The following is a 56,355-nucleotide window of genomic DNA, read 5'->3' as shown; positions in this document are numbered from 1 at the left end:
AACGGCGTCGCGGTCACGGAAGTCTCCGCACATACCGGCTTTCCGGAAATCATGGATGGCCGGGTGAAGACACTCCATCCGAAAATCCACGGCGGCATCCTCGGACGACGCGGCGAAGACGACGCGGTCATGGCCGAGCATGACATCGCGCCCATCGACATGGTGGTGGTCAACCTCTACCCGTTCGAGCAGACCGTGGCAAAGCCGGACTGCACCCTCGAGGAGGCGATCGAGAACATCGATATCGGCGGGCCGACGATGGTTCGCTCCTGCGCCAAGAATCACGCCTACACCACGATCGTCGTCGCCGCCGGCGACTACTCGCGAGTGCTCAAGGACATGGCCAGCCATGAAGGCGCCGTGAGCCACTCGACGCGTTTCGACCTGGCGATCAAGGCGTTCGAGCACACCGCCGCCTACGATGCGGCCATTGCCAACTACTTCGGTCAGCGTGTCGGTGAAGGTGAAACGAACTTCCCGCGCACCCTGTCGATGCAGTTCAGCAAGAAACAGGGCATGCGCTACGGCGAGAACCCGCACCAGAAAGCGGCGTTCTATGTCGAGCCGGGGCACACCGAGGCCAGCATCTCCAGTGCCACACAGCTCCAGGGCAAGGCGCTGTCTTACAACAACGTGGCCGATACGGACGCCGCGCTGGAGTGCGTCAAGTCTTTCTCCAAGCCCGCCTGCGTGATCGTCAAGCACGCCAACCCGTGTGGCGTGGCGGTCGTGCCGGATGACGAGGGCGGTATTCGCCAGGCCTACGAACTGGCGTTTGCCACCGACAGCGAGTCGGCTTTCGGCGGCATCATCGCCTTCAACCGAGAACTCGACGGCGAGACCGCTCAGGCGATTGTTTCCCGGCAGTTCGTCGAGGTGATCATCGCGCCAAGCATCTCTCAGGCAGCCCGTGATGCCGTCGCCAGCAAGACCAATGTTCGTCTGCTTGCCTGCGGTGAACTTCCCGCGCGTACCGGCGAAGGCTGGGACTACAAGCGCGTCAACGGCGGCCTGCTGGTGCAGAGCCGAGACACCGGAATGATCGATGCCGACGACCTCAAGGTGGTGACCCAGCGCGCCCCGAGCGAGCGCGAACTGCACGATCTGGTCTTCGCCTGGAAAGTCGCCAAGTTCGTCAAGTCCAATGCCATCGTCTATGCCAGCGGACGCCAGACGGTCGGCGTCGGCGCCGGTCAGATGAGCCGGATCAACGCCTCTCGCATTGCCGGCATCAAGGCCGAGCACGCCGGACTGGAAGTTGCCGGCTCCGTGATGGCATCGGACGCTTTCTTCCCCTTCCGCGACGGGCTCGACAACGCCGCGGCCGCCGGCATCACTGCCGTCATTCAACCGGGGGGCTCGATGCGCGACGACGAGGTGATCGCTGCCGCCAATGAGGCGGGCATCGCCATGGTGTTTACCGGCATGCGCCACTTCCGGCACTAAGCCGCGTCGCCAGTCCGCTCTCGCCACAAAAAACCGCGACACCGTCGCGGTTTTTTTTGGTTTGGCACCGATGCCACTGGGCTCGCAGGCTGGCGCGTTCGAGTAGAGCGCGCCAGCCGGCACGAGGTTCAGCCCGCGTCGGTTCCCAGATCGATGCAGAGATACTTGATCTCCAGATACTCGTCGAGACCATATTTGGACCCTTCGCGCCCGAGGCCGGACGCCTTGACGCCACCGAAGGGGGCACTGGCGTTGGAGATCAGGCCGGTGTTGATGCCTACCATGCCGTACTCCAGCGCTTCGGCGACTCGCCAGACCCTCCCGAGATCGCGGGAGTAGAAGTAGGAGGCCAGGCCAAACTGGGTGTCGTTGGCCATGCGCACGCCCTCCTCTTCCGTTTCGAACGGGAAGACCGCCGCCAGCGGACCGAAGGTCTCCTCGCTGGCCACCTTCATCTCGGGGGTCGCGTGACTGACCAGTGTCGGGGAGAAGAAACGGCCACCCAGCGAATGCTCGTGGCCACCCAGGAGCAGCTGGGCTCCCTTGTCGGTCGCATCCCTGACGTGATCGCTGACCTTGGCCACCGCATCCTCGTCGATCAGCGGGCCCACGTTGACGCCCTCCTCGAAGCCGCTACCCACCTTGAGTTCGCTGTTCATGGCGGCGGCGAGCTTCTCGCTGAAGGCGTTGATGACACTCGACTGCACCAGAAAGCGATTGGTGCAGACACAGGTCTGTCCAGCATTGCGGAACTTGGAGGCGATGGCGCCATCGACCGCTGCGTCGAGGTCGGCGTCTTCGAAGACCAGGAACGGCGCGTTGCCGCCGAGCTCCAGTGAGATCTTCTGGATATGCTGAGCGGCGTTCGCCATCAGCGTGCTGCCGACCTCGGTCGAGCCGGTAAACGTCACCTTGCGAACCACCGGCGACTCGGTCATCGCCTTGGCGATGTCGCTCGCCTTGCCGGGGACGACATTGAACACGCCCCGCGGCACGCCCGCTTTCTCGGCTAGCGCCGCCAGCGCGGTCGCCGAGAACGGCGTCTGGCTCGCCGGTTTGATCACGATGGTGCAGCCCGCAGCCAGAGCGGCGGCGGCCTTGCGTGTGATCATCGACGACGGGAAGTTCCAGGGCGTGATCGCCCCGACCACGCCCACCGGCTGCTTGGTCACGACGATTCGCTGGTTGTTACTGGCGGCGGGGATGGTGTCCCCATAGATCCGCCGGGCTTCTTCCGCGAACCAGCGCATGAAGCTCGCGGCGTAGACGATCTCGCCGGCGGCTTCCTTGACCGGCTTGCCCTGCTCCGCGGTCATGATGGCGGCCAGCTCGTCCTTGTGCTCCAGCATCAGCTCATACCACTTCATCAGGATATCGGCCCGTTCCTGCGCGGTATGCTTGCGCCAGCCGGGAAGTGCTGCCTCGGCGGCATCGATGGCGCGGTCGGTCTCGGCGCGGCCGAGCTTGGGCATGCGCCCGAGGATCTCGCCAGTGGCGGGATTGTCGACGTCGATCTGCTCGCCGCTGTCGGCGGCGACCCAGTATCCGTCGATGTAGGCGTAGGGTCGAAAAAGCGCGCTCTCGTTGACGGGCTGCATGATTCACTCCTTCCTTAAATGTTCAGGCCGGCGCGGCTTGAAGCCGGCCGGCCGAAGCGCTACTGCTCCCCTTCGTGCCGCCAGGCCGACGGCGATAACCGAAGCGTATGGACGCCCCGTAGGGTGTCGCGTCGACGAAAGAAGGCGGAGACAGCGAATTCCCCCACAGGATGGCGCGTTCGCCGAGGCGGCGCCAGTCGCAAACGCCTCCAGGGGTGCCCGTTGGCGCTTGGCAGGTCGATGTGCACGACGCTCGAGGCGGCGTGGGCGCGCCTTGCAGTGAGAATCTTGTGACCGAAGGGTTACGGCCACTGCGACCAGAGAGCCACCCCGACCGCAATGACGATGGCGACGGCGGCGAGCGTGGTGCCCCGAAGCCGCTCCGGGGCGCGATGAACCTGGCGTAAGGCAACCCAGGCCAGCACCAGCGCTCCGACTTCGATTACCGGGGCATAGCGACCGGCGCTAAAGCCGACCAGAGCCACCACGAAGGCCGCCAGCGCCCAATGGGAGAGCTGTTTGCGCCGGGTCTTGCCGGTCGTGTCACGGGTTGACGCGGCGCGCCGCTGCGCCTCGGGCCGGTCAAAAACCTGGGCGGCGCGGCCTTCGCGCACGTCGAAACGCACCGCACTGCCGACCCGAGGCAGACCGCGACCCCGCCACTGAGAGAGATCGAATGCATAGCGGGTGCCATCGCCTGCGCTCACCTCGCCAGCCTGGGCGTCATCGTCGAACGCCTCGAGTCGACCATCCATCGCGGCACCTCTCGTTGACTGTCAGTGGATTGACTCGCCCAAGCTCATCGATTGTTCGACGGCCAGGCAGAGATCACTCAGCGATTGTTGACCAGCATCAGGAACTCCTGACGCGTCGTCTGATTCTTGCGGAAACTGCCAAGCATGACCGAGGTCTTCATGCTGGAGTTCTGCTTCTCGACGCCGCGCATCATCATGCACATGTGCTGCGCCTCGACGATGACACCCACGCCGCGAGCGCCGGTCACCTGCATCACCGCTTCAGCGATCTCTCGCGTGAGGTTCTCCTGGATCTGCAGGCGGCGGGCGTACATGTCGACGATCCGCGCGAACTTGGAGAGGCCGAGCACCTTGCCCTGGGGAAGATAGGCGATGTGGCACTTGCCGATGAACGGCAGCACGTGGTGCTCGCACATCGAGTACATTTCGATGTCCTTGACCACCACCATCTCGTCGGTGTCCGAGGCGAAGACGGCGCCGTTGACCAGCGCCTCCAGCGACTGCGAGTAGCCCTGGGTCAGGAACTGCATTGCCTTGGCGGCGCGCTCGGGGGTGTTGCGCAGGCCTTCCCGGTCGGGGTCTTCACCCAACTTCTCGAGAATACCGCGGTAGTGGCCTGCCAGTTGATCGGTCATGTCGCTGCCCTGTCGAATCGCTGCCGAGGCTGGCGCCAGACGTTGCCGGCATCCAGCCGATCTAGAGTGGCGGGGATTCTAGCGAAACTCGCGCCCGGTCACTATCGATTCACGATCCGATCCGCCATTGAAGCCCCATCGTCTTACGTTATCGCCCACGACTGATGCCCTGTGGCTCTTCAAGGAGCGAGGGCGACCTGGCTGTGTTGGCGCGTTCGCCGTCAGGCAAGCCAGCGCGGCGAGTCCAGCGCCAGACGCTGCTGCTCCAGCGTGCGAAGGTGCTGGTCCCAGTACCCTGACTCGGCCACATAGGGGAAGGCTCGGGGAAAGGCGGGATCGTCCCAGCGCGCGGTCAGCCAGGCGGTGTGGCGAATCAGACGCAACGTCCGCAGCGTCTCGATCCACTCAAGCTCTCGGCGGTCGAATTCGAGCGACTCCTCGTAGCCTTCGATCACTTCTGATAGCTGCATCTGCCACTCCTCGGGCGTCTGCGCGGTCAACAACATCCAGAGATCCTGAATCGCCGGCGCCATGGCGCAGTCGTCGAAATCGACCAGCGCAAAGTCGTCGTCACGACCGAGCATGTTGCCCAGATGGCAGTCGCCTTGCACCCGCTGTAGTGCACTGGCCGGCCATGCGCTTTGCGCCATGAGGGGTAGCAGCGCATCGAGAATTCGCTCGTAGGCGGCGCGCTGGCGTGTGCTCAGCCACGGTGCGGCTAGCACGCGCTCGCGACTCTCAGCGACCATGGCCGGAATGTCGAATACCAGGCGATGCGCAAAAGGCCGCTCGCGGCCGACAGCATGAATACGCCCGATCAGGCTGCCCAGGGCAAAGAGATGCTCCGGCTTGTCAAGCTCAGGCGCCTGCCCCGGAACGTGTGTGAACAGCGAGAAGCGAAAGCCGTCGACTTCATGCAGCGTGCGGCCCTGAGAGTCAGACCACACTTGCCCTGCGGGCACGCCGGCACTCCCCAATTCCGCGAGGAAGGCGTGCTCTTCGAGAATCTGTGCATCGCTCCAGCGTCCCGGGCGGTAGAACTTCGCCACCCACCGGCGCCGATCGTCGTCGGTGACCGAGTAAACGCGGTTTTCATAGCTATTCAGGGCGAACGGCTCTCCTGGCAGCCACAATCCCAGCGACTCGATGGACTCGACAACACGCTGAGGCGTCAGCGTGTCGAAGGGGTGCGGGGTTTTGGCGCTCATGTGAACCTCGGGCTGACACGATCGGAATGGGCGGCCGATGCTATCAGATCCGCCCGGATGGCGTACGCGCGCACGCCACACCCACGACTCGCTTGGCCCCCGCGGAGTGACACGCAACCGCCAGCGAATGGAGTGTCGCACCCGTGGTCATGACATCGTCGAGCACCACGACCACATTCGGCAATTCTTGCTCCATGACGAAAGCCGCCTTGACGTTGCGTTGACGCTCACGCCGATCGAGCCCGCGTTGCGTCGGCGTCTCGCGCTGCCGGATGGCGTGACATACAGGGAGCTGCAACCGGCCCGCCAGCCGCTGGGTGAGCCAGCCGACGTGATCGAAGCCGCGCTCTCGGGTTCTTGCCCGCTGCCCGGGAACGCCGACAATGACCGGGGAGGCGACACGCGGCGCTTCGTTGAAGGACATCCCGAACGATGACGACGCCTCGAAGTGATACGCGCTTGCCAGCAGTCTCACCAGAATCTCCCCGGCACGCGGGTCAGCCGAGAACTTGAATCGATGGATCAATTGAGTCAGGTGGGATTCGTAACGCAGTGGAACCAGAGACGCATCAAACGCCGGCGGCGACTTCAGACAGCGCCCACAGTCGACAGCGGTCACTGTCGACGCCGGCATCGGCTCGCCGCAGCGCCGACAGGCATGACGGTTCCAAGGCAGCGCCGCGTAGCAGGACGCACACCACGGCTGACTGCCACCCACTGGCGTCAGACAGAATGCGCAGTAGCCCGGCAGTGCTTGTCGCACACTGTCGCCGAAGCGCTGACCCAGCTGCAGCACCCGTCTACCGATACGCCTGCCAAGGAAATCCATCACGCCCTCGCCGTCGCTGCCAGCCACGCCGCATAGGGCTTGCGGAGGGGTGGCCATCTCGTCCTGATAAAAGATCGGCAGCTTGAGGTGGCACTTGAAGGAGGAGTCGAGTCTCGCCGAGCGCCAGGTCTCGATGCGGACGCTACCGCGTCGATCATCATTTCAACGTCATGACGGCTCGGAACAGACAGATCAGCGACATCCAGAACCGGTTTGCGACATTATGCGAGGCGATAGAGATCCAGGACTTACGGCCAGCGACCTGCGCACGCCGTCAGCGTCTTGGCTAGTCGACGATGGGGTACCACCGAGGGTGGTAAAAGACAGACTAGAGAACGCCAAGATCGTGATGACACAGCGATACGCGCACCTCTCGCCGCACCGGGTCCGCGAGGCGGTAAACCGAATGGGGAGTGCGTCACAATCTGGTCACACGGGAAATCGAGTGGCACATCTGGAGGGGGTCATCGAAGGCCGAAAAGCCTCGTGAATCAAGCTGGTGCGGATGGGGAGACTCGAACTCCCACGCCTATCGGCACTAGAACCTAAATCTAGCGTGTCTACCAATTCCACCACATCCGCGAGTGAAGTGCGCGGCCATTGTACGTTGGCGAAACGGGAAGTCAATCGGATGGATCGGTGGCGTAGGCCAGCCGAGCCAAAGCCGCCGGGATGGCGACTCGAACAGCACAGCGAGAAGAGGGGCCGCATGACGAACCCTCGACAGCGCTGCTCTCCTTGCTGTCACTTCACGGCGTCCTGCCGAACTTCCCTGTGCTTTCGACTACGGAGCGCATCCTTGCTCAGTAGCCTGTCGCTTCCTGCGGCACTCTCCCTATGCCTGTCGCGGCTTCCTGCAGCACCAAATCTTCGAGCGACGCGTCCTGCGTCCTTTCTCCGATGTGGCTCCCTGCACCGCGCGTCCCTGAACGGTCAGTCGCGTCCTGCGACTCGCTTCCTTGCCGGCGATCTCCCTCCGTCGCCATGCCTCCCTGGCAATGCCCGTCCACAGTGAACCTTTTACCCATGAGATAATTTGATCCAGGTGAACTTCCCGCCATGCATTTGTGTCTTAATGTAAACAGGGAAAAGCACCGATCGACGTCAACGTCGAAAGTGACAGACATAAAAAAGGCGCCGTAGAGGCGCCTCTTCAGACTCGTGGGTCGAGCCGTTACTGGCTTTGGAGCGCTTCACCTGCGGCATCGCTCTGGCCGTCAGCGTTCAGCTCGTCGAGCTCTTCGCTGTTCTCGATGTTGGTCTTCTCGTCAGTTTCGGATTCGACGGCTTCCAGCGACTCTTCGGTCGCGTCACTCTGGCCGGCATTGTCGCCCATGTTACCCGCGTCGGACATGGTCGACTCGCCGGTAACGCCAGAGCCGGTGCTCATCGATTCCGTGTTGGAGTCCAGCGCATCATTCATGGCGTCGCTGTGGCCGGCACTTTCATTCATGTTGCCTGCGCCGTCGCTGGACTGAGCCTGTGCAAAGCCCGCTCCCCCCATCAGCAGCATGAAGGTCGTGGCGGTGACGGCTGCAATACCCTTTCTCATGGCAAGTTCCTTTTGTATCTGATGTACGGGGCACCGCTTTAAACGCGGTACCTTAAAGCGAGCCTATCTAGACGAATACGGACGCTGTCGCCTAGAAGCCCTTCGACACCGGGTCGCCCCGATGCGATCCAGCATCCTGACTCCATCAGGATGCCGAGGATTTCGTCAGGCGGGATTCGATGTGTCTGTCCGCCAGGTAAGTCGCTCCCGGCCATCGAACCTGCCACCCACAGTTTAGACAACAAAAAGGCGGGCCATAGAGATGGCCCGCCTCGAGAGAGCCGCTACTGCCCGGACATCCTGTCCTGTTTCGAGTCTTCCTGACCCTCCTGGCATGCGGCACTGTGCGTTTAAGCCCCGCTATCACTTTCCTGGTGATGCGGCGCTTGGCGATCATCCCTGATCACGGTTCCGAGTCGCCTTTCGTTCCTTGCTCCTTCCATGAAGCCGGCGAGTCAGCCTACGCAGTAAAAGCTATACAATACTTGTCGAAGGGTCAAGCGATGAAATCATTCCGCGTCGATCTGGCGGCTCGAACTTCGACAAGAGTTGAATCCTGGGGATAGCAAGACGGCGGGGGGCCGCCGCCCCACTCAAGCAACCACGTTCTCCTGCGACTCAGAGAGCAGTAGCACCCTTCTATCAGCGATCGTTCGTAGTGCTCCGCTCCTCTCAATGTTCCCGAGTCTGGGACTCTTCCCTGGCCTCTACCGCTAACCAGCACTGGCGCTTCCCTTGGTCACGTCCATGCGGTGGCCCCCATGAGTGCAGCGTCGCAGATGTTATATCAATACAGTACAGGCCACAAAACCCTGTACAGGTGATGCGGCCTCGTAGCGCGGTACGACGACGCCATTCGGCGAGTCGTGTCAGCAGCCCCCAAGAAAAGTGTCACGCTGCAGCGGCGGCAATGGTTGAGCCCGCCACCGGAAGTCGACGTCATTAGTCCAAACAAAAAAGCATATAAAATTTTTCTTTTATTACTCACGGCTTTTTTACGCTATGCTTTTGCCGTTTCAGACGGCGTGCGGGGATGCTCGCTGTTCACTCGTTCAGAGGAGGCTCGTCATGATCAAGCTGTTATCGACCCTACCGACAGCGCTTCGTCTCGGTATCGCCGCGACGGCTATGGGGGTGGCTTCGCTATCAGCGTCGGCCGCCAGCGCTGACACGCTCAGAGTCGGCATGTCCGGCGGGTACTATCCTTTTACCTACGTCGAGCATGACGAGCTGAAAGGTTTTGAAGTCGATCTGATGAACGCGATCGGTGACATTACCGGTGATGACGTAACCTTCGTGACAGCGAGCTTCTCAGGCCTGGCGGGCATGCTCGACTCGCAGCGGATCGATACCATCGCCAACCAGATCACCATCACGCCGGACCGCCAGGAGAAGTACGTCTTCAGCGAGCCTTATGTCTACGATGGCGCGCAGGTGGTCAAGCGCAAGGGCAATGATGAGATTGCCGGTGTCGAGGATCTCAAGGGCAAGACCGTCGCGGTGAACCTGGGGTCCAATTACGAGGCGCTGCTGGAAGAACTGCCTTACGCCGATGAGATCGACATCAAGACTTACGAGTCCAATGTCGAGCAGGATGTCGCGCTCGGGCGTGCCGACGCTTTCGTCATGGATCGCGTCAGCGCCTCACAGGTGATCAAGGACAAACCACTGCCGCTGGAGCTCGCCGGCCAGCCTTTCTCCGGGATCGAGAACGCCTACCCGTTCCGCGACGACGAAGCGGGACGCGCTCTGCGCGATCGAGTCGACGACGCACTGGACGTGCTGCGTGAGCACGGCGAGCTGGCCGAAATCTCCCAGAAGTGGTTCGGTAGCGACATCACGCAACGCTGAGCCGTCTCGACCACGAGCCCATGGCGCCGCGAGGTGTCATGGGCTTCGTCGTCGATGATGGCTGACATTTTTACCGCGTTCGCGCCATGAGACGAGGCCGCACTCGATATGCACTCACTCGACTTTGACTACATGCTGAGCCTGGTCCCAGTGCTCCTCAGCTATCTACCGCTGACGCTCGAAATGGCGGCGGCCGGTATGGTCTGCGCGCTGATACTCGCCTGCCTGCTGGCCGTCGTTCGAGTGACTCGCGTACCGGTCCTCAACGCCCTGGCGCTGCTCTTTATCTCGTTTTTCCGCGGCACCCCACTACTGGTTCAGCTTTTCCTGTTTTATTACGGCTTGCCACAGGTGCTCACGTTTCTGGTGTCGATCAATGGGGTGACCGCGGCCATTCTCGGGCTGACGCTGCACTTCGCGGCCTATATGGCCGAGTCGATTCGTGCCGCCATCGTCGGCATCGATCGCAGTCAGGTAGAAGCCGCCCAGTCGATCGGCATGACGCAGGGGCAGTTGATGCGGCGCATCGTGCTGCCTCAGGCGACGCGAGTGGCGACGCCGACGCTGATGAATTATTTCATCGACATGATCAAGTCGACGTCGCTTGCCTTCACACTCGGCGTCACCGAACTGATGGGCGCGACGCAGAAAGAAGCCGCGGGCAGCTTTCTCTACTTCGAGGCGTTTCTGGTCGTCGCGGTAATCTACTGGATCGTGGTGGAGGGACTTTCGTGGGTTCAGAAATGGCTAGAAAGACGGCTCAATCGGGCTTATCAGCGATGATCGACATTCGCGGACTGCGTAAACGCTTCGGCGAGCACACGGTTTTTTCCGGTATTGACCTGACACTCGCACGCGGCGAAATCATCGTCGTGGTTGGCCCCTCCGGCACCGGCAAGTCGACGCTACTGCGTTGCATCAACTTCCTGGAACAGCCGGACGGTGGCCAGATACGCGTCGGAGACCTCTCGTTCGACATCTCGCGCGTGACTCGTGAGCAGATCCTGGCGCTGCGGCGTCGCACCGCCTTTGTCTTCCAGAACTACGCCCTGTTCTACAACAAGACCGCGCTGGAAAACATCGCCGAGGGATTGATCGTCGTCGATCGCCAGCCCAAGGCCAGGGCGTATGCCCGTGCCCGCGAGATACTGGAGCGCATCGGCCTGGCGGACAAGGCTGATGCCTACCCCGCCTCGCTTTCCGGCGGACAGCAGCAGCGCATAGGGATCGGCCGCGCGATGGCGAGGAATGCCGATGTCATTCTTTTCGACGAGCCGACGTCGTCGCTCGATCCGCAGTGGGTTGAAGAAGTGCTTGGCCTGATGAAGCAGCTTGCCGCCGACAACCAGACCATGATCGTCGTCACGCATGAAATGCAGTTCGCGCGTGACGTTGCCGATCGCGTGATCTACATGGATGGCGGCGAGATCGTCGAGCAGGGCCCACCCAGCGAACTCTTTACCCGCCCCCAGGACGCGCGCACGCAACATTTCCTGCGCCAGGTGCTGGCCGCCAACCCCGTGTGAATGCTCTGTCAGCCGTTGAGTCTCGCTGGCGCTCCAGCCCCTTCTGTCGGCGCTCACGTTTCCGCGCCGACAAGCGTTCCCCTCTCAGGCGGCCCACTCTCAGGCGGCATTCTCACTAGCACGCAACAGACGACCCGGGGCGCTGATGGCGAAGAATCGCTCGACGACGTCGTCACGAACCGGCCGAGTCGCCAGCGACACGGCAATGAACAGCGGTAGATTCACCATCAGCCCCCAGAAGCCGGCGTGCACGCCCAGCGGGTTGGGCCAGACCAGCGTGAAGGCGAGCGTGACGCAAAATCCGCTCAGGATGCCGGCCAGAACGCCCGGCGTGGATGCCCGAGTCCACAGGAACATACCGATGAACGCCGGCAGCACCTGCGTCGCAAATCCGAGCCCCACTAGCAGGATCATCACCAGGTTGCTGGGCTCGGTGATCGCCACCGGCGCCACGATCAACGCCATGACAGGTATCAGCAGTCGTCTTGCCAGTCTCCCCGTGGTCGCGTCACTCAATCGGAAAAGAGGCTGCGCCACATCGCGAGCATAGGCCATGGCGATGGAGTGCAGAAACGGCTCGCAGGAGGACATCGCCGCCGCCAGTGTGCCTGCCCCAAGCAGCCCCACCAGCCAGCTCGGCATGTGGTCGAGCGCATACGTGAGTGCCACCGTGTCAGCGCGTGAAAGTGCGGGTAGCGCCAAGATGCCGATGAACCCGACCACGACCATCGGCAGTACCACGATGTAATACGTCGGTAGCCAGGTCGCGCTGCGCCGGATCGTCGACGCCGAGCGCGCACTCATCCACTGGCTCCACACCGGTGGCATGAACGAGAACATCGACACGATGATCGACGTCGTCCAGAACGCAAAGCCCATATCGCCAACGGCACCCGGCAGGGTCAGGAATTCGGGACGCTCACTCGCCAGGCGCTCGAACACCCCGGCGAAACCGATCTCACCGGTCGCCTCACGGGCGGCCCAGAGCCCAACGGCCCACGCCACCGCCAGCATGAGGACGCCCTGAAAGGCGTTGGTCACGCCAATGGCACGCTGACCGCTGACGAAGAGATAGAGCGCGATGGCACTCAGCACCACCACCACGCCGAGCCAGACCGGAATCCGCCCGGCACTCATGACCGACAGGATGTAAGCGGAGCCAATGGTCTGCAGCACGGCATAGGCGAGTGAGCCGATCGACATGATCAGCGCCGCAAGCCCGCCAAGCAGCGGGCTCTGGTAGCGATCCGCAATCGCCGCCCCCTGCGTCACATGGCCGAAGCGCTGGCCGAAAGCCCAGACCTTGGGTCCGCAGTACCAGGCGACCAGCGCCAGATAGGCGAGGTAGATCACCACGTAGAAGACCGCCACGCCCTTCGAGTAGGCCCAGCCGGGGGCGCCCATGAAGGTATAGGCGCTGATGCTGCCGGCAGCGATGAGCAGATAGAGGGTCACGGGGCCCATGCTGCGCCCCGCCACGCCCCACTCTTCCAGGCTATCCATGACGTGCCCACGTCGGGCACTGATGCCAATGATCAACGCCACGGCGATGTAGCCAAGGGTAATGGCCAGTGGAATCCAGCTAGACATCGCGCTCGCCCCCGACCAGCAAACGATTGGCCACGAGCATCGTGACCCAGCAGCCAACGACGATGGCGTAGGTCAGGATCGCGATGGGGGGCAGGCCAAACCACAGGTCATCCCGGTTGAACAAGGCGACGACTGGCCAGATGCCTGCCATTACGAGCAACGCGAATGCCAGCGTCACCAGCCAGCCGCGGCGGGATGTTGGATGTACCACAAAGTGTTTCATTGCAGAGTCCAGAAAACGGTAGAAGCCATCGCGCACCGTGCGCCGCGCGACAGGATACCGCAACATGGGGCGAGACCCGACCACCCGTGAGCGCGTGATCCCTTCGGCTCGTGATCCGTCCGGGCTGGATCACGAGTCTTACACTACGCTTGCATCACAACGCTCACGCAAAGTGACCCAACGCTGCCCTTTTCAGGCCAAGAAGGATAAGTATGTCATCCCAACCCGACTCTCTCCGCGACTGGTTGAGCCGCACCGCATCGGCGGGCTACGTCGCCAAAGGCATCATCTATTTTGCCATTGGCTGGCTGGCGCTACTGACCACTATCGGCCTGGGCGGCAGCGAGAGTGGCACCAGCGAAGTCATACAGAAAATCGCCACCTGGCCGTTCGGCAGTGTCCTGCTGGTGCTGCTGGGGATCGGGCTCGTCGCCTACGTGCTATGGCGTCTGGCCCAGGCATTTTTCGATACGGAAGAGAAAGGCAACGACGTAAAAGGCTGGGCCGCCCGCGCCGGCTTCGCGATCAGTGGCCTGATCTACACCGGTCTCGCCTGGAAATGTACGACCCTGGTATTCAATTCCTTTTCCAGCTCCCAGGGCAGCAGCAACAGTGAGCGCACGCAGACGCTGCTCGGGATCCCCGGCGGCCGCTGGGTTCTGGCAGCAATCGGGCTGGCCTTTATCGCTGTCGGCGTTCATCAGCTCTACCGCGCCTGGACGCGTGCCTATCGCAAGAACTGGCATCTGGACAAGCGCCCCAATCCCCCGCTGCCGCTGCTCGAGGGAATTGCGCGACTCGGTCTCGCCGCGCGTGGCGTCACGTTCGTCATTATCGGCATCCTCATCGGCATCGCCGCCTGGCAGCTGTCGCCAAGCCGCGTTCAAGGCTTGGGCGGCGTACTCGACATGCTTGCCAAGCAGCCCTTCGGCGACTGGATACTCGGCTTCGTCGCTGTTGGCCTGATCGCCTACGGCGGCTACTGCTTCATCAACGCCGGCTATCGCCGGGTCGGCAATCTCAACTAGCCAAGGTGCTGGCAGGTCAGACTCGCCACGCAGCAAGGCCGCGAAAGCGGCCTTACTGCCCTGGGCGTCGGTGAGGGTCGAGTGGGCGTAATCCATATCTGGCGGCTCTGGGTCACTCGATCAGCAACTCTCGCTTTGGATCAGAATCCCTCCAGATCCAGCGCCATGAGCCCCTCGGGCCCCGCCATGAGCTGACGCTCGAGGGATTCGCTGCGCGGTAGCTGCCGCACGAAGAAATACCGCGCGACGATCAGCTTGTCGCGGTAAAACCGTTCGCTAGCGTCGCCGCCCCGGGCGAGCGCTTCGGCGGCGACTCTTCCCGCACGCCACCAGAGCCAGGCGTAGACCGTGAACCCGACCAGCTCGAGATAGTCGTGGGCGGCCGCGCCCAGCGCGTTGACATCTTCCTGCGCCTGAGCGAGCAGCATCACGGTTGCGCGTTCGAGTCGTTGAAGTTCGCGCTCCACTGCCTCGCTGTAGGCGGCATCAGCATGCTGGCCGAGCTCTGAACGGATGCGAGCGATGAGCTGCTCGACGAAGGCGCCGCCGTTGCGCGCCAGCTTGCGACCGACAAGATCCATCGCCTGGATGCCGTTGGTCCCCTCATAGATCATCGCGATGCGCGCGTCGCGCACGTACTGCTCTGCCCCCCACTCCACGCAGTAGCCGTTGCCGCCATAGAGCTGCTGGGCGATGACCGTGGCGTCGAAGCCGCGATCGCTGATGAACGCCTTGGCCACGGGCGTCAGCAGCGCGACCGTTGCCTCGGCATCGCTTCGGCATCGCTCGTCTGGGTGATAGCGCGCGCGATCGAGCTCGCGACCGACAAAACCGGCGAAAAGCCGCGCGCCCTCGTTCCAGGCGCGAACGTCGAGCGCCATGCGCCGCACATCGGGGTGGACGAGGATCGGGTCCGCCGGGCGATCTGAGGCGACCGCGCCACCCGGGGCACGACTCTGCAGGCGCTCTTGCGCAAAAGCGATCGCGCTCTGATAGGCGATCTCACCGAGCCCCAGCCCCTGCACGCCGATGGAAAGACGCTCGTAGTTCATCATCGTGAACATGGTTGCGAGCCCCTGATGCGGTTCGCCGATCAGCGTCCCCCTCGCGCCCTCGAAGTGCATGACGCAAGTGGCACTGCCCTTGATCCCCATCTTGTGCTCGAGCCCACCGCAGACGACGCCGTTCGCGTCACCCAGCGTGCCATCCGTGCCCACGCGACGCTTGGGGACCAAAAACAGAGAGATGCCGCGCGAGCCCTCGGGCGCATCAGGCAGTTTGGCGAGCACCAAATGCGCGATGTTATCAGTCAGGTCGTGATCGCCACCGGTGATCCAGATCTTGCTGCCGGTGAGGGCGTACCCTCCCTCGCCATCCGGCACCGCACGAGTGCGAATCAGTCCAAGATCCGTGCCACAGTGCGGTTCGGTCAAACACATCGTGCCAAGCCACTCACCGGCGTAGAGTCGCGGCAGGTAGCACGCCTTGGTCGCTTCGTCGGCGTACTGCTCGAGCAGCAGTGCCGCGCCGTTGTTGAGCGTCAGATACAGCGCGAAGCTCGCATTGGTGGCGTAGAGCATTTCGTCGAAGGCGAGGGTCAGAAGCTTGGGCATTCCCTGCCCACCGTAGGCGGGGCTGCCGGCCAGCCCGCACCACCCACCGTCGGCAAGCGCGCGGAAAGCCGCCTTGAACCCGGCCGGCGTGAATACCTCGCCATCGACCAGGCGACACCCTTCGGCATCTCCCGTGGCATTCAGCACCAGCAGCTCGGCTTCGACGATGCGCGCCCCCTCCTCCAGGACCGCCTCGGCCAGTGAGGCGTCGATCTCGGCGGGCAGCGCCAGCGACTGCCACTCACTCTCAGCATCGAGTACCTCATCGCGAACGAAACGTAGATCGGCAAGCGGGGAACGATAAGCGGCCATACACCCTCCGGGCAGAATCAAACGATCGTTTCAATATACGGCGTTCGGTGGAAGACGTTGACCCTTACCTTGGTCGGAGGGCAAACCCCTGCCAAAGGCTGAGACGTAAAGCGTCAGCGACGTACCCGTTCGCGGCAGCGCCGGTTGGAAGCCGGAGCTAGATTCAGGATAATGGGAAAACTTGCGTGTTCCAGACGATCCGCCAGACTATCAGGCGGATTCCCGACAAAGCGGAACTCGCAGGTCGGGCGCAAGGGAACGTCAATACGTGCACGAGCGCGCTTTTCATCGCGTATATTCAAACAATGGAGACGGCTAGTGGCTCAAGACGACGCTAATAATCAGCCGGACGCGCCACAGGAGGGCGTACCGGCCCCCGAAGGTGCATCCAACCTCATCGACACCGATTACGTAATCGGTCAAGACAACATTCAGACCAACAAATTCGGCTTCGATGTCGATCTGCACGGCAAGGTCTTCTCGATCTCGTCGCTGCTGATCCTGTTCTTCGTCATCGTGACGTTGGCGTTACCGGATCAGATGGCGCCGATCTTCAACGGCGCCAAGAGCTTCCTGACCGACAACCTGAGCTGGCTGTTCCTGCTCGCCGCAAACATCTTCGTGGTTCTGGCCATCGGCCTCATCTTTACCCCGCTGGGCAAGGTGCGGCTAGGGGGCGCCGACGCCAAACCGGATTTCGGTTACGCCGGCTGGTTTGCGATGCTGTTCGCAGCGGGCATGGGTATCGGCCTGATGTTCTACGGCGTTTCCGAGCCGATCACCCATTTCGGGACGTCGGTCTCCGGCGATTCCTGGGCACCGCTCGGCGGGGCGCAAGGTAATGAGGCGGCCTCCCAGTCGCTGGCGATGGCCTCCACCATCTTCCACTGGGGTCTGCATCCCTGGGGCATCTACGCGGTCGTCGCGCTGTCACTCGCTCTGTTCTCGTTCAACAAAGGTCTGCCGCTGACCATGCGGTCGATCTTCTACCCGATCCTGGGTGAGCGTATCTGGGGCTGGCCGGGCCACGTCATCGACATCCTGGCGGTGTTCGCGACGCTGTTCGGGCTTGCGACCTCACTCGGTCTCGGCGCTTCCCAGGCCGCTGCGGGTCTGAACTTCCTCTTTGATGTGCCCAACAACAACGTGACCATGGTGCTGCTGATCATTGGTATCACGCTGGTGGCGCTGCTGTCGGTCATGCTGGGTGTCGACAAGGGCGTGCAGCGACTGTCGCAGCTCAACATGGGGCTCGCGTTCCTGCTGCTGATCTTCGTGATCATCGTCGGACCGACACTGCTGATCGCCACGGGCTTTGTCGAGAACATGCTCTCCTATCTCAAGAACCTGCCGGCGCTCTCCAACCCGTTCGGGCGCGAAGACACCAACTTCATGCACGGTTGGACCGCGTTCTACTGGGCTTGGTGGATCTCCTGGTCCCCGTTCGTGGGTATGTTCATCGCGCGCGTTAGCCGCGGTCGTACCGTCCGGGAGTTCCTGATCGCGGTACTGATCGTCCCGACCGTCGTCTCGGTGATCTGGATGACGGCCTTCGGTGACACGGCGATCAACCAGCTGGTCAACCAGGGATTCGAAGGCGTGCAGGATGCTGCGCTGGAGCTGCAGCTCTTCACGATGCTGGGTCAACTGCCGCTGTCGGCGATCACCTCGTTTGTCGGCATCATCCTGGTCATGGTGTTCTTCATCACCTCCTCGGACTCCGGCTCGTTGGTCATCGACGCCATCACGGCCGGCGGCAAGGTCGACTCGCCGAAACCCCAGCGCGTATTCTGGGCGCTGATCGAAGGCGCGATCGCCATTGCTCTGCTGCTCGGCGGCGGCCTCACGGCGCTGCAGGCGGCGGTGATCACCACCGGTCTGCCGTTTACTGTGGTATTGCTGGCAGCCTGCTATGCCATCGTGCAGGGCCTGCGTTCCGAGCCCAAAGCGAAGTAGATCGATCGGGGGCGATCCCCCACTGCAGAACGCGACGAGCGGCCAATTGGCCGCTCGTTGTCGTTTGTGGGGAAGATTCTTGGGAGACCCTGCCCGTCAGCGCATCAGACGGCCGAGCAGATTGCAGAACGCTTGTACAATGCCTAACGACGCTTCATGGGTCATCAGCGCCAGAGTTCGCTGACCGGCGTCTCCAGCGTGTGATGGTGCAGTATCTGCGCCTGCAGCAGCTCGGCAGTGGCGAGAGCATCCACCTGCGCGTGGTGGCCGGTATAGGGTGGCAGGTTGTAGCGTTGACGGCTTTCGTTGAGTCGAATCGACGCCATCGGACGTCCGGCCCAGCGGCGAAGTCGCGCCCACCAGGACTGACGGTGAATCCGTGCCTCGATCGACATCGTGTCGATCATCGGGAACAGTAGATTTTCGTTGAGCCGCTCCCGGATGGCAGCGTCCAGAAAGCTGCGTTCGATCTGCCGGTAATGGGCGACGACCAGATGGCCCTGCAGTCGCTCCAGCAGCTCATCGAGAATCGTCGAGAGATCCGGCGCTTTCTCGACCTCCGAGTGCGTGATGTGGTGAAAGGCCACTGACTCGTCGCTGAGGGGACGACGCGGTGACAGCACCCAATAACGCCCGGCCGCCGGCCGGATCCTCTCCATCGTGAACGGCACCAGACCAATGCTGACGATATCGTGGCGGCTGCCGTCTAGCCCCGTCGTTTCGAAATCCATTGCCAGCAACGGCGCCTCACCGATCGGCATCTGCGGATCCAGCGTACCACCGGCGTAGAAGCGGGCGAGGCGTGGATCTTTCACCCGCTCGGCCTGAGACGCCATGTACGCCGGCCAGTCCGGTGCCGACGCCTTCTTCGACCTCAGGGTGAGCATCAGCGGCCGCCTCGCGACGAACTCTTGCCTTGGGTGCCGTCCTGACGCGACGGCATGATGTAGCGGAACGAGAGAAATTTCTGCGCGTTGCTGATCGCCTCGAAGGCATCCTTGAGATTGTGTCGCTCACGGCTATCGATCTGCTCGGGGTCGACGCTGTTGTTGGGCTCTTCGCTCCGTTCGATCGAGGCGGCCTGGTAGCGCATCCGGACCATCGACATGAACTCGAAGGCGTAACGCAGACGATCGGTGACCCCCTCCGCCAGCAGTTTGGTCTTGTCGATATCGTTGAGTCGGGAAAAGCTGTTTTGCGAGTTGGAACCACACGCCAGGGCATGCACGCGGACGAGGTCCGTGAGCGGGGCCGTGCCTCGGCGCTTGAGGTTGATCGACTTGCGATGCTCGCCGTCCTGCTCCATGACGAACTGGCGAAAGAACCCGAGCGGTGGCGTGCGGTTCTTGGCATTGCGTGCGAGCGCCGCCAGAAAGACCGGGCGCTGGGGGGCAAGTTCCGCGATCAGATCCTGAAGCGCTTCGACCATCGGCGCCTCGCCATGCACCGGCGCCAGATCGAAGAAGATGGAACTGTGCAGCAACCGCTCGCCGTTGGGCTCGTCCATCCACTGGGTAAAGTACTGCTTCCACACCGTCAGGGGCTGGCGCCAGCGAGGATTGATCGCCATGACATCGCCCTTGCAATAGGGATAGCCGCAGCCAGCCAGTCCGTCGCAGACGAACTTGGCCAGCGACTCGAAATACTCGCCGTGCTGCGCATGATCGTAACTATCGTGGAGCACCAGGGCATTATCCTGATCGGCCGTGATGGTCGGCTCTTCCCGCGCCATCGACCCAAGCACCATGAAGCAGTAAGGCACCGGCGGTGGGCCCAGCTCGGCTTCCGCCAACTCCAGCAGACGCTGGATGAACGCTCGCCCGATCGTCGCCAGCGCCCGCGAAATCATCTCCGAGTTGGCGCCATCGGACACCATCCGCACGAAGCCGGTTCGCACCTCATCGGCCAGACGTGCCAGCTGAGCGGGCGTCGTCTGAACGAAGATGTTATTGACCAGAAACAGACTGCTGTGGGTCTCGTGTCGCACGATGTCGGAGAGATGCAGGATGCCCATGGGCTGACGGCGATGCAGCACGGGCAGGTGGTGGACCTGATTGCGCAGCATGCTCAGCATCGCCTCGTAGACCGACTCGTCCGACTGGGTGACGATGACCTTGCGCGACATCACCTCGCCGACCGTCGTCTGCGGCGACTTCCCCTCGGCGAGCACACGGGTACAGAAATCGCGATCGGTGAGGATACCGTTCAACTGCCAGTAGCGGCCGTCGCGACCCGTAAAGGTATAGGCTGACTGGGTGTCGGTGACGTCGACGATCAGCACGCAGGTCGCGTTGGCGTCGCTCATCTCGCGCGCCGCCTCCTGGAGGGTGGTCGTGGCATCGACCATCAGCGGCGCCTTGGTGATCAACTTGCGCACCCGCGTCGTCATCAGGCCGCTGTCGTCGCGCTGCTGCTGCACGGTCACCTTGAGTCGCTGCCCGCCGGTCTCGACGAATTCGGAAAAGTCGTCGTCCTCCTCGCAGACTGCCTCGAAGGTCTCACCGGGAATGAAATAGATGAGCGTGTCTTCGATCGCACTGACGGGGTAGCGCACCTTGCGGTTACTGCGTAAAAGGTCCGAGTAGCCGAAGATATCCCCTTCGCTGAGGCGGTTGAACAGCCGCCCGCTGCGCTGGTACACCTCCACCGCTCCGCTTCGCACGTACCACAGCGCATCGATCGCCTGATCCTTGCTGAGCAGCTCACTGCCCGCCTGGTAATAGCGGATTTCGACATCGCTTGCGATGCGATCCAGATGTTCATCCGCCAGGCTGTCGAACGGCGGGAACTGGGCCATGTGGCTACGAATGTCGAGCTGTTCGATGTTCAATGCGCACTCCCTACGCAGGGCAATAGACGTTGGCGGCGATCAGGCCGCCGCGATGGCACGTTGCATGCCGGCATGCCGGCGGCCGGCGAGACCGACACCCCGCTGGCACACGTCAGCCGTCGCGCGGTGCAGGTTCAGACCGAGGTTCGACTGTCGGCCGAGCTCGACGCTAATCTGCGGCGCCGCGCTCTGTCGCCAGCGCAGCGAGCTCATCGCGGACCACTTCGAAGATACCTTGGGTGGAGACGTCCGTCATACCACCGACGTGAGGCGTGGCGATGACGTTTTCGGCGAATATGGGATCGGTGGCATCCGGCGGCTCTTCCCAGAAGACGTCGAGTCCGGCACCGCCGAGGCGCCCGCTGCGCAAGGCATCGAGCAGCGCTTCGCGCGCGACCAGGCCACCCCGACCGAGATTGATCAGAAATGCCCCCTCCTGGCACTGCGCCAGCGCCTTCGCATCGATCATATGATGCGTCTGCGGCGTGTCGGGGAGCGTGAGTATGATGAAGTCGCAGCGCTCGAGCAGCGTCGGCAGCTCCTCGAGCGTGCCGAGCCAGGCGAGACCGTGACGCTCGGCAAACGCCGGGTCGGCGTGACGCTTGATCCCCATGAGGGTCATGTCGAAGGCGTGTAGGCGTTTGACGAGCGCCTGCCCCAGCCCGCCAAGACCGACGATTCCCACGGTACGCCCCTTGAGCCCCATTCCCATGGGGGCCCCGAGCTGACCGGCGGCCAGCGCCTCCCGCATCCGCGGCGCCTGCCGTGCGAGCCCCAGCATCATCCAGATACCGAGTTCGGCAACCGAATCCGCGTTGCCGGAGATATCGGTCGGGACGTTGGCGACGCGAATCCCTCGCGCTTCCGCGCTGGCGCGATCCACGCCCTCCAGTCCCGCGCCGATCTGCTGGATCAGCATCAGGCGATCGGCGGTCTCGAGCAGCGGCGCATCGATCGGCGTCATGGTGGGAATCAGGGCATCGAAGCCGGCCAGCGACGTTAGGGCATAGCCATCGGACGCGACGAATTCGACCTGCGGCAGCGCCGAGCGGAATTTCTCGAGGATGCCGCCCCAGGCGTCTTCCCGAGCGGCGAAAAGCACTCGCACGTCACCTTCTCCTTATCATGATAGCGGCTGGTACAGCCGAGAAACCCCGAGATTTTCAAGCCTCTCGTCGCACAGCGACGGCGCGGCGAGCGCCCATCGAGGAACGATCCGGGAGAAAACGGTAAAGGAGGTGGCGGCGCACGTCGAGCCGCACGGGTGTGGGCTGTCTAGCGGGTGTACCGAGCATGCCGTGCGTCTAGCACCAACGAAGAGGTTTCCGCCAAGGCATCAGTCGCAGGCTGCGACGGGCGCTTCAGGCGCTCTCGACCCGGGTCAGCGGCGTGGGGTGCTTGCCGTCGATCCAGCCAAGACTTGCGCTGTCCGCCGGCACGAACCAGCCAAGCGTTGCGGCCAGACTGACCACGCTCCCGACCACGATCAGTGTCGGCGGCTTGGGCGTGTGGATCGCCAGACTTGGCGGCAGCGCCGCCAGGGAACCAACGTGGAGCCGCTGGTTGGCGGTGGTGCCCTGTTCGATCAGCGCCATTGGCGTGGCCGCATCGAGACCGTGGGCGACCAGCTGCTCACGAAGCGTGTCCAGTGCGCCCAGGCCCATGTAGAAAACCAGCGTCTGCCCGGGGGCCGCCAGCGACGCCCAGTCCAGATCGCAGCCCCCATTCTTGAGATGACCCGTGACGAAGCGTACCGACTGGGCATGATCACGGTGGGTCAGCGGAATGCCGGCGTAGGCCGTGCAGCCGGAGGCAGCCGTGATCCCTGGCACCACCTCAAAGTCGATCCCCGCTGCGGCCAGCGTCTCCAGCTCCTCGCCACCCCGCCCGAAGATGAAAGGATCGCCGCCCTTGAGGCGAACGACGTCGTGCCCCGCCCGCGCCCACGCTACCAGCGCCTGATTGATGCCGTCCTGCGGGACACTGTGCTGCGACCGCGCCTTGCCGACATAGAAACGCGGCGCCTCGGGATTGGCCATGGCCAGAATTTCCGGGCTGACGAGCCGATCATGTAACACGATGCTCGCACGCTGCAGTTGTCGCAGCGCCTTTAGCGTCAGCAGCTCCGGGTCCCCAGGGCCTGCGCCGACCAATGCGACCCGACCCCGTCGCCAGCGGGTATCGCTGGCCGGCTCCGGTGAGGCCACCGTGGAGGCATCCACCCGCGGTGGCAGGCGCACGCTGCAGAGCGACGGACTGCTCGGGACGAATACCGCAACGCCCGCGGCGCGGGCACGACGAGCGATTTCGGCATCCTGCACTTCGTCGCCGCTCGCCACCAGCCAGAGCTGGCCGGGTGATGGCGTGGGAGAGGCCACTTCCACCGGCCACTGCTGGGCGCTGCAGAGCGCCTTCAGGGCCGGCATCAGCGTCGGGGCGTGAACGCAGAGTGACGCATCGAGACCAACGAACTGGCGCGCCAGCGACAGCGCCTCGCCCCCTCCTCCGAAGAGGTGAAGTGCAAGCGCACTCGGGTCGTATTGAAGCGTCAGCGTCTGCGTCACGGGCGTCCTGAGTCTCTGGAGATCGGGGCGGCGGCATCGCGTGGAGCTCGAACTCTGACGATACCGCTCGCGTTAGAACGAAACCCTAGGTAGAGAAAGTTTCGTTATTCCAAATTGTAAGGATGCAGCCACGGTCGACGAAGGAACGCTTTTTTGTAGCGTTATAACCAAATCCCGCACCGAGGTGCGGGCATGATCCCTTCACTCGGCGTTGATTCGCTCGATGCCACCGAGATACGGCTTGAGTACAGCGGGCACGTCGATGCTGCCATCCGCATTCTGGTAGTTTTCCATCACCGCCAACAGGCAACGGCCCACGGCAAGGCCGGAACCGTTCAGCGTGTGCAGCAGCTGCGGTTTTTTCTGCGCCGGGCTGCGAAACCGCCCCTGCATCCGCCGCGCCTGGAAATCCTCGCAATTGGAAACGGAGGAGATCTCGCGGTAGGTCTGCTGGCTGGGTAGCCACACCTCGAGATCGTAGGTCTTGGTCGCACCAAAGCCCATGTCGCCGGCGCAGAGCGTCACCACGCGGTACGGCAGTTCGAGCGCCTGCAGGATCGCCTCGGCGTGCCCCCGCATGCTCTCCAGCGTCTCGTAGCTCGTCTCGGGGTCGACGGCCTGCACCATCTCGACCTTGTCGAACTGGTGCTGGCGAATCATGCCGCGGGTATCACGACCGTAGGCCCCCGCTTCACTGCGAAAGCACGGCGTATGGGCAGTCAGCTTGAGCGGCAGCGTCGCGTGATCGAGGATCTCGTCACGCACGAAGTTGGTCAGCGGCACCTCGGCCGTGGGGATCAGGTAGTAGCCCTCCTCCTCGCCGAGACGAAAGAGATCCTCGCCGAACTTGGGGAGCTGGCCGGTGCCGGTCAGCGAGTCGGCGTTGACCATGTAAGGCACGTAGCACTCTTCATAGCCATGCTCGAGGGTCTGCTTGTCGAGCATGAACTGCGCCAGCGCCCGGTGCAGACGGGCGATAGGTCCACGCATGACGGCAAAGCGCGAACCGGTGAGCTTGGTCGCGAGCTCGAAATCGAGATAGCCGAATCGCGCACCGAGATCGACGTGGTCGTTGACCTCGAAGTCGAACTCCCGCGGCGTGCCCCAGCGGTGCAGCTCGACGTTGTCGCTTTCGTCGGCGCCCTCGGGCACGCTCTCGTGCGGCAGGTTGGGCAGCCCCTCGACCAGCGCGTCCCACGCCTGCTGAACCGTGGCCAGCTCCTGCTTGGCGCGATCCAGATCGTCGCCGAGCTTGCCCACTTCGGCGCGCAGCGGCTCGATGTCCTCGCCGGCGGCCTTGGCCTGCCCGATCGCCTTCGAGCGCACGTTACGCTCGTTCTGGAGCTGCTCGGTGCGGGTCTGTAACTCGCGCCGGCGAGACTCGAGAGACTCGAGCTGCGCGACGTCGAGGGTAAAGCCTCGCAGGGCCAGGCGTTGGGCGACGAACTGGGGATCGCTTCGCAGCAGCTTGGGATCGAGCATGATGAATTCCGTAGGTTGAAGACGATTGCAGTGGTGACGACACAGCCATTGCGCGAGACACGGCGCGCGATCGCGGCGCCGATACGCTCCGCGCGGACGGAACATTGTAGGGAAATCGCTGCGCCCGCACCACGCCGGTGCCTGCCCAGTCCGTCACCGGCGCGTTACACTGTCACCACTCCCGAGAGAATCGCCGGCAGCGCTGCCGAGACGGCAAGCCCTCTGCGGCCTCTCTCACGCTAACCAGAACCGAACGGCCACCCGGCGCCACCGCGCACCGAGTGACCGCCCCGACGGCCCCAATGACAACGATGATCGCACGCCTCGACCCCGCCAGCGCCCCGTTCTCCCTCGCCGAGCGCTACCGCCGTTTTCTCGATGATCTGACAGCCAGCGGCTTTACCGGAGAGATCGCGCCCGACGCGGCCAACCGCACCGTCCTCGCCACTGACAACTCCATCTATCAACGGCTGCCGCAAGCGGTGCTCTACCCGCGCGACAGCGGCGACCTCGAGCGCATCGCGCGGCTGGCGGGACAAGAGACCTACCGCGATATCGCTCTGGCGCCTCGCGGGGGCGGCACGGGGACCAACGGTCAGTCGCTCACCGATGGGCTCATGGTCGACGTCTCACGCCACATGAACCGTATTCTCGAGATCGACGTCGAGAATCGCCGGGTGAGAGTGCAGGCAGGCGTGGTCAAGGATCAGCTCAATGCCGCACTCAAGCCCTATGGGCTCTTCTTCGCCCCGGAGCTTTCCACCTCCAACCGCGCCACACTCGGCGGCATGATCGCCACCGACGCCAGTGGCCAGGGCAGCTGCGTCTACGGCAAGACGCGCGATCACGTCCTCGCGCTCGACGTCATCCTGCGCGGTGGCGAGCGCTTCGTCAGCCAGCCCGTGGCGGCCGACGAGCTCGAAACGCTCTGCGCCCGCGACGATGGCGTCGGCGCCGTCTACCGTGCCGCCAGGGAGATCGCTGAAACCGAACGTGAGCGCATCAAGGCGGTCTTTCCGCCCCTCAATCGCTGCCTCACCGGCTACGATCTGGCACACCTGGAAGCCGACGACGGTCGTTTCGACCTCAACAGCGTGCTCTGCGGATCCGAGGGCTCACTGGCGTTTCTCGGTGAAGCGACGCTCAACGTGCTACCGCTCCCCGCGCACTCGACACTGGTCAACGTGCGCTATACCGGCTTCATGGATGCCCTGCGCGACGCCAAGGCGCTGATGGCCGTGAGCGGCCCCACCTCCATCGAGACCGTCGATGACAGCGTGCTGACACTGGCGATGGATGACTTCGTCTGGGAGAGCGTCGCCGAGTACTTCCCGAGCGACGCTGCGGCAGAGCGCGCGATCGGCGGGATCAACCTGGTCGAATTCAACGATGACGACCCGGACCGATTGGCCGAGCGCGTCGCGAGCTTCGTTGCACACCTCGACACGGACGCTAGCGTCGAGCGGCTGGGCCACACCCTCGCCGAGGGGCGCGGCGCCATCGGTCGGGTCTACGCAATGCGAAAGCGTGCCGTGGGGCTGCTCGGCAACGTTCGGGGCGAGAAACGCCCGATCCCGTTCGTCGAGGACACCGCCGTCCCACCGGAGTCTCTGGCCGAGTACATCGCTGAATTCCGCGCACTGCTCGACAGCCACGGCCTGAGCTACGGCATGTTCGGTCACGTCGACGCCGGCGTGCTTCACGTCCGCCCGGCAATCGACATGAAGGACCCCGAGCAGGCGACACTGATTCGCACGCTCTCCGACGAGGTGGCCGCGCTGACCCAGCGCTACGGCGGCCTGCTGTGGGGCGAGCACGGCAAGGGCGTGCGCTCGGCCTACTCGCCACGCTTTTTCGGCGAGCTCTATCCGGCATTGCAGCAACTGAAAGCGGCCTTCGATCCCTACAACCAGTTCAATCCCGGCAAGATCGCCACGCCGAAGACCCACGAAACCCCGGGCATCGTGGACGGTCACGATCCCGATCTGCTGGCGGTGGACGGCGTGCCGACGCGGGGCGAGAGCGACCGCACCATCGATACCCGCGTCTGGGAAGAGAACGCCAGCGCGGTCTACTGCAACGGCAATGGTGCCTGCTACAACTATGACCCGGCCGACGCGATGTGCCCGTCCTGGAAAGCGACGCGAGAGCGAGTGCAGTCGCCCAAGGGGCGCGCCAGCCTGATGCGCGAATGGCTGCGCCTTCAGGGAGAAGCGGGCGTGGACGTGCTCGAGGTGTCGCGCACCGCAAGGCGCGGCGATACCGTCAGCTGGCTGCGAGAGCAGCCGGCCAAGTGGCGCCGCAGCCTCGCCCGACGGCGCGGTGAAGCGGACTTCGCCCATGAGGTGTATGACGCCATGGCCGGCTGCCTGGCGTGCAAGTCCTGCGCCGGCCAGTGTCCGGTCAAGGTCGACGTCCCCGACTTCCGCGCGCGCTTTCTCGAGAGCTACCACACGCGCTACGCGCGGGCGCCACGGGACTATCTGATCGGCTCGCTGGAGTTCGTCGCCCCCGCGCTGCGACCGCTGGCGCCGCTCTACAACGCCCTGCTCGGCACGCAGCCGGTGGAGCGCTTTCTGGCCAAGCGCGTCGGCCTCGTTGACAGCCCGCGGCTCTCCCGCGCCAATCTCGCCAAGATCCTGCGCACCCGCGGCATCCCCGAGGCGACACCACTGACCCTCGGGGCGCTCAGCGAGCCGCAGAAACGCCGCAGCGTGGTGCTGGTGCAGGACGCCTTTACCACCCATTTCGAGGCCAATCTGGTCGCGGACGTGGTCGAGCTGCTCGGCCGACTCGACCTGCAGGTCTTCGTCATGCCGTTCTCACCCAATGGCAAGCCGCTGCAGGTTCAGGGTTTCCTCGGCCGCTTTGCGCGCACGGCGGAGCAGCAGGCGGCGAGACTCAGGGCGCTGGCGCGATTCGACGTTCCGCTGGTGGGTATCGACCCGGCAATGACGCTCACCTACCGCCAGGAATATGTCAAAACCCTGGGCCCCGAGGCCGTGCCGCCGGTCGCGCTGCTGCAGGAGTGGCTGCTCGGGTTCGGTTCGCGCCTCCTGCCCGCCGACTGGTCCAGCGCGGCAGCCAAAGCGTTCGACCCCGGCTATCGCCTGCTTTCCCACTGCACCGAGAAGACCAATGCCCCGGGCAGCGCCAAAGCCTGGCAGCAGCTCTTCGCGCATTTCGACCTTTCGCTCGAGCTGATCGACACCGGCTGCTGTGGCATGTCAGGCACCTATGGCCATGAAACCCGCAACCGGGAGACCTCGGAAGCGATCTACGACCTCTCATGGCGCGAGCCGGTGGAAGCCGAGGGCGGCGAGGACCGGCTTCTGGCCACTGGCTACTCGTGTCGCAGCCAGGCCAAGCGCCTCTCGGAGCGCTCGCTGGCGCATCCATTGCAGGCGCTGCTGCGCGCGGTCAAGATCGCCGAAACGACGCCGATCGAGTCACGACACCGCTGACTCAAGGCGTTAGACCAAAGTCCCACGCGGGGGCGTGATCGCGGATCGTCAAGACGCAGACAAATGCGCATTGCATCCCGATAATCCCCCCGCTAGGCTGCGCGCTTTCTGCCCCGCCCGCCCGGAGACGACGGACATGGAAAACGCTGCCCTTGCCCTCACCGGCATTGGCCTGTTGGCGCTCGCGTGCCAGTGGCTTGCCTGGCAACTGCGGCTGCCGCCGATTCTGCCGCTGCTCATCGCAGGGATCGCCGTCGGACCGGTCACCGGCATTCTCGAACCCGACGCACTGCTCGGCGATCTGCTGTTCCCGCTGATCTCGCTGGCGGTCGCGGTGATTCTGTTCGAAGGCAGTCTGACCCTCGATTTCCGCGAACTACGTGGCCATGGCCGCACGGTCAGCCGACTCGTGACCTGGGGGGCGCTGATCACTGCGCTCATCGGTATTGCAGCGGCGCACTGGGTGCTGGGGCTATCGATCGAGATGGCGAGCGTACTCGGCGCGCTGCTGGTTGTCACCGGCCCCACGGTGGTACTGCCGCTGCTGCAGACGCTGCGCGCCCGTCAGCACGTCAGCCAGATCCTGCGCTGGGAGGGGATACTGATCGACCCGATCGGGGCGATCGGCGCGGTTCTCGTCTACGAGTTCGTTGCGCTCGGTCTCTCCAACGGCGCGGCGACCCATACCCTGATCAGCTTCGCGCAGACCGCGGTGATCGGCTTCGGCCTGGGCACGGCCGGTGGCTACCTGTGGGGTAGCGTGCTGCGCCACCACTGGCTGCCGCAACGGCTGCACAGCTTCGGCACACTGATGATCATGCTGACGCTGTTCACGCTCTCCAATCGGCTGTTCCACGAGTCCGGGCTGCTCACCGTCACCGTCATGGGGGTCTGGATGGCCAACATGCGCGGGGTGCCGACCCAGCCGATTCTCGAGTTCAAGGAGACGCTGTCGATCCTGCTGATCTCGGGACTGTTCATTCTGCTTGCCGCTCGGCTGAGCCTGGAGCAGCTCGGCCTGCTGACCTGGGAAGCCTGGGCCTTCCTGGGCATTCTGGTCTGGGTCGCCCGCCCGCTGACGGTCTGGCTGTGCACCTTGGGGACCTCGCTCAACTGGCGGGAGAAAGCGTTGCTGGCGTGGCTTTCGCCCCGCGGCATCGTCGCCGCGGCGGTGGCATCGCTGTTCGCGATTCGCCTCGAGGAGCTGGAGGTTCCCGGCGCCGAGCTGCTGGTACCCGTGACCTTTCTGGTGATCATCAGCACCGTGGTGGTTCAGAGCCTGCTGTCCGGGCCGCTGGCCCGCCTCCTCAAGGTGCAGGAGCCGACGCCAACGGGCTTTCTGATCATCGGTGCCAATCCGGTGGCGCGCGCCTTCGGCAGCGTGCTCAAGGATGCCGGATTCACGGTGCGCCTTTGCGATCACAACTGGGATGCCGTGCAGGAGGCGCGCATGGCGAGCCTGCCGACCTATTACGGCAACCCTCTGTCGGAGCACGCCGCTCAGCATCTCGAACTCACCGGCATCGGCCATCTGCTGCCACTGTCGCCCTATCGAGAGCTCAACAATCTGGCGGCGCTGCACTTCGAGCACATCCTCGGTCACGGCAAGGTCTTTCGGCTGGCCGTGGAGTCGAGCCGCAACGCCCGCCGGCACCACCAGCAGGCACTGGCGCATCTGCCACTGCTGTTCGACGGCAATACCACGTTCACTCGCCTGTCGAGCCTCATCGGTCAGGGCGCGGTACTGCGCCAGGCCAGGATCAGCGACAACTTCACTATCGATGCCTATCGGCGCATCCATCAGGACCGACTGCTGACGCTGTTCACGCTCTCCGCGAGCGGGCGCATCCGCACCGCGACGGCTGAGCGACCGCTCACCCCCAAGGCGGGCGACACGCTGATCAGCCTGATCTTTCCGGACTCGCCGGAGTTCTGAGCCTTAAGCGGGTCGTTCTGTCGACGCAGCGCTCGGGCGTCAACCAACACGCCTTTCAAACGACGACACCGCCCGGAGAGGCGGTGTCGTCGTGATGACGCCAGCGAGTGCAGCGCTAGCGGTCGCGGGGGTGCGGCGTCAGAAGAACAGCCGGCGCAGGGCGCTACCGGCTTCTGCCTCGCGCATGAACGCCTCACCGACCAGAAACGCGTTGACGTCGTGCTCACGCATTCGCTCGACATCGTCCCGGGTGTTGATGCCGGACTCGGTGACGACGGTGACGCCCGCCGGCACCCGCTTCAGCAGCTCGAAGGTAGTATCCAGGGTCGTCTCGAACGTCCGCAGGTCGCGGTTGTTGATACCCACGAGCGTCAGGTCAAGTGCCAGCGCTCGCTCGAGCTCGAAGGCGTCGTGAACCTCGACCAGAACGTCCATCCCCAGCGCCGTGGCCTGCTGATGTAGTGCCTTGAGCTGGTCATCGTCGAGGGCGGCGACGATCAGCAGAATGCAGTCCGCGCCGATGCCCCGCGCCTCGGCCACCTGATAGCGGTCGATGATGAAATCCTTGCGGATCACCGGCAGCTCGCAAGCCTCGCGCACGGCGATCAGATAATCCTCGTGCCCCTGAAAGAAGTCGGCATCGGTGAGCACGGAAAGACAGCTTGCGCCGGCATCGGTGTACTCCCTGGCGATGTCGGCGGGCTCAAAGCGTTCGCGGATGACGCCGCGCGAGGGTGAAGCTTTCTTGATCTCCGCGATCACCGCCGGGTCGCCGGCCTCGATGCAGCGGTCCAGTGCGCTGACGAAACCGCGCGGCGCACTCTGGCGGGCGGCGATATCGAGCCAGGCCTGCTCGCTTCGCAGCGCCTGGCGCTCGGCGATCTCTTCACGTTTGCGCTTGAGGATGCTCGCCAGGATGGTCGGCAGTTCGTTGTCTCGAGTGGCTGTCATGTCGCTTCCTGTTGTCATTGTCTGGCCTGGGCCGAGGCTGGCCGGCGAGCCGCTCACCCTGCGAACACCCGGGTGAAGTCCGCCAGCTCCTTGAGTTTCTCGAGTGGAAGCTTGGAGGCCTGGGCGTCCTGCGCCATGACGACCCCCTCCTCCAGCGTATCGGAGACCCCCGACACGTAGAGTGCCGCCCCGGCGTTCAGCGCAACGATATCCGCCGCCGGCCCCTTGCCGACCAGCGCCTCCTTGACCAGTTTGAGGCTGTCTTCAGCGGTCACGACCTTCAATGGCGCCAGCGACTGACGCTCGATACCCAGCGACTCCGGCGTGACCGTGTACTCATGAATCTCGCCATCGCGAAGCTCGGCAACGCGGGTCGGTGCCGCTAGCGAAATCTCGTCGAGCCCATCCTCGGCATGTACCACCAGCACATGACGGCTACCCAACTGACGCAGCGATTCCGCGACCAGCGGCACCAGCGCCGGCGAATAGACGCCGAGCAGCTGATTCGGTGCGCTTGCGGGATTGGTCAGCGGTCCAAGAATATTGAAGATGGTGCGCACTCCCATCTCCCGGCGAGCACCGATGGCGTGGCGCATCGCCTGGTGGTGACGCGGCGCGAACATGAAACCGACGCCGACCTGCTCGATGCAGCGCGCGATTGCCGCACCGTCGAGATCGAGATAGATGCCGGCGACGTCGAAAAGGTCCGCACTACCCGAGGAGGAAGAGACGCCGCGATTGCCGTGTTTGGCGACATGACCGCCAGCGGCGGCGACGACGAAACTCGAGGCGGTCGACACATTGAAGAGATTGGCGCCGTCCCCCCCGGTACCGACAATGTCGACGACGTTGTCGCAGTCGATGTGCACTGGCTGCATCAGCTCGCGCATCACCTTCGCGGCGGCGGTGATCTCGTCTGCAGTCTCGCCCTTCATGGCAAGACCAATGAGAAACCCGGCGATCTGGGAATCGGTAGCTTCTCCGGTCATGATCGTCTGCATGACGGCGTGGGTGGCATCGAAGCTCAAGTCTTCGTGGCGCATCAGGGCGCCGATGGCATCTCGCATCTGCATGTCGTTATTCACCGTCAGTTCAAGCGTGCCGCTTGAGGAAATTGGCCAGCAGTTCGTGCCCCTGCCGGGAAAGGATCGACTCCGGGTGAAACTGGACGCCTTCGATATCAAGCGTTCGATGCCGAAGCCCCATGATGAGCCCGGGGGTGACATCGTCATCGTCGACCCGAGCCGTGATCTCCAGACACGATGGCAGCGTCGCTTCGTCGACTACCAGCGAGTGATAGCGGGTCACGTCGAGCGGGTTCTCCAGACCGGTGAAGACGCCGTCGCCATTGTGGCGGATCAACGATGTCTTACCGTGCATGACCTGAGGCGCCCGGATCACGTCCCCGCCATAGACCTGGCCGATCGCCTGATGCCCCAGGCAGACGCCCAGAATCGGCAGCTTACCGGCGAAGTGGCGGATCGCTGCCATCGAAATCCCGGCTTCGTTGGGGGTGCAGGGGCCGGGAGAGACAACGACGTGACTGGGCGCGTGACGCTCGAGGTCTTCGAGGCTGCACTCGTCGTTACGGACGGTGACGACCTCGGCACCCAGCTCGCCAAGATATTGAACGATGTTGTAGGTAAAGCTGTCGTAATTGTCGATCATGAGGACAGGCATTGTTTCAGGCTCCTGATTTCAAAGGGATGAAGAAGACGACCTGTGATTTTTTACCCAGGCTATGACCCAAGTCGACCAATCCACCTGCCAGCCTCACGAAGCGATCTTTCAAACGAAAAAAATGCCGCCCCGTGGGGCGGCATCTCTTACAGACGTCGGCGTGCCGCCCTTGAATTAAAGGCGCCACCACCACTGAGTTCGTCTGAAAATCGTGTTAATCATGGGGCCAAGTCTGCGTTTGGCGGCGTATGGTGTCAAGCAAGCCCCGCCAGCCATCGTGTCCGGAAAAGCGTTGCGGAAAATTTGGCTTTTGCCGCCAACCGTCCAACACTGACATTCAGTCTCAACAGGGATTGCTTCCTCGCGGTGCGTTCCTCCGCCAGGTGCTTCATTGTCCTACCGTCCACAACGAGAGTGCCATGACGCGTTTTCAAGCCCGACCATTGAGCCCTGCGAGCGCCACCGAGGCGTCGGAGTGGATCGTGATCGACACATCCCCCGGTGATCGAAACGACGGCTCGCCGGCCATCATCAGCCATCACAACGGACGCGAAAGAGCCCAGAAGGAGGCGGATACGCTCAATCGACGCCGTGCGTGAGGCGGATGCTGCAGAGGGGTGAGATGGCCTATATCCCCACTCCACCGCGCGGCCCTCACCGCGCGGCCGCTGCGCGAAGACTCTCATGTCTGTCGGCGGGCCTTGCACCCTGCCGTGCCCGGGCGCTGTCACGCCAGACTATGAGACGTCGAAGGCCTCGCCAAGATAAGGCATTGCTAATAGAAGGCATCGCCAAGCGTAAGAGACGTGTGAAAAGACCTGACAAACAGGCATAAAAAAACCGCTCGTGCCGGAGGCAGCAAGCGGTTTTTAGCATGTCTTGGTGGAGCCTAGCGGGATCGAACCGCTGACCTCAACACTGCCAGTGTTGCGCTCTCCCAGCTGAGCTAAGGCCCCACGTCGTCGCATCGATAGCGAGCGGGGCGTACTATACGAACCCGTACCCCTGACGTCAACCCGAAATTGAGTTACCCGACTGCTCGCTTTTGACGGGGCGTCCGAGTCGCGTCAACGCATGACGTCCAGAAAAGCGTCGCCGGCAGACTCCTGCGCATCAAAGAGCCGACGAAACAGGCAGCGCAACCGCACCCAGGCATTGGGGAGTGACGATCATCCCTCCAGAGGTTTTATTTGGCCGGCAGTCGATGTCTCATTGTGGTCAGCCTTGACGGGTTATCTTCCAGTTGCAAGGCGCTTGAGTGACGGCGAACAGGCGCCCAACGACGTCTATCACGGCGCTGCAATGCCGCGTCTGGAGCGCTGCGACATGAGAGGAAATCCTATCGGTACCATGCCAAAATGAGCGCAGATATCATGCACGGGTCGCTCAAAGGATAGTGTTCTTTATAAGAATAGTGTTCTTTATAACGAATCGAGTGGACATGAAGGTGATGTTGCTTAGAGACCCAAACATAGAGACCCAAAGCGCGGATCAGCCACTACAGGAGCTTTCTTGATTAACGTAGTCGTCGCCGATGATCATAACCTGGTTCGCGCCAGCATCGCTCGCGTGCTCTCCAGTGAGGCTGACATCGAGGTCGTGGCGGAAGCGGACAGTGGCGAAAGTGCACTGACCGCTTGCCGGCAGTTCGTTCCCGACGTCGTGCTAATGGATATCCGGATGCCGGGTATCGGCGGCATCGAAGCCATCATGAAGTTGCTCAAGGCCCAGCCGGAAGTCCGCATTGTCGTACTAACCGGGCAGATCGAGGAGCCAACGACCCAGCGTCTGCTCGACGCGGGCGTGGCCGGCTTCATCAGCAAAGGCACGGAACTCGACCAGTTGATCAGCGCCGTACGCCGCGTGTTCAGAGGCGAACGCTTCATCAGTCCCGATATAGCACAGCGAGTGGTACTGGCGAGAAGCGAGGGTTCACAGAATCCCTTCGACCAGCTCTCCCACCGCGAACTGCAGATCGCGATGATGATCATTCACTGCAACAAGGTAAGCCGTATTTCAGAGCAGCTCTGCCTAAGCCCCAAGACCGTCAACACCTATCGCTATCGAATCTTCGACAAACTGCAGGTTCAGTCCGATGTCGAACTCACGCACCTCGGTCTGAAGCACGGCCTCATCGAAGGCTTCAACCCTGATGGGTAGCCCGGCGCACCACACAACCGGCACCCCAGCACGCTGCCACCTTGATCGCAGCGCCCGGATCCGCGTTGCGTCACTGTCTAAAGAGTCACCCACCGACGTGCCGCGATGAGCGACCGAAGGCGATGGGCCGCAAGGCGACAGAAAGCCGTTAAAACCCACGGTTTCAACGGCGTATCGGTGGGACTTTGATATACTGACACCATGAGCGACACCCCGACCGATCCCCCCGCGTCCTTCGACGCCAAGCACTTTCTCAAGACCGTCTCCGAGTCGCCCGGCGTCTATCGCATGCTCGACGAGCACGCCAACGTGCTCTACGTCGGCAAGGCAAAGCGGCTTAAGGCGCGCCTATCCAGCTATTTCCGCGGTGCGTTGAATACCAAAACGCAGGCGCTCGTCTCCCGGATTCAGGACATTCAGGTGACGATCACGCGAACGGAGACCGAGGCGCTGCTGCTCGAGCAGACCCTGATCAAGGAGATTCGTCCGCCGTACAACATCCTGCTGCGCGACGATAAATCCTACCCCTACGTTTTCGTTTCCGACCGCCACCCCTACCCCGCGCTGGAGTTCAAGCGCGTGCGTCAGAAGCGGCGGGACGGGCGCTATCTCGGCCCCTATCCGAGCTCGACCGCCGTGCGCGAGAGCCTGTCGCTGATGCAGAAGATCTTTCGCATTCGCAACTGCGAGGACAGCGTCTTTGCCCATCGCCATCGCCCCTGCCTGCAGTATCAGATCAAGCGCTGCAGCGCACCTTGCGTGGACTACATCAGCAAGGAGGATTACCAGCGCGACATCGAGCACGCGATGATGTGTCTCGAGGGTCGCAACGAACAGGTGACCGAACAGCTGACCCAGGCAATGGAGCAGGCGAGCCAGACGCTCGACTTCGAGGAAGCCGCGCGTCTTCGCGACCAGGTCCAGCAGATTCGTCGACTGCAGGAGAAGCAGTTCGTCGACAATGCCGAGGGCGACGCCGATATCTTCGCCCTGGCCGAACAGCCCGGCGGGCTCTGCATCAGCGTACTGGCGATCCGTCAGGGGCGCATGCTGGGCGCGCGGCATCAGCAACCGGATAACGGGCTGGACCTTGGGGCGAGCGATCTACTGAGCGAGTTCGTCAGCCAGTTCTACCTCGGTCAGTCGAAGGAGATCCCGCAGGAGATCATTACTTCACATGCGCTGAGCGATGGCGACGTGCTGCAGGCAGCGCTTCAGGAGAGCGCGGGGCGCAAGGTTCGCCTTGCATCTCAGGTGCGGGGCCACCGCGCCCAGTGGAAACGCTTGGCGATCACCAACGCCGAGCAGCATCTGGCAACGCAGCTCGCCAACCGAAGCCAGCTCAGCAAACGCTTTGAATCGCTGCGTCAGGCACTGGACATCGAGGATGCGCCGGCGCGGCTGGAGTGCTTCGATATCAGCCATAGCCAGGGCGAGGCCACAGTCGCCTCCTGCGTGGTGTTCGATCACGAGGGCCCGGTCAAATCCGACTATCGACGGTTCAACATCGAGGATGTCGCCGCCGGCGATGATTATGCCGCCATGCGCCAGGCACTGACCCGGCGCTTCAAGCGGCTGCAGAAAGGCGAAGGCAAGTTGCCCGACATCCTCATCGTCGACGGCGGCAAAGGCCAGCTCAACATGGCGCGGGAGGTCATCGCCGAACTGGGCGTCATCGGTGTTACGCTGATCGGCGTGGCGAAGGGGACGACACGCAAGGCAGGATTGGAGACACTGTTCATCGAAACGGTCGATCGAACACTCAATCTCGACACTAGCTCGCCGGCGCTGCACCTGCTTCAGCACATTCGCGACGAGGCGCACCGCTTTGCGATCACCGGCCACCGCCAGCGCCGGGACAAACAGCGGCGCACCTCCACGCTTCAGGACATCCCCGGTGTCGGCCCCAAGCGGCGGCGTGAACTGCTGCGCTACTTTGGCGGTCTACAGGGGGTGCGCAAGGCGACGCGGGACGATCTGGCCCGCGTGCCAGGCATCAATGATCAGATGGCCAGTACCATTCACCAAGCGCTGCATGGATGAGCGCTACCGTCGGGCGTAAAATGCTCGACCTCAAACACCCGTAAGGACGTTAGCGGCTCGATGAACATTCCCAACATGCTCACCCTGGCAAGAATCGTCATCATTCCGCTGCTGGTGGTGCTGTTCTACCTGCCCTATAGCTGGAGCCTGCCGGTCACCGCCGGGCTTTTCGGCGTGGCGGCCGTCACGGACTGGCTGGACGGCTATCTCGCTCGAAAGTGGAATCAGAGCACGCCGTTCGGGGCTTTCCTGGACCCGGTCGCCGACAAGGTCATGGTCGGCGTGGCACTGGCGCTGCTGATCGAGCGCTACGAGGTGTTCTGGCTGACGTTGCCGGCGCTGGTGATCATCGGACGCGAGATCGTCATCTCTGCCCTGCGTGAATGGATGGCGGAGATCGGCCAGCGCAAAAGCGTGGCGGTTTCCTGGATCGGCAAATCGAAGACGACGCTGCAGATGATCGCGCTGTTGATTCTGCTCGGCTTCCCACCCGCTTCCGCCCTCGCAAGTCTGGGCGTCGTGCTGCTCTATATCGCCGCGGCGCTGACGCTCTGGTCGATGATCCAATATCTCCGTGCCGCCTGGCCGGAACTGACACGTTCGCTATGAAGGAATTTCGCATAAGCGTTTGACACCTACGGATTTATCCCTATAATACGTCCTCGAGTTGAGCGGGAATAGCTCAGTGGTAGAGCATCGCCTTGCCAAGGCGAGGGTCGGGAGTTCGAATCTCCTTTCCCGCTCCACAACTCAATGGCTGGATGGCAGAGTGGTTATGCAGCGGACTGCAACTCCGTGTACGCCGGTTCGATTCCGACTCCAGCCTCCACCCCCGCAAGATCCGAACCGCTACGGTTCCACCTTTCCTGAAGTATCAGCACGCCCAGCTCGTCAGCCCGGATGGCGAAATCGGTAGACGCAAGGGATTTAAAATCCCTCGACCTTTAGGTCGTGTCGGTTCGAGTCCGACTCCGGGCACCAGCTCCTGCAATGTCTCGACCCAGTCGCCTCCCGTCGCCTGCCCGTTCATTGGCTGCACTCTTTATGTTAGGACTTAATACCCTGCATCATTTCATCAGTGATCACCTTTCTGACTGACGACGACCCGTCTCGGTGGAAGATAGCCTTTTCGGTTGGAAGACGCGCTCGTGGTCGCCAGGGAGCCATCCATCGTCATGCCATGTTCCCTTCGATCCACACCGCCAAGCACCTACGGACCCGATCACCAGCCAGCGGCGCCACCGCCGGCTTTAGGGCCGCGTCGCCAGCGTTGCGCTGACACATCAATACGGCCAGCGCGATCGCGTCGCCAAAATCGCCCGCGTTGGGAATACACCCAGTGCGAGCTGCTGGGGTTCACCGACGATAGCTTGAGACGCCTATCGTCGATTATCATGCGGTTTGTTTCAGAGGTCTGGAAGCTTGCAAGGCCGCTTCAATCTGCGTGATAGACGCTCGAAGCGGAATCCGCATAATCCATCGAAAGCAGACCCTGCTGATACCACTTCGACAGCGTCTCGTGGTCGACTTTTTTCCAATCGTGCGCCGATACAATCTTGTCTTTGTACTGTTGGCATACCCGTTCGGCATCGAGTGGATCGCCGCCCTGCGCCGATGTATAGCGGGCACTATAATTCTCCCTCTCCTTAAAATCGTAACTTTTACCAATAAATGCCGCACCCTCTCTATCGAGATAATAACTCGGGCATTCAACCGATGACTTCGACCAGTCATAATGACGATCCGACATGATCAGCAACGGCGACAGCACGTTTTCAGTCTCGTCGTTCGGCCCATAAAGGGTTTTGTGTGTAACGGGGTATATGTCATGAGAGTCAAAAGCAAACTCGCCCACATGATCCTGAGGCACATAGGGGACATAATAAATGGCCACCACAATAAAAGCAGCGGGCAGCACGGCCGCAACACCCCCAAAACGCTTTTCGATAAAATAGGCAACCAAGGCAGCACCGGCGGTAACCAACAGGACAAAGAGTACCATTACAAACAGTAGCCTTGAATCAAAGCTCCAGCCCAAAAAGTCGGTTCTCGTAATAATCCCCAGCTTGGGTCTTCCTCGATTCATAACCCCGATGACAAAACACATCCACACAAACATCAAAGCCGCAAAAGCAACATAAAATCGTGTCACAACTGGCACTTTCTTCATGTCATCCCCTCTTGACCAACAACCAAGGGGGCGCAGCTTACAACATCACCATGAACCTATCTGTAAGCGATCTCTGACAAATAACGGTGGTGCGGGGTCAATTAACGTTCCACAACAAGCCAAGGGCGATGGCGCACCGTCATCGCCCTGCCCGAACTCGTGAAGGTAACCCTCGAACGCGTCGCCCGCCGCAACGTTTCTCCCTTCGGCAGAGACGATACCCCTGTCGCCTGCCGTTCAATCTCGCCGCGCCGACCATGCCTCGGCCATCGCTTTTCGCGGGGACGTGCGCGACTCTGTATCGTCTCCGGTCCCTTTTCGAGCGATGCGGATTCGGGCCAGGTATGAGAGACTGCCGTCCTTTTTTCGCCGCTTCATGATGGTGGCCACCGTACCCTCCTCGATGTGACAAATCCGACCGCCCCGTAGTGCCTGGTTTGTGACATCACGACGCGCAAAACGCAGCAAAACCACTGTAAATATTACCAGCTATGGATAATACCGAAAGTCGCCCAAACCCGACGAAGCCTACAACCACGCGGCCCAGGCTTGATAGGACGTTCTCCGTCGCGCCGATGATGGATCGGACCATATAGCGCGTGAGCACTGGGCTAGCGGCCACCTTGGTACACTCATGGTACAGCCCGGCACCAACCAACTTCTCCTACTTGTTCCCCGCCAGGCCATCTTCAGAACGCAACATTCCGAGCCAAAACCCAATGTGTCCACACTGCCACCCGGCCCAGAAACTACGGGCGAAAGCGACCGCTGCAACGCTGCAACAAAACCGACCCATTTAGCGCGCAGGCGGGGCGGGGAGTCGACGGCGCGCCGGCGGTGCTGAGCATCCAAACCGGCTGTGGATAACGCTGTGACGGCTGCGCACGAAAAAGCCGCCCGGGTGGGCGGCTTCGATCAGAGCGGTTAGCGTCAGACGAGCGGCGGCGATTCCTCCTTCGTAGTACCCAGCTCATACGGCCGGAACCTCACCACCTCCTGCCCCACGATGTCGTTGATCTCGAGGAACACCGCCTGGAGCGGTTCGAGTTCGTTGGTGACGAACACCCTCGCCGCTTTCTCCACGTCACCGAACCCACCGACATTGTCCGGCATGACGCCCATAAGCTGCGGCGGTACGCGGTGGCCAGCCAGTGCGTCGTCGCGGGTGGTCTTCTTGATGCCGGCGAATTCATCCTTGGCGGCCACTTCGCTTAGCGGAATCACCTGGATGCCGTCCTTCTTGCCATCCGGTGAGTGCATGAACAGGTTGCGGAAGTTGCCCATGCCCCGGCTATCCTTGAGCGCCGATCGCATGGAGTCGACGTCTTCCTGATTCACGTTCGGGTCGCTCACGTACATGATGAATCCTGCGTGCGAGCCGTTCAGGTAGTAGCGTCTTCGGAACAGAGTAGCGTTCTCGTTGAGCAGCACGGACTGCAGCGCCCCCAAGTAGTCCGGCACGCCGTAGATCTCCTGATTGATATCCGGCTCGAGCAGATGAACGATCGAGCCGCGCTCGAACTCCGCCGGCTGACGCCAGTCGCACGTCCACCAGTATTGCCCCGCTTCCACACCCCGCCGCACGAACCGTGCCTGCGCGGGTCGGATCTCGAGCAGCCGACCCAGCCGTCCGAACACCTGCTCGGCGTAGGCGTTGCCAAACACCAGATAATCGTTGACCAGTGCCCGGAACGCCTGCCGGCTCAGCAAAGGATGCGGTACGAACGAGCGACTCAGAATGTTCCGCTTCACCTGCAACGACGAACCGTGGTGCGCCGTCGCCCGGTACGTCTTGGCGAGCGCGGCCAGGTCGATCGGCGGTTCGTACCAGCGCGAGCCGAGCATCCAGCAGCCGGTGTAGAGAAAATCCTGCATGTCGATGACCGGCACCGGCTCGCCGAACGTGAAGGCCTGGGCGCGCGCCGGTGCCGGCGCGGATAACGTAGCCGGTACCCGCATGCGCGGTTTTTCCGCCGTTGCTGTCATTGGTTGATCTCCATGATCGAGCCGCCGCGTTCGCCAGCGGCGAGAACGTCGACGGGCTCATTGCTGAGTGCGTGCATCGTGGCCCACGCCAGATCGGCATGGCCCGTGGTGGCGTTGCGGCCACCGGAATAGGTGAACTGGCGACCGCTGGCCGTGAGCTCGCGCCGGATCGCCGAGAACGACTGCGCGACGATCACATCGCGCGCGTCGAATTCGAGACGGCCGTGGCTGATGATGTGCTGCGCCTGGCGCACCAGCGCGGCCTTGCTGTCGGGGGTGTAGCGGTGGCGGGTGACTCGGGGGAACCAGCGCGAGACGAGTTGCGCGACCGCCTCGCCCATCCCATTGGTGTCGATGCCGATGTACTGGACGTTGTACCGGCTCGCCGTCCGTTTGATGAATTCCGCTTGAGCCTCGTAATCGTGGCCCTTGATGCGGTGCTGCTCTAGGATCCGGTGGTGGTCGTTGCGGTTCTTCGCCGGTGCCAGTACCACAAGTCCCGCCCCGTCGCTGTTCTCGCCATCCCCCGCCGGGTCATAGCCGATCCAAACAGGGGCCTGCCCGAACGGCCGCATCGCGAACGGCTTCCAGTCACGCCACAGATCCCAGCTGTCCACCATGCAGCGCTGCATCGTCATCATCGGGAACGCCGACTGCGAGTCGTCGACGAATTCGCACATCAGCAGGTTCGCGAACTCATCGTCCGAGTACTCGAGCCGCAACTGGTCGATGTCGAACAGATCGCAGCCGCCGGCGATCGCATCATGAATCGTCACGATCTGACGCCACTGGCCATCCGCGCAGTGCGCCCCGCCGGCGAGCGCCGAGTGGCTAATGTCGATCTCGACTCGGTCCGCCTTGGCGCGGCGCTTGTTGTAGCGCTCTCCGGTCCAGAACGGGTACGCCTCGTGAGCTACTGACGACGGCGTGCTGAAATACGTCTGGCGCCACTTTTTGTGCATGGCCATGCCGGACGTGACTTTCCGGAACTGCTCGAAGCCCACGATCCAGAAGTACTCATCCAGATAAGTGTCGCCGTGGTAGCCCTGCGCCGTCTTGGCGTTCGTGCCGAGGAAATGCAGCTCGGCGCCGTTGGCCAACACGATCGGATCCCCCTTGAGCTCGACGCCCGTCGTCTCCTTCACGAACTGGACGATGTAGTTGCGGAAAATGTGCGCCTGCGCCTTGCTGGCGCTCATGAAAATCTTGTTCTTGCCCGTCTCCACCGCGTCGGCGATGGCTTCGCGAGCGAAGTACCAGGTCGCGCCGATCTGCCTCGACTTGAGCAGGTTGCGGATGCGCTCGTGCTGCCCCGAGCGGTACCAGCCACGCTGATACTCGAACAGTGACGCCTCGAACGCCTCGACGATCTGAATGACGCCTTCGTCGCCGACGTCATTGCGGGCGGGCTTCTTCTTTTCGCCGGCGTTGCGCCGCTCGATGTTCGGATTGAGGTCGCCTTCTTTCCCGCTCCCCTCGTATCGATGCACTCGTGCCAGGCGTTCGATCTGCCTGCCGAGCAGGTCGATTTCCTTGAAGTCCCGCCCCTCTTTCGCGTCCTTGACGATCAGCTGAACCATCCGCGCTTCCATCGCGCCTTCGACGCGCTGGGTGGGCGTGGCGTCATCCCACTTCTCGCGCTGCTTCCAGCTCGCGATCGTGCCGCGTGGCAGGTCCAGGAACTCGGCGATTCGTGAAACGCGCCACCCCATCCAGTAGAGGTGACGAGCGCTGAGCCGGTCGCTATCGACGCCGTCGAGTGTGGCATCGACATCGGCCGGCGAATCCGGGGCGGGTTGGGGCGGTGTCTTGGTGGGTAATTTCATGCGGCCAGCGTAACGGCGCGGCCGGGAGCGTTATCGGAGCGCTGCTTGTAACCCGCCGTTCTACAACGCGGATTCGTTGAGACTCGACGCCGCGACGCGGACCCTGACGCCCATACAGTCCCCGCATCGCTCCCGGAGAACGCTCAATGCCCTGGCATCGCATCGCGACAGAAGGCGCCACCACCGACGGCCGCAAGATCAGCGCCGACTGGCTCAACCAGATGGCCGCCAATTTCGACCCCGAAAAGTACGGCTGCCGGGTGAATCTCGAGCACATCCGCGGTGTGCTGCCGGACAGCCCCTTCAAGGCATACGGCGATGTTACGTCGCTGAAAACCAAGAAAAATGCCGAGGGTAAGACGCAGCTACTCGCCGAGATCGACCCGACCGACGAACTGAAAGCGCTCAACGACAAGCGTCAGAAGATCTACACCAGCATGGAGGTGGATACGGATTTCGCCGGTACCGGTGAGGCGTATCTGGTCGGCCTCGCCGTTACCGACTCCCCCGCCTCGCTCGGTACCCAGATGCTTCAGTTCGCGGCGGGTGCCGGCGACGCCTCCCCGCTCGCAGGTCGTAAGCAGCGACCGGAAAACGTCTTCTCCGAAGCGATGGAAACCGAGTTCGATTTCACCGAGAAGCCTCCGAAGGATCAGGGCCCCTCGCTCACTGACCGCGTCAAAGCGCTGTTCGCCAAACACGACGCCAAGACCGACAAGGGTTTCGAAGCCTTCCGCATCGAACTCGAAGACACCCTCGGCCTGTTCGTCGAGCGCCACCAGGCCCTGGCCGACGATCTCGCCAAACGCCCTACCGCCACCGCATTCAACGAGCTGCGGACGGCGCACGACGATCTGAAAACCCGGTTCGAAGAGCTCTACGCCCAGATCGACACGACGCCGCGCCACACACGACGCCAGCCAGCCACCGGCGGTAACGACTTCATCGAAACGGACTGCTGAGAGAGACCATGCGCAACGAAACTCGAAAAGCCTTCAACGCCTACGCCGCGAAGCTCGCTCAGCTCAACGGTGCCGAGAACGCCTTCACTGCGTTCGAGATCGAGCCGACCGTTCAGCAGACGCTCGAAACCAAGATTCAGGAATCCAGCGAGTTTCTGAATCGCATCAACATGACCGGCGTCCGCGATCTCAAGGGGCAGAAGTTGGGCCTCGGCATCACTGGCCCGATCGCCGGTCGTACGGATGTCAGCAAGCAGGACCGTGTACCCGTTGACCCGACCAACCTCGAGCCGCAGAACTACGAGTGCCACTCAACCGAGTTCGACACCTTCATCACCTGGGCCAAGCTCGACGCCTGGTCGAAATTCCCGGATTTCCAGGCCCGCGTGCGCGACGCCATCATCCGGCAGCAGGCGCTCGATCGCATCATGATCGGTTTCCACGGCACGAAAGCCGCCACGCAAACGGACCGCACCCAAAATCCGATGCTCGAAGACGTGAACATCGGCTGGCTGCAGCAGTACCGCAACAACGCCAGCGCCCGCGTCATCAGTGGGACCAAGATCGGCAAGGGCCAGGAGTTCCAGAACCTCGACGCGCTGGTGTACGAGGCGGTCAACTCGCTCATCGAACCCTGGTATCGCGACAACACCGATCTCGTCGCGCTGGTCGGCCGCTCGATGATGACCGACAAGTACCTGCCCAAGATCAACGAGTGGGAGCAGCCCACCGAGGCCCGCGCGCTCGACCTGATCATGGCCGCGAAGCGCATGGGCGGGCAGAACGCCATCCAGGTGCCGTTCATGCCGGACAACGCGATCTTCATCACCTCCACCGACAACCTCTCGATCTATTGGCAAGAAGGCTCGCGCCGCCGGCACCTGATCGAGAAGCCCGAGCGCAAGCGCATCGTCAACTACGAGAGCTCGAACGACGCCTACGTCATCGAGGACTACGGCTACGGCTGCCTGCTGGAAGGCATCACGCACGAGGATGCCGAAGATGCCGACGCAGGCTCGGGGGCGTAACCATGGCCAGCTCGATCCGCAAACATTTCGAGCGCGTGTCGGCCGCCCAAGCGGCGGCCGACGCCGGCGATCAGCCGATGAACGGTGACGAGTACGAACTGAAGCTCGCGCAGTACCTCGAGGACTACCGTCGGCTGAAAAGCATCCAGTCAGTCGAGCGAAAGATCGAGGTCAAGCGCGAGATCCTGCCCAACTACGCCGAGTACGTCGCGGGCGTATTGGAGTCTGGCCAAGGCGCACAGGATGAGGTGCTGATGCGCGTCATGCTCTGGCGTATCGACATCGGTGACATTGACGGCGCGCTGGCAATCGCACGCTATGCCATCGCCCATGACCTCGATCCAGGCGAGCAATTCCAACGTTCTACGCCGGCGATTCTTGTCGAGGAATCTGCCGATCAGGCACTGGCGCTGCCCGACGATGACGACTCGCTGCTCGATGCCCTAGTCGAGATCGACACCCTCACCGCTGACGCGGACATGCACGATCAGATCCGCGCCAAGTTGCACAAGGCGCTCGGCAACGGCCATCGCGCTCGCGGCGACCTGAATGAAGCGCTCGCCGCATTCCAGCGTGCGCTCGAGCTGAATGAGCGCGTCGGCGTCAAGAAAGACATCGAACGCCTCGAACGAGACATGAAGAACGCCAGCGATCAGGGTCAGACCTGATCGGCTACCGAGTCGACCGCCGACGCCAGGGGGCACGACGGTGACGGAAAGCCCAGGCTCTCCCGAAACCGTCGTCCACCCCCTGATTTATTCCCCACGCCGAGGGTGCCGCTATGTCCAGCTTCGTCGCCGCCGGCAACGCCAGCGCCATCCAGGCGGCGCCGATCTCCAATGCGCCGTTCTGGCCGGATATCGACCCAACCGCGTTTCGGGACGCGCATCGCATCGATGGCACGGTCACGCCCCGGCGTGTGACCGACGTCCTGCTGACCGCGATCGCGACGACGAACCGGGTGCTGCGCCACTGGCAAGCCAAGCAGGTAGAGGCCGGCTATCCCGTTCTCGATGCGGTACCGACGCCGGACTGGCAACCGTTCGGCGTCTACCCCGCGCTCTATCAGCGCGCCGTGTTCGCCGAGGCTCACGCACAGCTGCTCGAGCGCTACCGAGACTATGACGCCACCGCTGCGACCCGAGACCGCGGCGACCTACACGACGAGACGGCCGACACCTACCGCCGGGACGCCCGCTGGGCGGTCAGCGAGATCGCCGGGCGCTCGCACGTCACGGTCGAGCTGATATGAGCCGCAACGTTCGCAGCCAGCAGGGCGACACGCTCGACCGGCTCTGCCATCGGCACTACGGCACGACAGCCGTCACGGAGCCCGTACTGCTCGCCAACCCCGGGCTCTGCGAACTCGGGCCGATTTTGCCGAGTGGCACCGCCGTGGTGATGCCAGAGATTGCGACACCGACGCCCGCCGCGCGAACCGTGCGGCTCTGGGACTAATGCCATGCGACCAACCCAACGCCATAGCAGGAGCCCCACCGCGAAGCCCGATCCGATGATCGTGCTGATCACGCTACTCATCGCCAACGCAGGGACGACCATGGCCCAGCAGCTCAGTATCGGTACAGAAGCCATCAAAACGACACCGCCGGCCATCGTCTCGCTGCTCCACGCCGGTGGCATGACGCCTTCGGACTGGATCACCATTCTGACGCTCGCCTACCTCGGCCTGCAGATCGGCCTACTCGTGCCCAAATACCTCGAGCGGTTTCGAGATTGGCGAGAACGACGGAGGGCTCGCTGATGCGAAACATCGGTCGTTGGCTGACGGGAGGCGCAATCGGTGGTGCCTGCGGCATCGCGCTGTCGATATCGATCAACGTCGTCAAACACTACGAAGGCACCGAGCTCCAAGCGTATCCGGATCCCGTCGGCATCCCCACGATCTGTACCGGCCACACAGGCCCGGCGGTCGAGCTCAACCAGACGCGCACGCAGCAGGAGTGCGATGACCTGCTCGCCGGCGATCTCGGTACCGCGTTCGATACCATCGACCGCAACGTATCGGCAGAGATCAACGCCACGATGCCGCCCAGCCGCCGCGCCTCGCTGGCCTCGTTCGTGTTTAACGTCGGCGAAGGGGCATTCGCCCGCTCGACGCTACTGCGCGAACTCAATGCCGGCAATGTCCGCGCAGCCTGCAATCAGCTGACCCGCTGGGTTTACGCCGGTGGCCGCAAACTCGCCGGCCTGGTCAAACGCCGCGCCGCAGAGCGTGACCTCTGCCTGGCCGGCCTGGAATGAAAACGCGGATCCTCGTCGGCCTGTTCACCCTCGCCGTCTCGGCTGCCGGTACCGCCGGCTGGCTAACCCGCGGATGGCTAGAGGATAGCCACCGCCTCACCGCGATCGAAGCCGCTCGCCAAACGGCCAGCCAGGCGCTGGCGCGAGAGAGCGTCATCGCCGGCGTCGTCGAGGCCCGACTTTCAACGCTCGATGCCAACGAACGCATCATCGACCGGGGAATCGTCCGTGAGATCCAGAAACCGATTTATCGCAATGTCTGTCTCGGCGCTGATGCTCTCCGCCTGCTCAACGACGCTGCCGCCGGCCGCGCCCCCGATTCAACAGAACCTGCTGACCCGATGCCCGGAAACGTTGCCGGCGCTGACTGACGGCACCGGCCGCGATGTCGTGCTGACGATGCGTGAATGGGCTGGCCAGTATCAGCGCTGCGCCATCCGTCACAACGGCCTCGTCGACGCACTCACCGCAACGGAAGCCACCGATGAAAAAGCTCAACGCCCTGCGCCAGCAACTGATTGACGCCGTGCCCGACCTGCGCCGAGACCCGGATCGCCTGCTGGCGTTCGTCGAGGATGGCTCGATTGAATTCGCGCGCGGTCCCAACCTCTCACACGGCTACGCCTACACCGCGCAGCTGGTGCTGACGGACTACGCCGATGAGATCGACGCCGTCGTCATCCCCCTCCTCGACTGGCTCTCGATCTACCAGCCCGACCTCGATCCGAAACAGGCCGTCGCATTCGAGGCCGAGATCCTCAATAACAGCGCCGTCGATCTCGCGATCCGCGTGCAGCTCACCGAGCGCGTCGTCGCCAAGCGCGACTGCGCCACGGGCCAGATTCACGCCGAGCACCGCATGCCCCGGTTCGAGCCGGACGACTGCCCCGCCGAGCACTGGCAGCTGCTGTTACGCGATTCCACCACCGAAGGCGACCATGAGTTGATCGCTGAGTGGGACGGGCCTCGCGATGGCCTCTGACGATCTCAACCAGCTCGACGACTGGCTCGCGCCACTCATTGGTCAGCTCGACGCCCGCAGTCGTCGTCAACTCGCCCGCACCGTCGCCACGGATCTACGCCGTAGCCAGCGCGAACGTATCAAGCGCCAGCAGAACCCGGACGGCTCGACATTCGCCCCGCGCCGCTCCCGCGATCGCCAGGGCCAGATCCGCCGGGACGCCATGTTTTCGACGATCCGCACCGCCAAATACCTGCGCACCCGCTCGACGCCGAACAGCGCCACCGCCGGATTTTTCGGTCGAGTCGGCGGCATCGCCCGCACGCACCAGTACGGCCTGCGCGATCGCGTCACCGAGAACGGCCCTCGCGTGAAATACGCCGAACGCGAGCTGCTCGGGTTTTCCGAGGCCGATCGCGAGCGCGTCCGCGACGGTCTGCTGGATCACCTGACCCGTGGCTCCTAGAGCGCGTCGATCTGCTTCAGCGCCAGCCCACGCGTGGTCCTCCCGGCTGCATAGCGTGGGTGAGTCGTTCGGAAGCATCGAATATCTCCAAGCCGGAACTCCCAAAGCCTACGAGGCTCGTGAATTTTCACGGTCTCGTAGCCGCCAAATCGTTGCGAGAACTGTTTGATGAAGGGGTCATACGTTGGGCCTGTCGTGAAGAGAATCGCGTCCGGCTCCAGCGTTTGGATCTGTACAGCGAGCAGGTCGTAGGAAAGCGCTAGCAACGGCTTGAGCTCTGACTCCGGCCGATTCTGCGGAGAACCTCGTCTGAATGCGGCGGCAAACAGGTTCGCCCAATGCAGGGTATGTTTAGGAAGCGACAGAGTTTGCTCGGACTGCCTGAGAAACTGGAGAAAGCGGTACTTAGAAGGCGGCATGCACCGTGTCTCTAGGTACCCATTGATTGCTCGGTCGATGTAGGCGCGGGTCCGCCCTTCCGCAGAAGACTCGAACCAGCGTTCCAATGTCCCGTTCCATTGACGGGTTTCTTTCCCAACCAGCATCACGCGTTTGTCGCCGAGCTCACGCGGTATCGCTGGCAGAAATAGCCCTGTGTAGTCGCTGGCGACCGGCCTCAGTGAGCCCAGATAGTGCTTTTTCAGAAGGTCATCGTATTCAGTAGCGATATCGAGCGACATCTCATTCCCTTTCCTGAGTCCATGGATCGTCGCTTCAAAGCGATCATTTGTTGAGGCCCGTTCTACAACGCCGACTGCTCGCATGCCAGGAGCGTGACTCGGACCATTGCACCGAAGCTACTTCCACCGGATCGCAATGAACGCCGAACTCGCTCGCCTACTGCAGAACCTGATCCGCATCGGCACGGTCGCTGAGATCGACCACGCCGCTGCGCGCATTCGCGTACGCACCGGGGATCTGCTCACCGACTGGATTCCGTGGCTCGTCGATCGCGCCGGTCAGACTCGCACTTGGAACCCGCCGACCACCGGCGAGCAGGTTGTCCTCGTCTCGCCCGGCGGTGAGATGCGCGCCGCTATCGCCCTGCCGGCAGTCTATGCCAACGCGAGCCCCGCGCCGGCCAACGACCCGAACCTGACCCACTGGCTGATGCCCGACGGCGCTGTGATCGAGTACGACCACGAATCGCATCATCTCGCCGCCACCCTACCCGGCTCGGCAACGCTCGACGCCCAGGGCGACGTCACCGTCACCACCGCCGCCGCGCTTACCGCCACGGCCACCGGTGGCGCGACGATCAATGCCAACGTCGTCATCAACGGCAACGTCACATTGAATGGCAACCTCAGTCAGCCCAGCGGCAAGAGCGCGACCATCGCCGGCGACGTCAAATTCACCGGCGCCGTCACCAGCAATGGCAAGAACATCAGCGCGAGCCACACGCATGACGACGTGCAGCGCGGCAACCAGACTTCGGGCGAGGTGTCGTGATGCGCGGCATGAACCGAACCACCGGCGGCCCGCTCGACAGTATCGAGCACATCCGCCAATCCATTGCCGACATCCTGACGACGCCGATCGGCTCCCGCCTCATGCGCCGGGATTACGGCTCGCTGCTGCCGGAACTGGTCGACCAGCCCCTGAACGGCGCCACCGCCCTGCGGGCATACTCGGCCACTGTCGTTGCCCTGATGCGTTGGGAGCCACGCATTCGCGTCCAGCGCGTCGTGCGCCAGGTCTCCACCGACAGACCCGGCCGGCTCACGCTGGAAATGACCGCCCAGCGTATCGACAACGGCGACTCGCTCACCGCCGAAGTCACGATCGGGCGGGAGAGCTGACATGGCCGGAGGCTTCACCGCGGTCGACCTCTCGCGCCTGCCGGCGCCGGACGTCGTCGAAGAAATCGAGTTCGAGACGATTTTCGAGGGCATGCTCGCCGATCTGCGCGAGCGCGATCCGTCGTTCGATTCGACCGTCGAATCGGATCCGGCCTACAAGATCCTGCAGGTCGCCGCCTATCGCGAAATGCTGCTGCGCCAGCGCATCAACGAAGCGGCCAAGGGCGTCATGCTCGCCTATGCCATCGACGCCGATCTCGACCAGCTCGGCGCGCTCTACGGCGTCGAGCGCCAGACGCTCAGCGAGGGCGATCCGGACGCCATCCCACCGGTACCGCCAACGCTCGAGAGCAACGCCGACTTCCGCCGCCGCATCCAGCTTTCACTCGAGGGATTCAGCACGGCCGGCCCCGAGGGCGCCTATGTGTTCCATGCCCTGTCCGCCGATGGCGCGGTGCTCGATGCCAGCGCGACCAGCCCCTCGCCGGGCGAAGTCGTCGTGACCGTGCTCTCGCGTGACGGCAACGGCCACGCCTCCCAGGCGCTTCTCGACGCCGTCGATGCGACGCTCTCCGCCGAAGACGTCCGACCGCTGACCGATCACGTCAGCGTGCGCTCGGTCGACGTCGTCGAGTACCGCCTGCGCGCGACGCTCTATTTCTACGCCGGCCCCGACCGCGAGGTCGTCATGCGCGAGGCCCGCCGCACGGCGAACGAGTACACCGAACGCCAGCACCGGCTCGGCCTCGACGTCACGCTCTCCGGCGTCTATGCCGCGCTGCACCAGACTGGCGTCCAGCGTGTCGAACTCGCCGAGCCGACGGCGAGTCTCGTCGTCGACCGCACCCAGGCGACCTACTGCACCGGGATTGAGCTGACCGACGGGGGGCTCGATGAGTAATCCCCCCTCACTGCTACCGCCCAACGCGACCCGCGCCGAGCGCTCGCTCGAGGCCGCAATCTCGAGCGCGTCGGATCTCCCCGCGCCGCTGCGCTCGCTCTGGAACCCCGACACCTGCCCCGCCGACGCCCTGCCCTGGCTCGCTTGGGCGCTGTCGCTCGATTCGTGGCAACCCTACTGGCCGGAGGCCGTGAAGCGTCAGCGGATTCGCGATGCCATCGAGATTCAGCGTCGCAAAGGCACCGCCAGGAGTGTGCGCGACGTCGTGCGCTCGTTCGGCTCGTCGCTCGCGCTGCGCGAGTGGTGGCAGCGCGCAACGCCCGGCGCGCCCCACACGTTCGACGTCACCCTGTCGCTCGGCGCCGCCGTGCCCAATACCGCCGAGTTTCAGCAAGACATCGTCGACGAGATCAGCCGCACCAAGCCGGTCCGCTCGCATTTCACCTTTACCGCCGGCCTGCGCGCTTCCGGCGGCGTCGGTATCGCCGGCGCTGCCCGCCCGATCATCTACCGCCGCCTGTCGGCAACCGCCGATTAGAGGGAATTCATGTCGATTCAATTCACGATCACCGACGCCGGCCGCGCCGCCCTCATCGACGCGGACCACGACGGCACCAACGCGCTACAGATCGCCGAGGTCGCGCTTGGCCGCGGTCGCTACACGCCGTCACCCGAGCAGACCGAACTACGCGAACCGATCAAACGCATCGACACCATCGCCGGCGAGGCGGTCGCCGCCGACACGCTCCACGTCACGGTGCAGGACGAAGGCGGCGACACGTACTCGGTTGGCGAGATCGGCCTGATCACCGATGGCGGCGTGCTGTTCGGCGTCACGTCGCAATCGGACTGGATCATCGAGAAAGCCGAGCCGACGACGCTGCTACTCGCGACAGACGTCGTTTTTGCCTCGCTCGACGTCTCGACTATCCAGTTCGGCGACGCCGCCTTCCTCAACCCGCCGGCGACGACAGAGATCAAGGGCATCATTGAGATCGCGACACAAGAGGAAGTCGACGCCGGCAACGACCGCCTGCGCGCAGTCGTGCCCCGCACGTTGAAAGCGTTAATCGACAAGATCCTCAAGGCTTACGCGACGGTAAAAGCGCTCAACGATCACTCAGCCAGCCGCGACCACCCCGGTGCTACGACATCTGCCCAGGGCATGATCGAGCTGGCGACCTATGGCGAAACGCAAGAGGGGGGCGACAACACCCGTGCCGTCACCCCGGCAGCGCTCAACGCTCGGACGGCAACGACCAGCCGGACGGGCCTCGTCAAGCGCGCAACGGATACCGAGGCAAACGCCGGTACTGATCCCGCTGTCGTGCCCTCTGTCGCGCAGGTGTTTTCAGCATTTAAGCAGTTCGGCCTGGGCGTCACGACTCAGCCGACTTGGCCGCTCAAAGACCTGAACGCAGACCCCACAGGAGTGCCGTCCGGAATTTACCGTATTACGTCGGGTTTCAATCGTCCCGGTGGTTCTGCGACCGTGGTATGGACGCGATACAACAATGGCACCGGCGTCATGCAGCTAACCGAGCCAGACGCCCCAACGCTGCGGGTTCGCGGCTTCGTCAGGTCCGACTGGTCCGGCTGGTTTACGATGTGGAGCGACCAGAACATGGGGTCGGGGTCGGGCATGGATGCCGACAAGTTAGATGGTCAACACGGCGACTTTTACCGCAATGCCGACAACCTCACTAGCGGCACCGTTCCGCTCGCCCGCCTAACGTCGGCGACCGAAACCGATCGCGGTATCTTGCAGATCGCAACAAGCGATCTGGCAAAGGCTGGATCGAATAATGCTCGGATAATGACGCCAGCGCGTGTCGCCGACTATGTGACACAGTTTGGCATTGGAGAAAACGCACCGGATGGCAATGGTATCTTCGGTAGTGATTTCAACACATTTATTCGACGAGACATCATCGTTACTTGCTCGGGAGATTGGCAGCACGGCCCGGATGGTAATGCCAGCATCGCCGGCATATTGATTAACCTGAGTAGGCATTACACCAACCAGATAACGCAGATCGTGATAGACGGCGCGCGCAAATTCTGGAGGAGCGGAAGCCCCAGCGCTGGCACGTGGGACAGTTGGCGGCTCGACTGGAACAATCAGAACCACGGCGCCGGTTCGGGTATGGACGCCGATTTATTGGATGGTCAGCACGGCGACTTTTACCGCGACGCCGGCAACCTCAAAAGCGGCACCGTTCCGCTCGCCCGCCTAACGTCTGCGACCGAAACCGATCGCGGTATTTTGCAGATCGCGTCGTTCGACGAGGCAGTCGCTGGGTGGACCAACGGGCGGACAATGACGCCGTTACGGTCCGTTAACTTGCTGGGCTCCTTCGGTATTGGAATCAATACAGTGCCGACCTGGCCTTATGCCTCGATGAGCAGTTCACCAGCGAATGTTCCCTCGGGGATCTATCGCGCGACATCGAATGTTGATGGCAAGCCGGCTGGCTCCGGTACGTTTCTATTGACGCGATATTCAAGCGCGCAGGCCAGCGTGTTTTATATGGAAGACGGCACCAGCGAACAACGAATATTTCGGCGCCGCTGGACTGATGATAACGGTTGGTCGAGCTGGGTCGAGATCGTGCATTCGGGGATGAGTGATCAATCCCTCACGGCAACTGGCTATTGCAAAATGCCGAATGGGTTGATCTTGCAATGGGGCACGCATGATGTGGATTCTTATGAAACATTCCCTGTCAGCTTTCCTAATAACTGCGCGTCGGTCGTTCTTACTGACCTGGGCAAACTGAACACAGGCGATCTCTCGGTTTTTTCAGTGAGCAATAGCGGCTTTCGAATTCACGCCGAGGTGCCCACGTCGGGCGGGGCTTACTACATGGCCATAGGTTACTAAGGATGATCTTGGAAACAGTCGACGAGCAAGCCTCACACTATTTCAGCCCCTCCAAATCGGTATTTCTGGCGGCGGAGTTTCGAGACAGCTACGAAACGGCGGGGAGCTGGCCAGATGATGCCGTTCCGGTCAGCGCCGAAGAGTTCAAAGAGTACGGCGCCAAAGCGAATGGAAAGCCCGAGGGTAAAGTCATGGGCGCTGGGCAGAATGGCCGGCCTGCATGGGTAGACAAGCCCGCCCTTTCTCTAGCTGAGCTGTCGGCTCAAAAGAACATCGCTATTAAATCCGCCCTTCAAGCCGATCTTGTCGCCGGCATGACCTATACCCTGCCGGACGGCACCGAGGACGTGATCCAGACCCGACCCGATCAGGACGAGGCGAATCTACTCGGGCTCGCTATCGAAGCCCGCGACTTGCGCACCGCCGGCGAGACTGGCGCGGTCATGTCGCTGCGCGCGAAGTCGAATACCGTCTACTCGCTCACGCCCGAACAGATGATCGCACTCACCGATGCCGCGAAAGAGTTCAAGCAAACGTTGCTCGTGAAATCGTGGGCGCTGAAAGACCGGATCACCGACGCCGAGGCGGCCGAGGATCGCGCCGCGCTCGAGGCGATAACCTGGGACACCGCCACCGAGGAACCCGCATGAACGCAACCCACTGGCAGCACGCCGGCATCGCCGCGCTGATGATGCTCGCCGCCTCGGCGGACCTCGCCGCGCTCGCTGCGCAGTACGTCGAGCAGCTCGCGCGGATCGACGCAGACGAGACAGTCGAGGAGGAGGCAGACGACGAGGTCGTCGGCCTACCGTTGGTGATCTGACATGGACGAGACCGACGGCTTCTGAGCCCGGCCCGACGCGTGGCGGGCCTTTTCATGCCATCAGGGCTGGCTACCCCGCGTGCTATCGATCCATGCGGCCTCGTTCGCGAACCAGAGTGCCGCTCCGGCGAGTAGCAGCGCGAACCCCCAGATCTGGATGGCCTCGTGCGTAATGCCCACGTGGTAGGTCGCAGGCACCAGCGCTATGATCATTTCTAGCGCCATGGCCGAACAGATCACGCTACCTGTGAGGGCTCTCGCCTCTACAACCCTCACCAGCCAACTCGGCCACCGCTCGATCGGTGGGACGGCGCGAACGATCAGGCTGCGAATTCGTTTCATCATCAGATGTTCCTCGGTAGTGGATGTTGCCCCACCACCGTACCCCTGCCGCTGCGCTCGGCTCCGACGCTTGCCGCCCAAAATGGGAGCATTTCCGCGCCTGCCGCGTCATAGCCCCCTGTTCCAATCTATTGACTCCCCCCACCCGCTGGGCCACCATCCATCTTGCCGCTGCGACATCAGTGGCCGGGTTTGGTCGCCCGAATCGAACGTATGGCGCACGGCGCCTATCGGCGCTTTTTTTGTGCCTGCCAGTTATGGCGGGCCGTGCGTGGGAGCCTTCGGGCTGCCGGGTTGCCTACGTTCCCCGGTCGACCAACCTGCGTACGGTCCGCCTCCCATTCCATTTGGTCGTGGATGTGGCGGACTCCGATCAGAACGAGGAGTCTCATCATGCAAGCCACCGCTCAGATTTTGCCCTTCCAGTTCGATACCCACGAAGTCCGCACGCTGCTGATCAACGATCAGCCGTGGTTTGTCGCTATGGACGTTGCGACTGCCCTGCTCTATACCGACGCGCAGGCGATGACACGCAAGCTGGACGACGACGAAGTTCAAAACCGACAAATCGTCGGTTTTGGCCCCAGGGGCGTCGCCCTCATCAATGAGTCCGGCCTCTACTCCGCGATCCTGCGTTCGCGCAAGGCGGAGGCGAAGCGCTTCAAGAAGTGGGTCACCGCCGAGGTGCTGCCCGCGATCCGGCAGCACGG

General features: G+C 63.0%; 53 protein-coding genes, 5 tRNA genes and 1 pseudogene (2 of these 59 running past the window's edge). 34 read left to right on the top strand and 25 right to left on the bottom strand.

What is annotated here, in order from left to right:
• Window positions 1–1,446, top strand: partial view of a bifunctional phosphoribosylaminoimidazolecarboxamide formyltransferase/IMP cyclohydrolase gene (gene purH / locus DOM41_RS11785; protein WP_110687063.1) — the 3' portion only. The gene continues 150 nt to the left of window position 1, outside the view; only the last 1,446 of its 1,596 coding nucleotides appear in the window; the start codon falls outside the window, past its left edge; it ends in the stop codon at window positions 1,444–1,446.
• Window positions 1,447–1,574: 128 nt separating this feature from the next.
• Here purH and DOM41_RS11780 read toward each other — a convergent pair whose 3' ends face one another.
• From DOM41_RS11780 to DOM41_RS11740, 7 genes are all read right to left on the bottom strand, one after another.
• Window positions 1,575–3,044: an NAD-dependent succinate-semialdehyde dehydrogenase gene (locus DOM41_RS11780; protein ID WP_110687062.1), complete on the bottom strand. Its 1,470-nt coding sequence runs from the start codon at window positions 3,042–3,044 to the stop codon at window positions 1,575–1,577.
• Window positions 3,045–3,346: 302 nt separating this feature from the next.
• Window positions 3,347–3,799 carry a DUF4190 domain-containing protein gene (locus DOM41_RS11775; RefSeq protein WP_110687061.1) on the bottom strand — a complete coding sequence of 151 codons (453 nt, stop codon included), beginning with the start codon at window positions 3,797–3,799 and terminating at the stop codon, window positions 3,347–3,349.
• Between the two features lie 77 nt (window positions 3,800–3,876).
• Entirely contained in the window at window positions 3,877–4,434 is a 558-nt protein-coding gene (gene folE, locus DOM41_RS11770; RefSeq protein ID WP_110687060.1) for a GTP cyclohydrolase I FolE, read from the bottom strand.
• Between the two features lie 221 nt (window positions 4,435–4,655).
• Window positions 4,656–5,642 carry a serine/threonine protein kinase gene (locus tag DOM41_RS11765; RefSeq protein ID WP_110687059.1) on the bottom strand — a complete coding sequence of 329 codons (987 nt, stop codon included), beginning with the start codon at window positions 5,640–5,642 and terminating at the stop codon, window positions 4,656–4,658.
• Window positions 5,643–5,685: 43 nt separating this feature from the next.
• A complete protein-coding gene (locus tag DOM41_RS11760; RefSeq protein ID WP_245391824.1) occupies window positions 5,686–6,528 on the bottom strand; it encodes a ComFC family protein in 843 nt (280 codons plus the stop codon).
• A 440-nt stretch (window positions 6,529–6,968) separates the two neighbouring features.
• A tRNA-Leu gene (locus DOM41_RS11750) sits at window positions 6,969–7,053 on the bottom strand.
• A gap of 592 nt (window positions 7,054–7,645) precedes the next feature.
• Window positions 7,646–8,023 (bottom strand): hypothetical protein, encoded by a 378-nt coding sequence (locus tag DOM41_RS11740; protein WP_110687056.1) that lies wholly within the window; start codon window positions 8,021–8,023, stop codon window positions 7,646–7,648.
• 1,128 nt (window positions 8,024–9,151) lie between these two features.
• Here DOM41_RS11740 and DOM41_RS11735 point away from each other — a divergent pair.
• The 3 genes from DOM41_RS11735 to DOM41_RS11725 all read left to right on the top strand — a co-directional run bounded on the left by DOM41_RS11735 (window position 9,152) and on the right by DOM41_RS11725 (window position 11,400).
• Window positions 9,152–9,874 carry an amino acid ABC transporter substrate-binding protein gene (locus tag DOM41_RS11735; RefSeq protein WP_245391827.1) on the top strand — a complete coding sequence of 241 codons (723 nt, stop codon included), beginning with the start codon at window positions 9,152–9,154 and terminating at the stop codon, window positions 9,872–9,874.
• Between the two features lie 108 nt (window positions 9,875–9,982).
• On the top strand, window positions 9,983–10,657 hold the full coding sequence (locus tag DOM41_RS11730; RefSeq protein WP_110687054.1) for an amino acid ABC transporter permease: 675 nt from the start codon (window positions 9,983–9,985) through the stop codon (window positions 10,655–10,657).
• Window positions 10,654–11,400: an amino acid ABC transporter ATP-binding protein gene (locus DOM41_RS11725; RefSeq protein ID WP_110687053.1), complete on the top strand. Its 747-nt coding sequence runs from the start codon at window positions 10,654–10,656 to the stop codon at window positions 11,398–11,400. Before DOM41_RS11730 ends, DOM41_RS11725 begins: the two co-directional genes overlap by 4 nt.
• Before the next feature lie 99 nt (window positions 11,401–11,499).
• Here the strand turns inward: DOM41_RS11725 and DOM41_RS11720 are convergent, their stop codons facing one another.
• Together DOM41_RS11720 and DOM41_RS11715 are read right to left on the bottom strand one after the other, a co-directional pair.
• On the bottom strand, window positions 11,500–12,990 hold the full coding sequence (locus DOM41_RS11720) for a sodium:solute symporter family protein (RefSeq protein ID WP_110687052.1): 1,491 nt from the start codon (window positions 12,988–12,990) through the stop codon (window positions 11,500–11,502).
• Window positions 12,983–13,279, bottom strand: coding sequence for a hypothetical protein (locus DOM41_RS11715; protein ID WP_157956926.1), 297 nt, complete (start codon window positions 13,277–13,279; stop codon window positions 12,983–12,985). Before DOM41_RS11715 ends, DOM41_RS11720 begins: the two co-directional genes overlap by 8 nt.
• Before the next feature lie 146 nt (window positions 13,280–13,425).
• Here DOM41_RS11715 and DOM41_RS11710 point away from each other — a divergent pair, with 146 nt between their 5' ends.
• Window positions 13,426–14,241 (top strand): DUF1206 domain-containing protein, encoded by an 816-nt coding sequence (locus DOM41_RS11710; protein ID WP_110687050.1) that lies wholly within the window; start codon window positions 13,426–13,428, stop codon window positions 14,239–14,241.
• Between the two features lie 140 nt (window positions 14,242–14,381).
• Here the strand turns inward: DOM41_RS11710 and DOM41_RS11705 are convergent, their stop codons facing one another.
• Window positions 14,382–16,166, bottom strand: coding sequence for an acyl-CoA dehydrogenase C-terminal domain-containing protein (locus DOM41_RS11705; RefSeq protein WP_110687049.1), 1,785 nt, complete (start codon window positions 16,164–16,166; stop codon window positions 14,382–14,384).
• 318 nt (window positions 16,167–16,484) lie between these two features.
• Here DOM41_RS11705 and DOM41_RS11700 point away from each other — a divergent pair, with 318 nt between their 5' ends.
• Window positions 16,485–18,122 (top strand): BCCT family transporter, encoded by a 1,638-nt coding sequence (locus DOM41_RS11700; protein WP_110687048.1) that lies wholly within the window; start codon window positions 16,485–16,487, stop codon window positions 18,120–18,122.
• 164 nt (window positions 18,123–18,286) lie between these two features.
• Here the strand turns inward: DOM41_RS11700 and DOM41_RS11695 are convergent, their stop codons facing one another.
• The 6 genes and pseudogenes from DOM41_RS11695 to serS all read right to left on the bottom strand — a co-directional run bounded on the left by DOM41_RS11695 (window position 18,287) and on the right by serS (window position 24,998).
• On the bottom strand, window positions 18,287–19,009 hold the full coding sequence (locus DOM41_RS11695) for a 3'-5' exonuclease (RefSeq protein ID WP_110687047.1): 723 nt from the start codon (window positions 19,007–19,009) through the stop codon (window positions 18,287–18,289).
• Window positions 19,009–20,952: a DUF294 nucleotidyltransferase-like domain-containing protein gene (locus DOM41_RS11690; protein ID WP_110687046.1), complete on the bottom strand. Its 1,944-nt coding sequence runs from the start codon at window positions 20,950–20,952 to the stop codon at window positions 19,009–19,011. The genes DOM41_RS11695 and DOM41_RS11690 overlap by 1 nt, the downstream gene beginning before the upstream one ends.
• 169 nt (window positions 20,953–21,121) lie before the next feature.
• The gene (locus DOM41_RS11685; protein WP_110687045.1) at window positions 21,122–22,060 is read right to left on the bottom strand and encodes an NAD(P)-dependent oxidoreductase; all 939 of its coding nucleotides are present in this window, start codon (window positions 22,058–22,060) and stop codon (window positions 21,122–21,124) included.
• Between the two features lie 253 nt (window positions 22,061–22,313).
• The gene (gene cobA / locus DOM41_RS11680) at window positions 22,314–23,105 is read right to left on the bottom strand and encodes a uroporphyrinogen-III C-methyltransferase (RefSeq protein ID WP_280951226.1); all 792 of its coding nucleotides are present in this window, start codon (window positions 23,103–23,105) and stop codon (window positions 22,314–22,316) included.
• Window positions 23,106–23,192: 87 nt separating this feature from the next.
• Window positions 23,193–23,516 (bottom strand): annotated as a pseudogene (locus tag DOM41_RS17995) (NAD(P)-dependent oxidoreductase); the annotation flags it as partial.
• A 201-nt stretch (window positions 23,517–23,717) separates the two neighbouring features.
• Window positions 23,718–24,998 carry a serine--tRNA ligase gene (serS, locus tag DOM41_RS11675; RefSeq protein ID WP_110687044.1) on the bottom strand — a complete coding sequence of 427 codons (1,281 nt, stop codon included), beginning with the start codon at window positions 24,996–24,998 and terminating at the stop codon, window positions 23,718–23,720.
• A gap of 311 nt (window positions 24,999–25,309) precedes the next feature.
• Between serS and ydiJ the strand changes: the two genes are divergently transcribed.
• Window positions 25,310–28,462 (top strand): D-2-hydroxyglutarate dehydrogenase YdiJ, encoded by a 3,153-nt coding sequence (gene ydiJ, locus DOM41_RS11670; RefSeq protein WP_110687043.1) that lies wholly within the window; start codon window positions 25,310–25,312, stop codon window positions 28,460–28,462.
• 136 nt (window positions 28,463–28,598) lie between these two features.
• A complete protein-coding gene (locus DOM41_RS11665; protein ID WP_110687042.1) occupies window positions 28,599–30,398 on the top strand; it encodes a cation:proton antiporter in 1,800 nt (599 codons plus the stop codon).
• Window positions 30,399–30,536: 138 nt separating this feature from the next.
• Here the strand turns inward: DOM41_RS11665 and trpC are convergent, their stop codons facing one another.
• The 3 genes from trpC to DOM41_RS11650 are packed head-to-tail and all read right to left on the bottom strand — an operon-like array spanning window position 30,537 to window position 33,029.
• Window positions 30,537–31,349: an indole-3-glycerol phosphate synthase TrpC gene (gene trpC / locus DOM41_RS11660; RefSeq protein WP_110687041.1), complete on the bottom strand. Its 813-nt coding sequence runs from the start codon at window positions 31,347–31,349 to the stop codon at window positions 30,537–30,539.
• A 53-nt stretch (window positions 31,350–31,402) separates the two neighbouring features.
• Window positions 31,403–32,422 carry an anthranilate phosphoribosyltransferase gene (gene trpD / locus DOM41_RS11655; RefSeq protein WP_110687040.1) on the bottom strand — a complete coding sequence of 340 codons (1,020 nt, stop codon included), beginning with the start codon at window positions 32,420–32,422 and terminating at the stop codon, window positions 31,403–31,405.
• Window positions 32,423–32,441: 19 nt separating this feature from the next.
• Window positions 32,442–33,029: an anthranilate synthase component II gene (locus DOM41_RS11650; protein WP_110687039.1), complete on the bottom strand. Its 588-nt coding sequence runs from the start codon at window positions 33,027–33,029 to the stop codon at window positions 32,442–32,444.
• Between the two features lie 419 nt (window positions 33,030–33,448).
• Between DOM41_RS11650 and DOM41_RS11645 the strand changes: the two genes are divergently transcribed.
• Window positions 33,449–33,628 carry a hypothetical protein gene (locus tag DOM41_RS11645; protein ID WP_110687038.1) on the top strand — a complete coding sequence of 60 codons (180 nt, stop codon included), beginning with the start codon at window positions 33,449–33,451 and terminating at the stop codon, window positions 33,626–33,628.
• A 281-nt stretch (window positions 33,629–33,909) separates the two neighbouring features.
• Here the strand turns inward: DOM41_RS11645 and DOM41_RS11640 are convergent.
• Window positions 33,910–33,985: transfer RNA gene (locus tag DOM41_RS11640), tRNA-Ala, on the bottom strand.
• Window positions 33,986–34,541: 556 nt separating this feature from the next.
• Here DOM41_RS11640 and DOM41_RS11635 point away from each other — a divergent pair.
• The 6 genes from DOM41_RS11635 (at window position 34,542) to DOM41_RS11610 (ending at window position 38,213) form a co-directional block, all read left to right on the top strand.
• Complete coding sequence (locus tag DOM41_RS11635; RefSeq protein ID WP_110687037.1) at window positions 34,542–35,189, top strand: response regulator; 648 nt, start codon at window positions 34,542–34,544, stop codon at window positions 35,187–35,189.
• Window positions 35,190–35,390: 201 nt separating this feature from the next.
• Entirely contained in the window at window positions 35,391–37,232 is a 1,842-nt protein-coding gene (gene uvrC / locus DOM41_RS11630) for an excinuclease ABC subunit UvrC (RefSeq protein WP_110687036.1), read from the top strand.
• Between the two features lie 60 nt (window positions 37,233–37,292).
• Window positions 37,293–37,841, top strand: a complete 549-nt coding sequence (pgsA, locus tag DOM41_RS11625; protein ID WP_110687035.1) for a CDP-diacylglycerol--glycerol-3-phosphate 3-phosphatidyltransferase — start codon at window positions 37,293–37,295, stop codon at window positions 37,839–37,841.
• A gap of 62 nt (window positions 37,842–37,903) precedes the next feature.
• Window positions 37,904–37,978 (top strand) — tRNA-Gly (locus DOM41_RS11620).
• Window positions 37,979–37,987: 9 nt separating this feature from the next.
• Window positions 37,988–38,061: transfer RNA gene (locus DOM41_RS11615), tRNA-Cys, on the top strand.
• Window positions 38,062–38,126: 65 nt separating this feature from the next.
• A tRNA-Leu gene (locus tag DOM41_RS11610) sits at window positions 38,127–38,213 on the top strand.
• A 454-nt stretch (window positions 38,214–38,667) separates the two neighbouring features.
• On the opposite strand, the gene DOM41_RS11605 is transcribed toward DOM41_RS11610, so the two are convergent.
• The 3 genes from DOM41_RS11605 to DOM41_RS11595 form a co-directional block, all read right to left on the bottom strand.
• Entirely contained in the window at window positions 38,668–39,402 is a 735-nt protein-coding gene (locus tag DOM41_RS11605) for a hypothetical protein (protein ID WP_110687034.1), read from the bottom strand.
• A 930-nt stretch (window positions 39,403–40,332) separates the two neighbouring features.
• Window positions 40,333–41,388 carry a phage portal protein gene (locus DOM41_RS11600; protein ID WP_223160984.1) on the bottom strand — a complete coding sequence of 352 codons (1,056 nt, stop codon included), beginning with the start codon at window positions 41,386–41,388 and terminating at the stop codon, window positions 40,333–40,335.
• On the bottom strand, window positions 41,385–43,214 hold the full coding sequence (locus tag DOM41_RS11595; RefSeq protein WP_110687033.1) for a terminase large subunit domain-containing protein: 1,830 nt from the start codon (window positions 43,212–43,214) through the stop codon (window positions 41,385–41,387). The genes DOM41_RS11600 and DOM41_RS11595 overlap by 4 nt, the downstream gene beginning before the upstream one ends.
• A 146-nt stretch (window positions 43,215–43,360) precedes the next feature.
• Here DOM41_RS11595 and DOM41_RS11590 point away from each other — a divergent pair, with 146 nt between their 5' ends.
• From DOM41_RS11590 to DOM41_RS11545, 11 genes are all read left to right on the top strand, one after another.
• Window positions 43,361–44,176 carry a GPO family capsid scaffolding protein gene (locus DOM41_RS11590; RefSeq protein WP_110687032.1) on the top strand — a complete coding sequence of 272 codons (816 nt, stop codon included), beginning with the start codon at window positions 43,361–43,363 and terminating at the stop codon, window positions 44,174–44,176.
• A gap of 8 nt (window positions 44,177–44,184) precedes the next feature.
• Window positions 44,185–45,204: a phage major capsid protein, P2 family gene (locus DOM41_RS11585; RefSeq protein WP_110687031.1), complete on the top strand. Its 1,020-nt coding sequence runs from the start codon at window positions 44,185–44,187 to the stop codon at window positions 45,202–45,204.
• A 2-nt stretch (window positions 45,205–45,206) separates the two neighbouring features.
• Window positions 45,207–45,872: a phage terminase small subunit gene (gpM, locus tag DOM41_RS11580; RefSeq protein WP_110687030.1), complete on the top strand. Its 666-nt coding sequence runs from the start codon at window positions 45,207–45,209 to the stop codon at window positions 45,870–45,872.
• A 113-nt stretch (window positions 45,873–45,985) separates the two neighbouring features.
• Window positions 45,986–46,456, top strand: coding sequence for a head completion/stabilization protein (locus DOM41_RS11575; RefSeq protein ID WP_110687029.1), 471 nt, complete (start codon window positions 45,986–45,988; stop codon window positions 46,454–46,456).
• Complete coding sequence (locus DOM41_RS11570; RefSeq protein WP_110687028.1) at window positions 46,453–46,662, top strand: tail protein X; 210 nt, start codon at window positions 46,453–46,455, stop codon at window positions 46,660–46,662. The genes DOM41_RS11575 and DOM41_RS11570 overlap by 4 nt, the downstream gene beginning before the upstream one ends.
• Before the next feature lie 4 nt (window positions 46,663–46,666).
• A complete protein-coding gene (locus DOM41_RS11565; protein WP_223160983.1) occupies window positions 46,667–46,966 on the top strand; it encodes a hypothetical protein in 300 nt (99 codons plus the stop codon).
• Window positions 46,966–47,466 (top strand): lysozyme, encoded by a 501-nt coding sequence (locus DOM41_RS11560; protein WP_110687027.1) that lies wholly within the window; start codon window positions 46,966–46,968, stop codon window positions 47,464–47,466. The genes DOM41_RS11565 and DOM41_RS11560 overlap by 1 nt, the downstream gene beginning before the upstream one ends.
• Complete coding sequence (locus tag DOM41_RS11555) at window positions 47,463–47,837, top strand: hypothetical protein (RefSeq protein WP_110687026.1); 375 nt, start codon at window positions 47,463–47,465, stop codon at window positions 47,835–47,837. The genes DOM41_RS11560 and DOM41_RS11555 overlap by 4 nt, the downstream gene beginning before the upstream one ends.
• Window positions 47,722–47,988, top strand: a complete 267-nt coding sequence (gene lysC, locus DOM41_RS17965) for an Rz1-like lysis system protein LysC (RefSeq protein WP_425353271.1) — start codon at window positions 47,722–47,724, stop codon at window positions 47,986–47,988. The genes DOM41_RS11555 and lysC overlap by 116 nt, the downstream gene beginning before the upstream one ends.
• Complete coding sequence (locus tag DOM41_RS11550; protein WP_110687025.1) at window positions 47,951–48,448, top strand: phage tail protein; 498 nt, start codon at window positions 47,951–47,953, stop codon at window positions 48,446–48,448. The genes lysC and DOM41_RS11550 overlap by 38 nt, the downstream gene beginning before the upstream one ends.
• Window positions 48,438–48,893, top strand: coding sequence for a phage virion morphogenesis protein (locus DOM41_RS11545; RefSeq protein WP_110687024.1), 456 nt, complete (start codon window positions 48,438–48,440; stop codon window positions 48,891–48,893). The genes DOM41_RS11550 and DOM41_RS11545 overlap by 11 nt, the downstream gene beginning before the upstream one ends.
• Here DOM41_RS11545 and DOM41_RS11540 read toward each other — a convergent pair.
• Window positions 48,890–49,573 (bottom strand): hypothetical protein, encoded by a 684-nt coding sequence (locus DOM41_RS11540; RefSeq protein WP_110687023.1) that lies wholly within the window; start codon window positions 49,571–49,573, stop codon window positions 48,890–48,892. The two genes, DOM41_RS11545 and DOM41_RS11540, sit on opposite strands and share 4 nt — an antisense overlap.
• A gap of 136 nt (window positions 49,574–49,709) precedes the next feature.
• On the opposite strand from DOM41_RS11540, the gene DOM41_RS11535 reads away from it, so the two are divergent.
• From DOM41_RS11535 to DOM41_RS17525, 7 genes are read left to right on the top strand one after another with little or no spacing between them, the layout of a single operon-like run.
• A complete protein-coding gene (locus tag DOM41_RS11535; protein ID WP_110687022.1) occupies window positions 49,710–50,345 on the top strand; it encodes a phage baseplate assembly protein V in 636 nt (211 codons plus the stop codon).
• A gap of 8 nt (window positions 50,346–50,353) precedes the next feature.
• Window positions 50,354–50,695: a GPW/gp25 family protein gene (locus DOM41_RS11530; RefSeq protein ID WP_245391823.1), complete on the top strand. Its 342-nt coding sequence runs from the start codon at window positions 50,354–50,356 to the stop codon at window positions 50,693–50,695.
• Window position 50,696: 1 nt separating this feature from the next.
• A complete protein-coding gene (locus DOM41_RS11525) occupies window positions 50,697–51,596 on the top strand; it encodes a baseplate assembly protein (RefSeq protein WP_110687020.1) in 900 nt (299 codons plus the stop codon).
• Window positions 51,589–52,134: a phage tail protein I gene (locus DOM41_RS11520; RefSeq protein ID WP_110687019.1), complete on the top strand. Its 546-nt coding sequence runs from the start codon at window positions 51,589–51,591 to the stop codon at window positions 52,132–52,134. Before DOM41_RS11525 ends, DOM41_RS11520 begins: the two co-directional genes overlap by 8 nt.
• Window positions 52,135–52,143: 9 nt before the next feature.
• Window positions 52,144–54,480: a gp53-like domain-containing protein gene (locus DOM41_RS11515; RefSeq protein ID WP_110687018.1), complete on the top strand. Its 2,337-nt coding sequence runs from the start codon at window positions 52,144–52,146 to the stop codon at window positions 54,478–54,480.
• An 8-nt stretch (window positions 54,481–54,488) separates the two neighbouring features.
• Entirely contained in the window at window positions 54,489–55,130 is a 642-nt protein-coding gene (locus tag DOM41_RS11510; protein WP_157956925.1) for a DUF4376 domain-containing protein, read from the top strand.
• On the top strand, window positions 55,127–55,303 hold the full coding sequence (locus DOM41_RS17525) for a hypothetical protein (protein ID WP_157956924.1): 177 nt from the start codon (window positions 55,127–55,129) through the stop codon (window positions 55,301–55,303). Before DOM41_RS11510 ends, DOM41_RS17525 begins: the two co-directional genes overlap by 4 nt.
• A 60-nt stretch (window positions 55,304–55,363) precedes the next feature.
• On the opposite strand, the gene DOM41_RS11505 is transcribed toward DOM41_RS17525, so the two are convergent.
• A complete protein-coding gene (locus tag DOM41_RS11505) occupies window positions 55,364–55,648 on the bottom strand; it encodes a hypothetical protein (protein ID WP_110687016.1) in 285 nt (94 codons plus the stop codon).
• Between the two features lie 390 nt (window positions 55,649–56,038).
• Between DOM41_RS11505 and DOM41_RS11500 the strand changes: the two genes are divergently transcribed.
• On the top strand, window positions 56,039–56,355 hold the start of the coding sequence (locus tag DOM41_RS11500) for a BRO-N domain-containing protein (RefSeq protein WP_110687015.1). 454 nt of this gene lie beyond the right edge of the window; the window shows 317 of its 771 coding nt (coding positions 1–317); it begins with the start codon at window positions 56,039–56,041; the stop codon falls past the right edge of the window.

Origin of the sequence: Salinicola aestuarinus, assembly GCF_003206645.1 — a bacterium.
GTDB classification, from domain to species: domain Bacteria; phylum Pseudomonadota; class Gammaproteobacteria; order Pseudomonadales; family Halomonadaceae; genus Salinicola; species Salinicola aestuarinus.
The sequence above is the reverse complement of the archived record's forward strand: the minus strand, read 5'-3'. Positions and strand labels throughout refer to the sequence as shown.

Coding starts and splice junctions, on each gene's coding strand:
- DOM41_RS11740 (WP_110687056.1), bottom strand. CDS start 8,023: ATGAGAAAGGGTATTGCAGCCGTCACCGCCACGACCTTCATGCTGCTG.
- DOM41_RS11760 (WP_245391824.1), bottom strand. CDS start 6,528: ATGGCCACCCCTCCGCAAGCCCTATGCGGCGTGGCTGGCAGCGACGGC.
- DOM41_RS11570 (WP_110687028.1), top strand. CDS start 46,453: ATGAGCCGCAACGTTCGCAGCCAGCAGGGCGACACGCTCGACCGGCTC.
- DOM41_RS11530 (WP_245391823.1), top strand. CDS start 50,354: ATGAACCGAACCACCGGCGGCCCGCTCGACAGTATCGAGCACATCCGC.
- DOM41_RS11645 (WP_110687038.1), top strand. CDS start 33,449: ATGACGCGTTTTCAAGCCCGACCATTGAGCCCTGCGAGCGCCACCGAG.
- ydiJ (WP_110687043.1), top strand. CDS start 25,310: ATGATCGCACGCCTCGACCCCGCCAGCGCCCCGTTCTCCCTCGCCGAG.
- DOM41_RS11725 (WP_110687053.1), top strand. CDS start 10,654: ATGATCGACATTCGCGGACTGCGTAAACGCTTCGGCGAGCACACGGTT.
- DOM41_RS11735 (WP_245391827.1), top strand. CDS start 9,152: ATGGGGGTGGCTTCGCTATCAGCGTCGGCCGCCAGCGCTGACACGCTC.
- DOM41_RS11775 (WP_110687061.1), bottom strand. CDS start 3,799: ATGGATGGTCGACTCGAGGCGTTCGACGATGACGCCCAGGCTGGCGAG.
- DOM41_RS11765 (WP_110687059.1), bottom strand. CDS start 5,642: ATGAGCGCCAAAACCCCGCACCCCTTCGACACGCTGACGCCTCAGCGT.
- DOM41_RS11715 (WP_157956926.1), bottom strand. CDS start 13,279: ATGTTGCGGTATCCTGTCGCGCGGCGCACGGTGCGCGATGGCTTCTAC.
- DOM41_RS11545 (WP_110687024.1), top strand. CDS start 48,438: ATGGCCTCTGACGATCTCAACCAGCTCGACGACTGGCTCGCGCCACTC.
- DOM41_RS11730 (WP_110687054.1), top strand. CDS start 9,983: ATGCACTCACTCGACTTTGACTACATGCTGAGCCTGGTCCCAGTGCTC.
- DOM41_RS11695 (WP_110687047.1), bottom strand. CDS start 19,009: ATGCTCACCCTGAGGTCGAAGAAGGCGTCGGCACCGGACTGGCCGGCG.
- DOM41_RS11710 (WP_110687050.1), top strand. CDS start 13,426: ATGTCATCCCAACCCGACTCTCTCCGCGACTGGTTGAGCCGCACCGCA.
- DOM41_RS11600 (WP_223160984.1), bottom strand. CDS start 41,388: ATGACAGCAACGGCGGAAAAACCGCGCATGCGGGTACCGGCTACGTTA.
- DOM41_RS11550 (WP_110687025.1), top strand. CDS start 47,951: ATGAAAAAGCTCAACGCCCTGCGCCAGCAACTGATTGACGCCGTGCCC.
- DOM41_RS11515 (WP_110687018.1), top strand. CDS start 52,144: ATGTCGATTCAATTCACGATCACCGACGCCGGCCGCGCCGCCCTCATC.
- DOM41_RS11705 (WP_110687049.1), bottom strand. CDS start 16,166: ATGGCCGCTTATCGTTCCCCGCTTGCCGATCTACGTTTCGTTCGCGAT.
- DOM41_RS11520 (WP_110687019.1), top strand. CDS start 51,589: ATGAGTAATCCCCCCTCACTGCTACCGCCCAACGCGACCCGCGCCGAG.
- DOM41_RS11565 (WP_223160983.1), top strand. CDS start 46,667: ATGCGACCAACCCAACGCCATAGCAGGAGCCCCACCGCGAAGCCCGAT.
- trpC (WP_110687041.1), bottom strand. CDS start 31,349: ATGACAGCCACTCGAGACAACGAACTGCCGACCATCCTGGCGAGCATC.
- folE (WP_110687060.1), bottom strand. CDS start 4,434: ATGACCGATCAACTGGCAGGCCACTACCGCGGTATTCTCGAGAAGTTG.
- gpM (WP_110687030.1), top strand. CDS start 45,207: ATGGCCAGCTCGATCCGCAAACATTTCGAGCGCGTGTCGGCCGCCCAA.
- DOM41_RS11665 (WP_110687042.1), top strand. CDS start 28,599: ATGGAAAACGCTGCCCTTGCCCTCACCGGCATTGGCCTGTTGGCGCTC.
- DOM41_RS11650 (WP_110687039.1), bottom strand. CDS start 33,029: ATGCCTGTCCTCATGATCGACAATTACGACAGCTTTACCTACAACATC.
- DOM41_RS11595 (WP_110687033.1), bottom strand. CDS start 43,214: ATGAAATTACCCACCAAGACACCGCCCCAACCCGCCCCGGATTCGCCG.
- DOM41_RS11585 (WP_110687031.1), top strand. CDS start 44,185: ATGCGCAACGAAACTCGAAAAGCCTTCAACGCCTACGCCGCGAAGCTC.
- DOM41_RS11560 (WP_110687027.1), top strand. CDS start 46,966: ATGCGAAACATCGGTCGTTGGCTGACGGGAGGCGCAATCGGTGGTGCC.
- DOM41_RS11525 (WP_110687020.1), top strand. CDS start 50,697: ATGGCCGGAGGCTTCACCGCGGTCGACCTCTCGCGCCTGCCGGCGCCG.
- DOM41_RS11505 (WP_110687016.1), bottom strand. CDS start 55,648: ATGATGAAACGAATTCGCAGCCTGATCGTTCGCGCCGTCCCACCGATC.
- DOM41_RS11720 (WP_110687052.1), bottom strand. CDS start 12,990: ATGTCTAGCTGGATTCCACTGGCCATTACCCTTGGCTACATCGCCGTG.
- DOM41_RS11575 (WP_110687029.1), top strand. CDS start 45,986: ATGTCCAGCTTCGTCGCCGCCGGCAACGCCAGCGCCATCCAGGCGGCG.
- pgsA (WP_110687035.1), top strand. CDS start 37,293: ATGAACATTCCCAACATGCTCACCCTGGCAAGAATCGTCATCATTCCG.
- DOM41_RS11540 (WP_110687023.1), bottom strand. CDS start 49,573: ATGTCGCTCGATATCGCTACTGAATACGATGACCTTCTGAAAAAGCAC.
- lysC (WP_425353271.1), top strand. CDS start 47,722: ATGTCTGTCTCGGCGCTGATGCTCTCCGCCTGCTCAACGACGCTGCCG.
- trpD (WP_110687040.1), bottom strand. CDS start 32,422: ATGCAGATGCGAGATGCCATCGGCGCCCTGATGCGCCACGAAGACTTG.
- DOM41_RS11780 (WP_110687062.1), bottom strand. CDS start 3,044: ATGCAGCCCGTCAACGAGAGCGCGCTTTTTCGACCCTACGCCTACATC.
- DOM41_RS11590 (WP_110687032.1), top strand. CDS start 43,361: ATGCCCTGGCATCGCATCGCGACAGAAGGCGCCACCACCGACGGCCGC.
- DOM41_RS11555 (WP_110687026.1), top strand. CDS start 47,463: ATGAAAACGCGGATCCTCGTCGGCCTGTTCACCCTCGCCGTCTCGGCT.
- DOM41_RS11535 (WP_110687022.1), top strand. CDS start 49,710: ATGAACGCCGAACTCGCTCGCCTACTGCAGAACCTGATCCGCATCGGC.
- uvrC (WP_110687036.1), top strand. CDS start 35,391: ATGAGCGACACCCCGACCGATCCCCCCGCGTCCTTCGACGCCAAGCAC.
- DOM41_RS11605 (WP_110687034.1), bottom strand. CDS start 39,402: ATGAAGAAAGTGCCAGTTGTGACACGATTTTATGTTGCTTTTGCGGCT.
- DOM41_RS17525 (WP_157956924.1), top strand. CDS start 55,127: ATGAACGCAACCCACTGGCAGCACGCCGGCATCGCCGCGCTGATGATG.
- serS (WP_110687044.1), bottom strand. CDS start 24,998: ATGCTCGATCCCAAGCTGCTGCGAAGCGATCCCCAGTTCGTCGCCCAA.